Below are 57,671 nucleotides of genomic sequence, written 5' to 3'. Positions count from 1 at the left end.
GCAGCCTTTCCTCCATCGGCATTACCCGACTTCATTGGTACTACGCTGCTATCCGACTCCCTACACGGCATTTGGTTTCCTTGCTTGTTATCGCTTGTACACCATACTCTTCTATATAAAGAGACCGGTAGGGTCTCCCGAGTTGCCGTATCATATCAATGTATAACGTGCCAAGGTCTCTGACTCCAGAGAGGCTTTACCCTTCTTGCCTATAACAAAGGATAAAATATAGCTTTCTGCTGCGCTTAAGGCATCAGCCCTCTCGATTTACTAACATTATGGAGCTCAATCCCTTCAACCATTTGGCTTTCGGCCCGCTACCTAACTGTCTACGCTTAAAGACTAGAGTTACCTTTATCCCTCCAAGACTCGCTACGAGTGAATGGCTAGTTCTTACTCGACGGGAATCCCACCCGTTATATGACACGACCTAAGCTCGGCCTCACAAGCACCCGTTAGTGCAATAAGCATTATATAGTTATTTTTATTAAATAATCTCAAACAATTAATCTTCTTTCTGACCTTCCAAATAATAGGATGTTTTATCAGGCTTCAATACTGAAAATGAAAAGATAATAGATGAAATGAGCATGATAAGTGCCAGTGTGACTATCGTAACCCGTAAAGAAATAAGATCACCTGCAAGCCCAATCATTAGAATAAATACTACTTGAACAGAACTTTGTATCAATTGATAGATACTCGTTACTCTACCCATTATTTCCACTGGAACATTGTTTTGATAGAAAGTCATAATCCCAGCATTTAAAAACACATTGAAGAAACCTAAGATGACAAACCCAACAACGATTGATGCAAATGACCAAGAGAATGCGTATATGACATAACCTATCGCCCACATGAGTGCCCCCACAACAATCATCAATCTAAGCGATAAGTAATTTGAAAAAATTGAAAGTAAAACTGCTCCTGCAACAGAACCAATTCCAGTAATACTTATTAATAAACTATATTCCATTTCGGAAAGTCCGATAACTTGTTGCGTAAAAACAACTTCTTGTGCGTCCATAGCAAAGGAGAAAATCATAACCATAATAAAAGCAAGGTAAATAAAAGATACATATTTGTTATGAGACGTAAATTTTTGAACGACTGTAAAATCCCGAAAAACTTGGGATAAGGTCAATTTTGGAATTATTTCTCCATTGATATTCTCCATCTCTGGTAGATAAAATAACAAAAGTGCTGAAATCACAAAGAATAAAGCATTCAGCCATAAGGTTGTTTCAACAGAGGTTAATAATATAAGTGAACCCCCGATTGCAGGTCCGATAATAACTGCTCCAGAACTTGCAAAAGAACGAAGAGAGTTAAAGCGTTTCCTATTTTCTTTGGGAACCATCATGGCTACATACGTTGTTGAGGACGGATTAAAAAATGCATTTGCTACACTTAGCACAATCAGAATCAAATAAATTATTACCATGCATGGTGCAAATGGAATGAAACAGATAAATGTCGCTCTAATTATGTATGTTACAATCATTATTTTTTTCTTGCTTCGATAATCTATAAAACTACCTGTCCAAAACTTTGTAAAAATATTAGTCAATGGACCAATAATCCAAAGTCCTGCAACAGCTGCTGCAGATTCAGTTTGCTGATATACAATAATATTAATTGCAACTAAATAAATAAAATTTCCAATACTTGATATTCCAATTGAAAACAGCAATAAGGTAGGATCTCTCCATGTCGTTAAGCTTTTTTCCATACAAAGCTCCTAACTATATATTAATAATACTCTGTTATTTAGTAATCCACACACAAAAGCCAAATTACTTTTACTTCAGTACAAAATAACAATTCTTGATATTATTATAATTATTTTTGTGAAAAAAGATGATCTATATAACCGCCATCCTGATACACTATTCTGCTCCCTATTATATATTCAACATAAGGGGGGATTTTTCTTCTTTAAGTATTGCACCCTTTAGCACAACAAGGAATTGTATCTATTTTTCACTCTAAAGATGAAGCTACTTTAATTAACTCGTCTTTAGATAGAGGCTGTTTTCCTTTATAATCAATTGCATATTCAACTTTATCCATTCTCCAACTAAGCATTTGTATGTTATCTCTTTCGTTATAATATGCAGGTGTCCCGTCGGCAAGAGTTATGCTCTCATCCCAACTAGAAACATTGTTCCAACCAATTTTACTTGTTGCCCAAAAAGTTACAGACTCTTCTGGACTTTCATATATAATTTTAACCCTGTCAAAGCCCACTACTTTAGCATATTCACTTTCTATATCTAATGGAATATTGGTGGGTATCTCAACCTTAAATGGTACAAACCAGCCAGCCATATTAACTGGTAATTTTATTAAATAGATTATCGTTCCTAATAAAATAAAACCTACAATCAACGAAGTTAAAAACTTTCTCTTTCTATCAGTTTTGGATAATCTTTTTTCTATCTCGTCCAAAGTTTATTCCCCCATTCCTTATTTCTCACTTTAATTCAATATACGAATATATCTACTTAAAGTTTCAATAATCTTGTTCCACTAAACTGCTCCGTTAGTGGAACAAGGATGTAATTCCTTATTCAAGGAAAGCACCAGTTAGTGCAATAAGAACTGAGCCCCTTAATTTTTCACTGAATATCGCTCATGATTGGAAGGTCATAATCTAATTCCATTTGAATGGTTTCCTGATGTTGTTCGCCATCAGTTGTTGTCCAATTGACAACCATACTAGTTTTGCTTTCAATATCTCTGATACTTAGATTTTTATCTGGATAAAACCCACCTCCACCTGCTTTTACAGGACCATCCTCAAAGCTTTCAGCAACAAAACTAGATGCTCCTGACGGTCTTTCTCCATCTTTGAAAAAATCATAGACCTCTACTTTAACACTCCCAGTTAACTCATTTACATCTCCTAAAAAGGAAACAGAATGACTTCCAGCCATGCCGTTTTCTCCTACACCTAACCAAGCAAGTTGATAATCTGTTATCTTCCATTCCTCGCCTTGACCGCTCATTTTTAATAAATACTGAGTGTTATCTATGGTAGTAGGAAAATACAGTTTAACAACAGCAAAAGTAAGGACAATCGTAATAACTATCATTCCAATAACCCATGTAAGTTTTAACTTCATGTTATTCCCCCATTTTAAATAAAAAGTCTACAATTTTAATCTGCCTTATTCCACTAAACTGCTTCTATAGTTGAACAAGGAGTGCAATTCCTTATTCAAGGAAAGCACCAGTTAGCTTAATAATCTTTCTACTCTTTCTTTCACTTCAAGTGGTAAAGACTGTTTCAGTGCTTCTTCTAACAATTGTGGATATGCTACTCCATTAGTTCTTAAATAGCTTTCAATAAGCGACGCTTTTTCTTGTTTGTTTGGAATTAACCAATATAGGATATACCAATCTTCGAGTGAACATAAAGGGATATCCACTCCATTTATTTTTTTGTGAGTTACAATGGATTCCTGTTGTAGTGATATTTTATAAATTCCTTCTTCATGTTGTATTGCAAATCCACCCATGACATCAATATCAGTACCATTAATTCTATATTTAGAGAAATTCATTGTACGAAAAGGGTTAGAACTTAATGCTTCTTTCGGTTTCCCAATGGATGACATTATTTCATTTAATTTGGTGGCATTTGTTTCATCTACCAAAATATCTATATCATTAGATTTATCAATTATTTTATAAAAACTAAGTAGAAGTGAACCACCAACTCCCCAAGTTATATTCTTGTTACTTAATCTGTCGCCGATAAAAGATAACGTTTTTAGCATATTAATCTCTCCTGACATTCATGGTTATTAATGTTTATTCAAGTATCCTGCTTCTATAGTTGAACAAGAATGCTATTCTTTATTAAAGGAAAGCACCCGTTACCTTAAGTAGAATAATTCACAATACCCATATACCTGCCAATTTTACAGGTTCATAGTACATTAATAACAATGGATTTCTAGCATTGCACCCCACAAGAAAAAAAGCAAAACTAAAATTCACGAATTCTATTTAGTAAACCAACTAGACCTTTGCTCCCATAAAACAAAACAAAACCCAACACCAATTGGAGCAATTTCTCTAAAGAAGAAAACAATAATTCTCGCTTCATCTTGGTAGTGTCAAAACCCACCCCTACTTCTTTAATATTTAACCAACTTTGTACCAAAGAAAAAAAAGTAGGGAGTGTATGTACGATTATGACAAGACCAACAACCGAAATTGCAGCCAATTGAAACTGATGGGCAGTTAATGAAAATTGGTTTTGTTTCGAATCTTCCTTATTTGGGGTTTCCTTATATTTAGGAATAATAAAACGACTTAACTTATCAGCATATACCCAAACCGTTATACTCATCAAAAGCATAACCAAAACTGGAGCTAGAAATAGAAGTGTATTGATAACATTGTTTGTAACAACTTCTTGCAAATCCTCAAAATACATAGGTAATAAATAATAATTAACGATATGTGATAAATCCATGACAGATTGTATTAAGAGATAAATAGCAAAAATACGTAATGCTATAAAGGTAAAATTTTTTGACTCATACATGTTTCCTCCTATTCAACACGTTTAAAGGCAGTAATTCTTATTGCACTAACGCACCAGTTAGTTGAAAAAGAAAATAGATATTTTATTATTTAGTCCATTGCTTTTTTTAATATTTTATTTATAAATTCTGTTTTGCCTAATGTATAGGTAGTTCGGTCTTTTACTGTATTTGCTAAATCCCTTTTTAAGTTTTCATACTCAATTACGGTTTGTGGGTTATTTCTCAAGTAATCTCTGAATGCTAAATGTCTTGCAAGTTCTTTACTATCTTTGTTACAAACATAAAGGTGATGCTCCATCCACTGTGTACCATATCCATCCCATGGAGAATAAGTATCCTTTCTACCAAATGCCTCTCTACCCTCAAAACTCCATTCTTCTTGGTGAAAATATCCATTGTTTTCAAGTCCCTTAATTACATTAGGGAAAACATCGTAATTTTCTATTACAATATCTATATCCAATATTAGTTTCGCTCCAAGCCCTTGAACTGAAGTGCTTCCAACGTGTTCAATGTCTATAATCAAATCACTTAAAGTCTTACTTAAAACTTGTTTTATTGATTGAAATGTTTCTGCCCATCGCTCATCAAATTTAGAAACTTCTATACTAGAATGCGTCAACCTTGCTCCCCCTTATTTCTTTCATATATATATACTTAGCTACTAAACAAACCTGCTGCGGTAGTGGAACAAGAATGTAATTTCTTATTCAAGGAAAGCACGCGCTAGTGGAGGAATTTTATTTATTTATCTCTTCCCACTCACTTAAAAACATACGTTCTGTTAGCTTTTTGGGATTATCTATTTTACAAATAAATTCTAAACTATTACCATCAGCGTCATTAAAATGAATTTTAGCGTGTGCATAATCCTTGTGAGGCATCACAAAAGGTTCAATCGGTTCAAACCCAAATGCCTCTCTGGGTTTATATCCTTTATTTTTGAGCCAGCTAACAGAGTTCTTTAATCCTTCTAACGATACTTGAAAAGCTTTATGTCTTATCAAAGGATGGTATTCAAGTTCTACTTTATCGGTTTTCCATAATCCCAACCAATTTTTATCTTTTACAATCCACAAAAATGCTAATCTATCCTCAACGATATGGTCAAGAACAATCCCGAGACCAGTATAGAATTCTATCGAACGCTTTAAATCACTTACTGGAAATGTGCTTCATATATTCCCTCCCTTTATCATTCAAAAACCTCCAATTTTCCTATTTTACAGTGCTAAAGTTTCCCATTCATTCCCTTGTTAAACTCTTCTGCTTCTTGAAGCGAATGCTCTTATTAAACAATTAACACTCGCAAGTTGAAGTAGATTATTTATTATTTGTACTTTTGTTTTGTGTTTCTGTTTTAAACTCTTCTTTTAATAATCCATAATAAGCTAAATCGTAAAATTGACCAAACCGAGCTACGTGTTGCTTTAAGGTACCTTCGTATTTCAGTCCTACTTTCTCCATTATTCTCCACGAACCAGGATTAGAAGTAAATGATGCGGCAAAAATTTTATTTAGATTGAGATGATTAAAACCGTACTCCATTACCTTTTTAGTGGCTTCTGTACCATAGTCCTTCCCCCAATACTGCTTACCAACCCAATACGCTAATTCCCCTCTATTATATGGTGAGGACAAGTTTATGTTAATTAGACCAATAAGAAGTTGTAACTCTTTTTCTGTTATCGCAAACATTAAGATTTTATTATTCTTTTCTGCATTAAAGATACTTTCAATAAATTGTATTGCAGAACCTTTAGGATATGGGTGAGGAATATTTAAAGTAGATTTAGCTACATCATAATCCCCAGCCAATTCTTCAATTCTTCCCGAATCATCGATAGTTAATGGTCTTAGTAATAACCTTTTTGTTTCCAACTTCTCCATAACATTTCCCCCCAAGAAAATTTTTAGACTTTTATATTATTTGTTCAACAAACCTGCTGCGTTAGCACAAGAAGCGAACGCTTTTATTAAACAATTGCACCATTTAGTTGAATACAACTATTCTAATTACAGCAGCCTAAAGGATTTCCATCTGGGTCATAAAATGTAAAATATCTTGTAGTTCCTTCTCCACCAATTGAATTAACCTCTACCCCTCTTTCAATTAACAATTTATAGGTTTCATCAATGTCTAGAGGAATAAAATTGTAATATTTTCCCACCCCGAAGCCATTCCCTGGAAATTCCATTGGTTTATGATTAGGTGTCCGAACAAGGGTTATCACTGTTTGAGAACCTTCTGCAAGTTTCATTGTTACCGCCTGTTCTTCTTCATAAAGAGGTTTACATCCTAATTTATCTTCGTACCATTTAGCAGATTTTGCAGGGTCTGTAACAGGTATAAATGCCCCTTCCATACCCTTTAATAAAGGTTGCGTCAATTCTGTTTCCTCCTTTTTTCCTTTTGGTATCTTCTTCTATATAAAAAAGCGAAAACCTTTAATACTTGGTTATTCCAGTGAAAAAAATTTTCTTATTTAACTAATCTGCTGCGTTAGTTGAATAACTCAATATTTAAAATATTTAACTATATTTTACCATATAATTGATATCAATCCTTTATTTTCTCAATATGGATGATAATTACAAGGAAAATAACAACGAAAATAGGGATATATTTACTATGCTAAAAGAGATGCTATTTCATATACAAAAAAAATGAAAGTAAAAACGTGAAAAGAAGAGGAGCCCTACTTTTGGATGTTACAAGTGAAAAAAATAACATGGAGGCCCCTTTTATGCTCTATGACGAGAGTAAACAGAAAATACGTGCACTTCAAAAAAACGTGTGAAAGTAAGTTTTGATGTTGGCGATTTAACAGGCGATACAGCAGATCAATTGCTTTTTATTCCTACTATCTGTAACAACAACGGATTGACACTCCAAAAGACACCCAGTGTGGCGCCATTGAAAACTATATCCATATCGAATAATTGAAGAAATATCAAATCAAAACTATTCGTACGTGTTTGTTCAAAATTGCTGGGTAAATAATTCGATTCGGTCGATGTATAATTTTTCTCCTGGATTTTAAAATTTTCCTTTAAAAATGAACAAGTTACGCCTTTATTGTTTATTGCGAGTGATAAAACTACGACTTGCAGTAAGTTTTACATTTCTAAAAACGTTCTCACATCTCAACAATCCAACTAATTATTAAAACTGGTTCTTGCTCACACTATAGATAAAAAAACACGTTCATCATAGCTAGTCCGAGAAGTGACATACCATATAATAAAACAGCGATTCTCCTATTATTTTTTGGTGCTTCTCTATTTTTTAAAACTATTATTAGTTCATTAGTACAAAACAACACGATTAGTACAGAGATAAAAAGCATTTCATTCAATTACATCACCTCAAAAAATAAGAACTTCTGGATGAAATTAGGTCAATAAAATCCAATTAGAATTAACAGTGATACACCAATTAGTGACGTGGCACCTCCTGCAATAAAAGCAGTTATAGCAGTTTTTTTCTGTTTTGTTTCTACCCAAACTACTACGGATATGATCATCGAAATGAGCACCCCGAAGAAAAGTGCAGCATAGGGGTTCGTTGGTGTAATTACATCATTTAATTGTAACCAGTCCATGAATACCGCCTCCGTATCTCTATTCTAAATTCAACAGCCATTGACGCTGCTTTTCTTTCGGATAATAGACGTTGTTATTTATCATAAGATGTGGAACGTCTGAATGATCTCTTACCAGGGTTCTCACAGCTTCTTTGCTTATCCCGATAAATTGATGAACCTGACCTTCATTAAGCAGCATGTACTCATCATCGTCTTCATCAAAAACACTTATTTCACTTGAACCTTTTTCCTTAAAAAGTCCGGTAAAGACTCCTTCCAGCGAGCTGCCATCCATGCCTTCTTCGTTTCCCGCCAATTAAGTGAAGATGAAAGGCAATATATCCGCCAATATAACGGCGGGTATGGTTGGAATTGAAATTCGAGAAACCGGATAAACCAGCTATCCCGAGCTGCAGATGGCTTATTCCTCAATGGCTTCGCATCGTTCGTACTATACTTTAATGTCTTGCCCACTGCCTGATCCTGCGCATTTCCTAATTCACGCAGGCCATTTCCCATTTGCTCAGTTTCTGATTCAAGGAGTTTTGCTCCTAAATGATCTGCACGAATCTCCATCCATTGAGCAACAAAAGAAAGATACATCGGAAATACCAACATTAAAATATAGAAAAAGATAATAAACACAACCAAATGGTCGGACAATAAGACAAGCTGATCAAAAAACAAGTTAATTACTGCAGCAAGAAAGCCAAAGAACAGCATACGGGCAATTTGGTTTGTCAGAACATCCCGTTTTTTTATATGTATTGCCTCATGAGCCACTATCGCTTTTACTGCATCCATTGATAGTTTAGTTGTAGCAGTTGTGAGCATAATCGTTCCCCGTCCAATATTCATACCAGTAGCAAGTCCATTGTAAATAGGAGAATCGATTAAGTATAATCTGGTTTTGGCAATACCAGCTTGTTTAAAAATAGTTTTTGCCTGATCGTACAGCTCCCCTTTTGTTACCTCAACAGCATCAGATGCGGCTACGAGCACACGGTCAGACACATACAAGTTAAACAGCCACCAGAGGAGAACGAAACTAATCATAATATATGGGGAAACATCAAGCCAAATGAGTATAAACAGTAACCCTGTATATGCTGATATCCCCTTAACTGTTATGGCGAAATACCCTTTCCAAATCAAACGTTTTAGATTCTTAGGATGCCATAAAGGTAAAATCTTTTTCTCCCGTTTCTCCTCGTTACTCGCTGCAAAGCCTGCCAATCGTTCTTGCCATCCTTCCACGTCATCAGGCGTCAAATATATGTTTTCACCAGGAAATGATAAACGCAGAACAGATAGGAATGACATCGTATAATCCTTATTTTCAGACAAAAATGTAAACAGCGGATGAAGCCTCAATAGATCCGGTGCCGACTCCCGGTGAACTTCCTTTATATCTCGCAGTGGTAAATCCCTTGACTCAAATGCTGATACAATCACCAATCGTTCCTGCTGAGGAAGAAAATACAACTTCGTATATGAGAAGTCAGCTGCTCTTGCGATTAGTTGAGTTAATGTCGTAAGTAGAAAGATACCGATAATAAATTTCAGCAGGGCATATGTTTCCGGTGCGAAAATCAGAAACAAGACAGCACCAGCACTTACGAGTAAAGCAATCAGTACATCAACAGTAATCCGCTTCATATCTTTTCCCTGCTTGATAGTTTCATAGTCTGAAACTATCAACTCCTGTTTCAATTGTCGTCGCCTATTTTGTTTATCTTTATCCAAAATTATTCCCAAGTTACCATAGGCCAACGCCATGAGGCTTATTAGCATCATCGCCTCTGTAAATGAAAAGTTCATAAATAAATAGACTAGAATAACGATGGCTGAAATAATCTCTGCAGCATAACCGATTTTCTTCGGAAGCAGGAACGTTATAATTGGTATGAAGAATGCTAGTGAAACAAAACTGATAATTGATAAGACACCTGGCAGCATCCTCTCACCTCGTTCCTTTTATTCAATGCGTTCCATAGTTTCAGTTAACTGTTGTAAATCTTCCAGTGTGATGTTCGGGTCAACAATAATCAATGAATAAGATAACCCATCCTCCTGCCAAAGCAGCGCACGAAAGCCATCTGTATCTGTAAATGAGCCATCGTGGCCACGGACAGTTACCGCTTCTTCACCTGGAAAGCTGAACGCTTCTTCAGTTTCTTCAGGTGTTTCAAAGACAGCCAATGATAAAAGTGGTACATCATTTTTCTTATAATCGATAGTTACTTCTGTTCGGTTGATAATACCTGTCAGATCATTCTGTTCAATCCCTGATATTTCCAATCCATCTGTTTCTGGAAAATAGAGAAATGGTTTCTCCAAACCTTTTCGTGCTTCTTCTAACGTGACCTCCTGGGAGTTATTAAAGTCATTTAGATTCTTTACTTCCACATCTTCAGGTAAATCAAGCGCAAATTTTCCAGCAGGAATTTTTGCTTTAAAATCAACTTTTGTATATACTGACTCACTTTTTTGATCCCCTGTTGTAGATATCATTTTTAACACTAACCAGTTTTCTTTATCGATCCATAACTCCTGTTTGCCAAAAAGCGTGTTTTCTTCATGAGGATCTGCCACAAGATGATAGGTTAAGCGACCTGCTATTTCCTCGTCCCCCTTAGTCGAAATATCATGGGTATCGCGAATGACATCCAGAATAAAGTTTGCTTGATCCTTTGGTGATGGCTGGTTAAAATCTACAAGCTCTGGATCATCGATGACGATTACCTGGTTTTGTTCCATCTGATATGTCTTTATTGACTGACCATCATTCACAGCAATAGACTTGTCCCCTCCGTCTTGATTTTCAATCTCAACCCGAATCTTTCCGTCTTCACTTCGCCATTCTTTCATGATCATTTGATCAATTTCTTCTCCATCTGTACTCGTAATTGTCGTAGATTCTGCATAATAGGATGGTAAATTTCCTTCTTCCAATGCATGATTAATTAATTGTTCTGGTGAATAATTGTTTGATGATTCTGATGAACATCCTGCACTCATAACCAATACCCCCAAAAGTAGTAGTGTACTTCTTAATTTAATACGGTTCACTTCCCATCACTTCCTCGCTTTGTTTTGGCAGACTGCAAATAACACATGTACCCACTTTTTCATCGGAAAAAATATGTACGTTTCCACCGTGTTTTTCGATAATCTGTTTTGTAATACTTAAACCTAAGCCTGTGCCACGCAAATCACGCTTATTCCTAGCTTCGTCAGCCTGATAGAGTGGGTCAAATACGTAGGCTAATTTGTCCCTGGCGATCCCAATCCCTTCATTTTGAACGATAAAATATACAGCATCTGCGTCTTGTCTGAAATCATCTTCTTTTATAAAATCATACAGCCATTCGGAAAGCATATCGCTACTAGAGACAGCTGCTATCCAAACCTTCCCTCCATGTGGTGTATGTGAAATCGCATTACTGACTAAATTATCAGCCACACGCATCATTTGCTTCGGATTAACATGATACATTCCTTCCACTTCTACATACGAATGAAGATCGATTTCTTTTTTCTTACATAAAGGTTCATAGTCTGCGATGAGCATTTCAAAGAACTCCTCCCCTTCCACTGGGACAAATTCCAGTTCATGTTTAGGCGATTGCAAGAGGGTATATGTTAATAAGTCATCCAACATATGCTGCATAAAATCGGCTTTTTCGGAGATCACATTTCTATAGTCATCCTGTTCCTCCATACTTAATCCTGTTTCATTTTTCAGTGATTCTGCATACGCCTTAATCGACGTGAGTGGTGTCTTTAAATCATGGGAAACACTCGCAATCAAGTATTCCTTCGCTTGCTGCTCCTGCCTAATGACAGCTTGAGCTGATTTAATTTCTCTACTCATTGTATAAAAGTGGTCTGTCAGTTTCCCAATCTCGTCTTCATTTGTCCGTGCTTCCTCAAGCGTCTTTCCAGAAGCAAAAGCAGTCATTTCATTCATTAATCCGGTTAAGCGAATATTCAGCTTCTTATTAACGAGCCAAGCTACGGTCAGATAGATCGCCGTAAACACAATCATAAATAATCCACCGACAAGAAAGCTTCGATTCGTCACTCCTGTTACCCACTCATCACGGGCCATTTCTACATGGAAGAATCCAACCAGGTCATTACCTGAGAAGACTGGTTGCTTATACGTATACGAGCGGTAACCCTGATCTAGTGAATACAAATCTTCATACAGCTGCTTCTTTCCCAGACCAAAATGTGCAGGTGTAAAGGAAGGGTTGGACGTATAAATAACTACACCATCCTGATTATATAGAGCGATAGATTGTTTCTGACTGGTCAGCTTTTCGATAGTTTCCCTGTTTGCTTGTGGTTCGTAAAGCGCTGGTTCATCCAGTGCTTTTTTGGTTTTTTCCAATTCAGACAGCACATCAATATGTTCGGCCACCTTTTGTTCATCGTTATACGTGGTAATCCAGGCTAGTAATACATAAGCTGCAATTAGTGGAAGAATCATTACAATTAAATAAGATAGTAATAGCCACGTTTTTATTTTCATACACATTCACCTACAAATCGGTAACCTTGCCCCCAGACCGTCTGAATGAATTTAGGCGTTTTCACTGGATCAGCTAGTTTTTCTCTCAAGGATTTAATGTGAACTGTGACCGTATGTACCCCACCTGCTTCTACCTGGCTCCAGACATGTTCATATAAGTCGCCTTTTGAAAAAATACGGTCCGAGTGCTTTACTAAGACAGACAATAGCTCAAACTCTTTTACCGTCAGCATGATCTTTTTATCATGAAGCATAACTTGGCCTTGATCCCAGTCAATGGTTAATCCATGCAAATACGTTGTTTGATTCATTTCTTCAGGAATTCCCTGGTATCGTCTCCAGCGCCGTAAGTGTGATTCAACTCGCGCTTTCAACTCTGCTAAACTAAACGGTTTAGCCACATAATCATCAGCACCCAGGTGCAGCCCCTCAATTTTATCCTCATCTTCTTTCCTTGCGCTGATTATAATCATCGGTATATCACTTTTTAAGCGGATATTTTTGCATAACGTAAATCCATCCATTTCCGGCAGCATGAGATCCACCAGAACAAGATCATACGTCATTGCCTGGAAATCTCCCCATCCTTCCAGACCCGTCGTCGCCCAGCTGACTTCATACTTTTCACGGACAAACATATCCCGCACAACACGCGCGATTTCGGGATCATCTTCAACTAATAAAATACGTGCTTGCATGACTGGTTGATTCCTCCTGTATAAGTAATATAGCATGGGAAATTAATTTTATAGAAAACTTTATTATTTCTTTATAATTAGAATGTGAAGCAGTTGATTCCTGCTATTTCAGAAATGCTGTCAGATTTAACGGAAAAACATGGAAAATAAGTAACAGGTTCAGTTTCCTATCACAAACATTAAAATTGTAATGTAATTTGCACCCTATTTTTTGGTTAGATAACAATAGCCAGTGTAAGTCTACATTTTGACCTACAAATTAGATTACATAAATCACCAATTAATTAGGAATGATTTTATTTTCACTTGAATTTACAAGGTATTCTGAATATTTATGTTAAAATAATTATAAAGTTTGTGAAGGATTATTCTTCAACTAAACCAGCAGGATATTGAAAGAAGGAAATGTAATTACTTATAGAAATATCAAAATTGACGATTATTGTATTGATTCTAAAAATTTAATATAGGGGTGAGGGTGTGAGTGAAGCATTAATAAAACAGATTCCTTTAATAAGTAATTGTAAAGAAGTTATTGAAATTAAAAAGGGTTTTTCCTCAGATGAAAAATATCTAATACATATGCAAGGTAACAATAAGCTACTACTTCGGATGTTTAATTTAGAAGAGTTGGAATTAAAGAAGACAGAATACTCTATTATGGAGAAGATGCAGGATTATCACGTTACTTGTTCACAACCGATTTCAATTGGTGAAGTAGGAAATCGGGGGTATATGATCACATCATACATAGAGGGTAAGGATGCTGAGGATGAAATCTCAAACTACTCAGACCAAGAACAATTTAATATTGGTATTGAGGCGGGAAAAGAATTAAGAAAAATGCATCAATTATCTGCTCCAGACCATATCTCTTCGTGGTATTCAAGGAAAGTTGAAAAGCATTGGAAGTATATTGATGCTTACTTAGCGTGTGAGGTAAAGATTAAAAATGACCAAAAAATAATGAATTTTATTGATGATAATATCCATCTCATTAAACAACGCCCGAACTTATTTCAACATGATGATTTTCACCTTGGAAACATCATTGTGAATAATAAAAAATTTGCTGGGGTTATAGACTTTAACAGGTATGATTGGGGAGATCCTATTCACGAATTTCTAAAGATAGGAATTTTTAGCCGAGGAGTAAGCATTCCTTTTTCAATAGGACAAATCAGAGGTTATTTTAATAATAAAGAACCAGATGAAGATTTTTGGAGATTGTATTCACTTTACCTGGCAATGTGCGTTTTCTCAACTGTAGTATGGACCTTAAAAGCTATTCCAAACAATATGAATGAGATGTTAGATAAAGTATACATGTATTTAGAAGATCATGATTACTTCAGCAGATTAAAACCTAAGTGGTATAAATAGAGTCCACCTTTGTGAAGAATTATACTTAAACAAACGGGTGTTTTTCTTAAAAAACGATAATACTTCTTGCTTATTCAAGAGAAAGGTAAAATGATTTTATAAGAAACCAAATCATAATTTTTTTAAAAGAGAGGTATATCAATGAAAAAGAAGTCTAAGTTGTTAATTGTACTTGTTATTATCCTTTCCTTTAGCTTGATATTAAATGTTTATTTTGGAGTTTCCAGTTTTATAGAGAGCACCTATACACCCGATTCTGAAGACAGAGATATTTTAGCTGAAATGACAAAAATGGTAATTGATAATGAGGAATATCAAGAGATTGCTACAAGAGAAACGGTTTATGCTATTGAACAGGGTGTTAGTCGATTTAATGTAAGTAATCCATCTTCTATTCATCATTACGAGATTCAAGTTCAAACGGAGAAGGAAACATATATATTTACTTGTATTGATGAGAAGTGTACAGATGTAAGTAATGAAGGTTGGACCTATTCCAGATATAGCGAAGAAGAGCCTATATTACCTTTGAACAAAAAGAATTGATTTTTTACTAATACTAACTTTGTTCAATTAACTAACTAATAAAAGTTGTCCCTTATTGTACTAACGGGTCTTTACTTAAACAATGAGATTCGTCAATATGAAGGTCTCATTTACTAAAGGGGTAGGTTAGTTGAATAAGAAGCACAAAAAAATCGGCTATTTATGACCGATTTTTAAAATACCATTCTAATATTTCTTTTTTATCTTTTGAAGGCGTATGTTTGTAACTAACCAATTTAAGTCCATCAGGGACTTCTCTTACAAATTTAAGTGTATCAGTGCCAATCGTGTTATGTGCACCTACAAACGCATCAAGTTGAATTGTGATTTCAAAAGAAAGTCCGTTTGTCATTTTTAAGTCTAATACTTTTTCATCGGAAGATTGAATATCTTTTATGTCACAGTGATGTTCAACAATAGCCTTACGAATATCTTCCCACATTAAAGAAAGCAATGCGTCTTCACAAGTGGATTGATTTGAAGCAATCGTTGGAGTTGAAAACATAAGAATAAGAAATAATGTCGTACAGATAACTAATACTTTTTTCACAAAAAACACCTCTTATAATAAACCTAATAACGATATACTTACCTAATTAACGATAAATATTACTATTTTAGTTATTTTGCTAACCGGGTGCTTTAGCATAACAAGGAGTTAGTCACTACGGTGGTCTTTTTAAACTATAGGGGCAGAATTGTTCAAGAACACATACTTCAATTTAAAGGAAATGGGAGGAGATAAAGTGGTAGAAATCATCGATGTGAGTTCCGAAAATGTAAATAAATATGGTTTTTTTTGTATGAGAAGTAAATCCAAATCTGATGGTTATCAAAATAAACTTAGGTGGTTGAAGGAAAGGTTTAAGGAGGGCCTAAAGATAAAAATTATTCAAGAAAATAGGAGACAAAGAGGATTTATTGAATATATTCCTGGTAAACATACGTGGAGAGCTATAAATGCAAAAGAATATATGGTAATTCATTGCTTTTGGATTGTTGGAAAAAACAAGGGAAAAGGATTTGGTGTTTCGCTTCTGAATGAATGTATAAAAGATGCCAAAAATTTAAATTTAGCAGGAGTAGTGTTAGTAACAAGTAATAAAGGTTGGTTACCCGATAAACTGTTCTTTGAGAAAAAAGGATTTACTCTTGTAGACCAGATTGGAGAATTTGAGTTAATGGCTCAACTCTTTAAAGATGGAACTACCCCAAGTTTTTATGATTGGCAAAAAACGGCAAAAGAATTCAGTAACGGGATTACTGTATTTAAATCAGATCAATGTCCATTTATTCAAGATGCTGTCATTAACTTGGAAGTTGCTGCTGATGAACTTGATATCAAAGTAAATATAGTAGAATTAGATAATTATGAAATGGCTCAACAAAAGTCTCCGACACCCTTTGGAGTATTCACTGTTATTTACAATGGTGAAATTATTACATACCATCCTGAAACTAAAAATAAATTTGTGAAGTTGTTAGAAAAGCAAAGTTTAAAACTTAATAGTTGATTACTATTTCTTAACTTAGATGCTAATTGTGAAGGAAAGTACTTAAAACATGCTAAATGGTGCAAGAGTTTAATAAGGTGTTTGTACGAAAGCTCCTTTTTCCTATTCTGCTAAAGCAGCAGGATTGTAGAATAAGGCGGTGTATTCACTTTTCGTCTAGGAGGGGTCAAATATTAATAGAAAAAGAATGTTAAGCCCGATTAAAAAGTTTATTTTAGATAAAACCAGATTATTAAAAATAGAAGAACTGAAATTGTCTGAGGAAGCTATTGAAGAGTTTGATAATATGTTCATAAGATCTATATCATCAAGTGATAGTAGTATTTTTACATATAACAGTAGATACCCATTATATATGTTTTTGAACTATGTTATTGAGAATAAGGGCGTAGTAGTACACGGTTCCAATAACTCCTCAATAAATAAATTTGAGCCCAGAAATAGTTCTCTCTTTAATGGTAAGCCTATTAAAGCTGTTTTCGCTTCATCTGATGGAGTATGGTCAATATTTTTTGCAGTTCAAAAAAGAAAAGGTTATGTTGGTTCCATTAGAAACCTGTGCTTATCTATTACTTCTAATAAAGGAAAAAAACGTTATTATTATTTTTCGACGAATAATAATGACGCCCCGAATCGTTGGACAGACGGAACAATATATTTCTTCTCAAAGACCCTATTCAAACAAGGTGGAATTAGAGACGAATGGGTTTGTGAAAAAGAATTGAAACCTCTTGCGAAATTATCCGTTACACCAAGCGACTTTCCTTTTTTAGATAAAGTCAGGGTCCATAGAGAAACTGAATCAACGGTAAAAACAATTATAAAAGCAATACTTTTTAAGATGTGAAAATTCCGTTATTCGACAATGAGGACAGGCTAGTAAAAAGAAGACTTAATTAAAGGATAGGGATATATGAAAAAGAAGATTGTGCCTGTTTTATTGATAATAAGTTTAGGTGTAAATTTGTATATATTAGGAAAATGATTTTTGATTGAACAATAGTATGAACCTTCCCCAGAAGAAAAAGTCATTTTAAGTGAAATAGTTTAAAAAGCTGTTGAGAGTGAGGATTACAAAAAGTTAGAAAAAAAAGAGAAAATCATTGCTATTGATACAGTTATAGATAAGAAGCAATCAAATTATAGGAGTGTTGTTTACATTGATAAATTTTTTTAAGTATAACTGGCAGGTAAGAGATGAGTGGTTTGACTGGTGTAACTTACTAACACCTAAAGAATTGATAAAAGACCGCATAGGTGGAGTAGGAAATATTTTATACACCCTTTTTCACATTATTGATGTGGAATATAGTTGGATTCGTGGTATTCAAGGTAAAGAAGATATAATATTTCAGTTTGCTGATTATAATACACCAGAAAAGGTCAAATCTCTGTCAGATACATTCCGAAATGAAATTGTTGTTAGTTTAAAAACAATTTTAGAGGAATCAAAAGATAAACTCGTAAATGTTTCTTGGGATGAAAATGAATATACTAAGGATGAAATACTCCACCATATAATTGCTCACGAAATTCATCATATTGGTCAACTTTCTGTTTGGGCAAGAGAATTAGATCTAAGCCCTGTACCTGCTAATTTTATAGGTAGAAAATTAAAATCTGTCCAATCTTATTAAATAAACTGGTACAAGAGTTGAATAAGGCAATCAGTAGTTGATTGTTTTTTCTTTTTTAATAATATCAGGAATATTATGTTAATGTTAAATAAAAGGCTATTGATCTATCTGGCAGATTGTAGATGGGTTTTAGTTTCTAAACAAAGCTTAGACAAATCAATTTTGGAAAATTAATTATCATTATATTTATTGGTACAGGTATTATGTGGATGGACGCCTCAACTTTACCATTAGTAGCATCCATGATTTTATTCTGTACAGGTGCAATTTCTATTGGGGTACTAAACATCCTTGTCTTTTCATCCATAAAGAGACAGGTAGAGACAGCGTATATAGGAAGAGTTGAGTGGAAGTGTTCTATTCTGGATTTGCATTTTTTGCGATAACTTCAGCAAATGCATTGTCTTTTTTAATTGATCCATTAGCTAACTATTCTAGATATTGATAATGTGAATCTTTTTAAGTATAGTGAGACGAATTAGTTAGAACATGAAAATATAACAAGTAAAATAAAAAGTTCCCTTAAATAGGTTGAATATTTTTATTAATAAATTAGAGATTAATGGCATCCATTAATCTCACTGCCGACCAGCAAATACTTAAGCTACATGGTGCAAAAGTGAAACAAGGCGACCATCAAAACGATTGTCTTTTCTATAAGAGATGTTTTTTGAATATTATGTTAGTATTGGGTTATGGAAACGGGACAGTTTAGCACAGATGGCTAATTTACTGTTGAAATTTATCATAGTAATATTGTTATAAATAGGGGTGATTATGATGGCAAGCTTTTCCGTAAACGTACTTCAAATTAGAGATAGTTCTTTTAACATTGGGTTTAAGATGGGGAATTTTATCCAAAACAAGCCAATTTTGAAAACTTTGGAATTAATTACAAAACCAGAAATTGATTTTAAGAATATGCGATCTATTTATTCAACTTTTGCTCCCCATTTACTTGAAGAGTTAGAGGGGTTGTCTCAAGGTTTAGAGATTCCTTTAAACAGAGCAGCATCGTTGTTTTCTGGCTATGATTTACCAAGGACTGAAGCAATGGGATGTTCGGCTATAATTACAACAGATTATTATGTTAGGAATTATGATTTTTCTCCCACTTTATATGATGGCATTTTTAGTTTAGTTCAACCTGATACAGCTTTTGCTACAGCAGGGTATAATCTACAACTTATAGGAAGGCACGATGGTGTGAATCAAGAAGGGCTGGTAGCAGGATTGCATTTTGTGAGTAATAATGATTACACAAGGGGCGTATCTCCTTGGACCTCGATACGGATGGTATTGGATATTTTTTCCACTACTGATGATGCAATAAATATGCTAAAGGAGATACCACATTCTGCTTGCTATAATTTTTCACTCGGAGATAAAAAGGGAAATATTGCAGAAGTTGAAGCTAGCCCTGGAAAAGTTATTGTAAGGCGTGGAGAATCATTACTATCCTGCGTAAATCACTTTCAAACTGATATGCTTAAAAATAAAAACAGGACATCTATAGAAGGCTCTGTCCATCGTAATAACTACCTCCTGGGTTTCAAAGATAAAAATATGACTCATAGCGAAATGTTCGATAATTTTAACGACACAACGTCACCGGTTTTCTTTACTGACTACGATAATTTTTTTGGAACCCTTCACACATTTTCATACTCCTATAAAGACTCAAGAATTCTAACAGCTATTGCTCGGAGTAATCAAGTCTTAGATATTAACTTTCAAGAATGGCTTGAAGGAGAAACTATAAATGACCCTATTCTGCAAGGAATAATAGAAGAAGGTTCATAAGCTCGTATTAAACAAACGGCGATTGTACAATAAGAATAGTTGCTTCTTGTGCTAACACCGCAGTATTCTTGAATAAGAAGATATGGAAATCGTAACCTTGTTATGAAAACGGAGGCAAAATAGAAAAGAAATTTTATAAGATTACAGGTATTGTATTTATTATTATGTCAGGGCTAATTTATACTTTAGAACAGGGATTTTCATTGCTTATGAACTAAATATGTTTTGGAACTTATATAGAAAATTTCAGGTGAAAGGTGGAAAATAGATAATTTCCTTCTTCAACAAACGGGTGCTTTCCTTAAATAAGGAACAGCATCCTTGTTCAAAACGGGGCAGTTTAGTTGAATAAGAAATCACAAAAGTAATGAGCATTTACTTTAAAATAAGATTAAACGGGGGTTTATATGCGAAAAATTTATCTAGATAGAACAGCATTACCTGGAGCCATAATTGTTAATTTAGAAGATACTGAGATTATATCAGCAGGAACAACCATTTATTCAATGGGTGTTCATGATAGAAATGAGGAGTATCAAAGATACGCTAACGATTATGATATTCAATTTATATTTGACGATGATATTCCACGTTTAGAGTTTTTTACGGTTCCACATGTTGATATTATGGCACAAGATAGTAAAGGTGGATTTATCGGAACTGTTGACCACCAATGTGACCTAGAAAGTAATGCACCAATTTGTTATATCAATAAGGAGTTGGAGAGCTTCAAAATTTCTGAAAACGGAAAAGATTTTCTGAGCAAAGTTGAATCATGGCAAGACAACATGAAACCCTATGATAAAATTACCGTTTATCGTTCGAAAGCAGAAGCAGAAACTGAACTAGAATTTATCGATTTGTCTGATATTCTTCCATTATTATAAATTCTTCTTGAACTAACGGGTGCTTTCGTTTAATAAGGAATTGCACCCTTGTTCAACTATAGCAGCAGGTTACTTGAAGAAGGATATCATTTAATTTAATGACTATTGCTTCCCTTTTAAGGAAGCAAATATTTAGTTATTCTGATATTAATCGGAACAACCAATAAATTTGGGAGTAATTAAATATTTAAGGGGGAATTTTTGTGAGTAAAGTTTCTGTTCGAGTATTGTTTTTTCTACTGACTATTTTAACTGTATTTCTAACGGGCTGTTCTGAGAATGAGTGGACTGAAAGCAATATTTTTGTGTCAGGCTCCTATGAGATGCTTGGGGAAGAAGGTCAATTAGGTTTTATTTATGACGGTGGAGATGTAACTCGATTTTATCCTGATAAAGTACAAAAGTATATGTGGCACTTTTGGGGTAATGATGAGGATTTGGAAGGGGATTTAAAGGTTGTTGGCACCCACAATGAGTCAGGATATGAAATTAACGTTCTAGAGGATGTAACATTAAGCACTAGGGAACTTAACGGTGCAGATGCATCTATGCCTTCAATGATGTCCTTACCAAAGAGCGGTATGTGGAAATTGGATGCTTATATTGACGATAAATTACACGGGTCAGTCTATGTTCAGGTACACGAAGAAGACGGCTAATTGCTTCTTCAATTAAAGGGTGCTTTAGTTGAAGAAGCAAATAAAAAAATATGGAATAGCCTAGATCAAAATTGAACTAGGCTATTTTATTTTAAGACAACAAAAAGCACCGCATTTTACCTTGTAATTAGTTATACATTTTAAGGAGTAAATTAGGTTTTTGCGATAGGTATCGGAACCCGTTAGGAAATGAGCGAATTTCTTCTATATAAATTTTCGATAAAAAATCTATTAGATCCAATAGCAAGAAAATGCGCATTTTCACTGACAGATTTTATCATTCTATCGATTTAAACATTGACACTGGAAATTAGTGAAGGACTGAGGGTATTGTGAAGCCCACTGAATTAACAGTTACAAACTCCCTCCCACTTTACCAATTAAAGCAGGCCAACCATATGAAGGCCATGTGGGATACCATTATCTTCAACTGATGTTGTTACATAGCTTGCTGCGGCCTTGACCTCTTCTACAGCATTTCCCATTGCGACGCTATTTTTTACAGTGGAGAGCATTTCCAAATCGTTCAGCCCGTCCCCAAAAGCATAGTGCCGTTCTTGTGGAATACCTAATTTAGCTACTATTTTTTCAATACCCTGGGCTTTTGATCCACCTCTTGGAAGTATGTCAACGGAAACAGGATGCCACCTCACGAAATCAAAATCTGTGAATTTCTGTTCGTACTGCTTTTCCTCCCCTTCCGGACAAAACAATAACGTCTGGTACAATTCACGCCCTTGATAATAATTCGGATCATGTGCAGGCCAATGATTGAGTTTTAACGTGCTGATGCTTTCCGTAATGTAAGAATGATCAGGCACATTTGCCTTCATGTCTTCGTGATCCATGAAGACAACTGGATGATCATTAAGAAGAGCAGCCTCCGTCAGTTCCTTAAGAGCTTCTATTTTTAACGGATTAGTGAATATTACCTCACCGTTGAGAACGACGTATTGACCGTTATAACAAACAAACGTATTAATATCGAGTTCCTTTCGCAAATCCTCAAACATAAAAGGAGCTCTCCCGGTAGCGATCGCTACTTCATGTCCATCTTCCTTTAACTTAAATATCGCCTCTTTTGTACCTGCACCCATTTTTTTGTCATGTGTAAGCAAGGTTCCGTCTATATCAAAAAAAATAATACTGCGTTTTGGCATTTTCATTCCAACCTCCATCTATAATCTCTAAAACCATCCATAACAGCTTCAAGGATCGACTTTAAAAATAGTTGTCATACCCTAGTTGATTTATGTAAAAGTACATTCTTAACTTTACCATAAAGGCCATAGCTATTTCATTTATTTGAATTTAATACAAGCACCCTCCAACATACCTTGCGTCAGCATAAGTTCATAAATAAAACGCTTGGCTTAGACATAACCAAACGTTTTGATTTCCTATAATTGACTTAGATAGTCAGTGATTTTCTTAAATCAGTACGAATCAACCATGATCTACTACAACAACCTCCGCGTCATCATCAAACGGATTGACCACCTGATGCGGCACGTCATCTGGGATAATAAAGGCATCTCCCGCATTCCACTCCGTGATCTCTTCTCCCATTTCTATCTTGATGTTTCCACTGGCGACATAAAACGCATGCCCATCATAGCAAACGTGATCTGCTTTATAACCAGACGGATACTTTACTACCCTTAGGCGCTGGTTGTCCGTTTCCAGCCATTTGGATAGAGCACCTGTTGACGCTTTGTCAGGCGTGAATTTCTCATCGTTTTTGGAGATTTTAACTTTTGATAGGTTTGAATTACTCATACTCTTCCCACTCCCATACCATATTTGTTTTAGATAGCCAATGCACTAAAAATTGTTAATGCAATGAAACTTCTATATTTATTACTACTATACTTTAACTAACGTCACAATACGAATCAATAGATGACAGACTCTTCACTTAAGTCAAAGCATACAGCCTTCCCTCTAAAATAAAAAAACTCTTGTGTGGATTTTACTACCTAATAATTGGATTAGTACAAAATATGGTTATAATAGTGTCTTAATTATCTTGACTAATTAATAATTCACTTTTATTATCTATGGAAATTCGTTCATTATTCGATAGTGTTATATCAAGAGGATAGACAGCTGAGTATTTATCTGAAAATATCCATCTTCGACCTGGTTCTGTTAATAATATAAAGATTCCAATTGAACGTTTACCCATAAAATTAAGAGATGTGGCACTTATTGGGTAGTTATCACGTTCTTTTATACCTATATCAATCAACTGTTTTCCAGCTGTTACTGCATCATTTACAGTCAGACTAATTTCGCTAATGTTTAAAATGCCTTTCGGGGAAAAAGATTCCTCTCCGTTTTCAGATATGGAATGCCTCGAGATGAACTCTACAATATTACCAGCAGGGTCATCAAAATAAAGAGAATGTGCAGGTAAATGTGAAAAATCAGCTTCGTCTTCCCCGTCTTCTTTATTTAAATTAATACCTTTTTCCTTAATCCAGGACTTAGCCTCATTAAACTTATTAGCCTGAATGTTAAATGCAAAATGATAGTAAGGCTCTCCTTCTACATTCCTCTCTGTAAACTCTAATTGACTTGTACCTACAGCAATACAAAAACTGTTTTCATTTTCATTTATTAACTGTAACCCAAGAGTTTTAGTATAAAAGTATTTCAGCACCTTTATATTTGCTGTTTGTAAAGTGACTCGCTTTATTTCCATTCTATTTCCCCTTAAATGTTTTTAGTAAAAGCTGGTCTGGATCCACTAAACATCCCTCTTGGCTTATAAGAAAAGGAGGATGTTCTACGCTTGCTAGGATTTAGCAATTTCGTTTTTACATTCTTTCGCTACATCATGAGCTTTAGTCCCTGCGACTCTTACTTGATCGACAATTCCATCCCATTTTTTACCGCATTTCGTTTCCTTTAAATCCGTTTTCTATTTTTTCATGGTTCGGAAACTCTTTTTCAAAAACGTGTTTAGCAACACTAATTCCCACTTAGCCATATAAATTTGACTAATTCGTTCAGTATTTATTTTAATTTTCATGTCGTAAATGCGTATTATCAACAATTTTAATTTTTGATTTACTTGCCATAAAAAACTTCACCTTTAGGAAATATCCTATCCTGCTGTGCCTGCTGAATAAGAAAAGGGTCAATCTAAAAGACCAAGTTTTAAATTATTTATTCCACTGGTAGCTCAGATTGAATACTAGTGTTCTTTTTTGCTTTTCTATATTCCTTTCTGGATTCAAAGAAGAGAACTAACATACCTATTATTAAATATACTGGTTGCATATCGAGATTATCTTTTAATAAAAAACCTTTTGCAAAGATGAAGCAACCATACAAAATCCAGAAAGAAGAAAAGCATAACGCAAATAACCAAAATCGTTTAAATAATATACTTTTGTACATAAAGTACACCCACTTTTTTGTAATCAATAACTGTAATTCCCTATTCCAGTACAGAATCCGTTGTGTTATAAAGTTAACCAGATATTACTGGTTGGCCTATAAGATATATCACTAATTTCCTGACACTGCACCAAAAGCAACTTCCTCTCCGTTTTTAATGCCTTTTACATTTGCGTAATTCTTATCCTTATCAATTTTATAAACTATCTGATGGTGAAGTGTATCATTTGAATAGTCTTCTGTTTTTTCCTCGGTGTAATAGATAGTTAAGGTATCACCTTCAGAGTCAACATCAAAATCACTAAATTGGATGGCCTTCTCATTTTGTATTACGTTTTTCCCGTTTAAAAATACATATAAGGATTTTTCTCCATCCATATAAAGGTGAACCCCATTCTCATTTTCTATGCCTTTGAAAAAGAATTGAACATTAACATTCGAGCTTTCAAGACTAATTTCTGAAAAAGACAATTCTGTATTACATCCTACTAATATTATAAGAATCATAAATAGTGCTATAACCTTTTTCATAACTGCGCTCCTCACTAAATTATGCTAATTAATCCTGCTCACACCTGTTAAGATACAACTAACCCCATGAAAAATAATATGGTTAAAAATACTCCTAATATACGTTTCATAAATATCTCTCATTCAAATCTATTTCGTTAATTGTTTTATGTATGGATTTATATAACTTCGATATCCATCAGTTAAATTTTCGGGTAATTCATTAAGGTTAAAATACTGTACATCGAGAGACTCTTGTTTATCAATTTCTATAGTTCCTTTTACTTCCTCTGTTACATAAACAGCAGTTACTGAATATAATTCATCCCCATTTGATACCTTTAAATAATAATCATTACCCGAAAAAACGCCTAATAGCTTCAGTCCCCCTATATCAAGTCCCGTTTCTTCTTTCACTTCTCTTCGCGCAGTATCTTCTAAACTTTCACCTAGTTCCATAATACCGTCGGGCAATCCCCAACCACCGTCAGTCCTGAGTTGTAATAATAACTCATTATTCTCATTTAATATTAAAACAACAGAGCCTGGTAATATTAAAGGTCTATGACCAACTAATTTTCTTAAATCTTTAACATAATCCATATTTTTAAAAACTCCCCCATTTCATTTCTTACTTCTCTTCTCAATCAATAAACCTGCTGCACTACAAAAAAAGAGCCACTTAATTATATATTAACATAATATTCCAGATATTAATTTTTGAAGTCATAATTTTCCGTAATTTCAAGCAAAATAAAAAGAATAATGTCGATCATCTTGCTCAACTTTTGTTAGGAATAGGTAAGCATTTGAAGTTATCTCCAGCCTTTCCCTTTTTGAAAATTATATAGCAACCAATAGGTTTTGCATTGCTATATTAACTTTCACCCGTTTGTTGAACATTTCACAAAGAAACTATTTTGGCGATACTTTTTTAGAACTCCAAAGACGATATAATCCTACGATTAAAAAAATAAAAGCAACCAATTCAATTGTTTTTGGAATAAGAGAAAGTAATGCTACCAATTCCCCAAAAGTCATTTCTAACATTAGAGCTTTATTCTCTGATACAAGCGTGTCTATATAGCGTCTTACTAAAGGCGGTGATACGAATAAATAGATTTTATGAATTATCAATAAAAGGAAAAAATAAACACCTGCTTTAAATGAATGGACTTTACAATACCAAAGTCCGATTATAAGTAATACTAAAAATAAAATAGGAATTATAACTCCGCCAGTAATTCCACTTAAATTCCCAATCAAAATAATCCCCCCTCATTCAATTCTTACACTTTTCATAACACATTCCAAATTGTTTTTATTCGGTATTCGGACTAACCCAAGTACTGAAAGTTGTTACTAAAGATATGATTTGGTGATTTTCTATTATGATATTATATCTTTAATCATTTTCACCAAATAGATAGGAATCATAAATTTCCCATCTAGAAATTTCCCCATTTTCGATTGTATAGTTTAAGAGAACAAATCCTCCGTTATGTCCATCATCATAGGGAGCAAATACCCATTCGTGAGATAATACCTGAATTTCATCTTTTCTAAAGTGCATTTCTCCCCCTAAAATTCCATCGTGTTCGATAATATTCTTATTTTCAATTAGATTATCTTTAATATCACTAATATTTCCTTCAAACCCAATACGACTTAATTCGTATTCAGATTCTCCCGGTAAATGTTCTTCTTCTGATTTTAATAGTTTGTTCTCTTCCGCTAAACTTTCATTCTCTATTTGAAGCTGTTCTAATCTCGTTTCCAACTCTGCGATATTCTGACTAATATTCTCTTCTTCTGGACTCAATTGAGGAGATTCAGAAGTTGTGTTTTCTCCTTCTGTAATGGTATATATTATTAACCCAGAAAAAATAAGAAGAACTATAATTCCACTCATAATCGGGCCAAGATAATAAACGAGTTGTTTTTTTTGAGTGGTATGAGTTGATTTAGTTTTGGATAGGATCCTGTTCTTCAGCCGAGGGGTGAATAATTGCTCTTTGCCAATGAAATGATCTAAACCATCTTTAATTTTATTTTTATCCAATTTCTTTACCCCCTTCACTCGTCTCTAATTTTCCCCTTAGCTTCATTCGGGCACGCCTTAATCTGGTTTTAACCGTATTTTGTGAGCAATTTATCATTTTAGTAATTTCATTGATCGAAAAATCCTTATAATAATAAAGAATGATGACTTCCCGATATTTTAGAGGGAGACTTAAAACAGTTTTTCCGACCGTGTATGCTTCATCTTTCATAATAATTTTTTCTTCTGTCTTGTCACTACTTCTTATGAAATTTGTTATTGTTTCGGATAATACCATATTTTTGTAAGACCAACTTCTAAAATAATCATGACACTTGTTTATAGTAATCCGGTAAAGATAAGTTTTATAGGTGGATTTCCCTTTAAATTTTTGTATCTGTTCAAAAGCGCTCATAAATACTTCTTGAACGATATCTTCAGCTACAAAGGAATTCTTTACATACAAATAAGCAACCCGGATTAACTCTTCACCATATTGATTTACTAAGTCATAAAATAAATCTTCAGTAACTTTCTGAGTTGAATATATAGTATCTTCTTTCATTTTGTCCCCCCCTTTGAAGAAAGCTTAATGCTTAGACGGTTTTTGTACTTATCGGGTTTCAAAAAATAAAGCAGTAGCCCAGTAAAATATGTAGAGATTATAATAGTTAACGAAGATAGTAAGTAATATTACTTTCTGTAGCAATGCGGACATTTCATTCCATTATCTAATGTAAATGATTGGTTAATAGATTGTTTGCAATTCCAATCATTCCCGTAATTTTGACAAGTTGATTTATGATTTCTTCAGTAGTTAGCAAAGCCTAATGTGACCTTTTCCCTTCTCCATCATGGATATGAATCTGAGTGCAGAGCTAATCAAATTTGTAGAATTCGAGATTTGTAGAAACTAAGTCTAAGATGGGAAATCCCCCTAAGAGCAGTTTTCAAGCAATTTATGAAGGAAATTATAGTCCGCCAGTTAATTGGGTAAAGCACTTCATTCTCTATGTTGGTACCAAGCATGCTATAATTTAAGTAAAGGGAGGATGATTTTGATGATGACCAATAAATTGAAAGAAGCTTTGGTAAATCAAATGAACGACGAGTTTGCGGCAGCACACGAGTACATGGCAATGGCAGCTTACTGTGAAGCAAATAGTTATAACGGCTTTGCCAACTTTTACATCCAGCAGGCAAAGGAAGAAAGATTCCATGGTATGAAGATTTACAATTTCTTAAACGACCGTGGTGTCCATGCAAAGTTCAAAGCACTCCCTGCGCCTACAAATGACTATGATTCAGTTCTTGATACGTTTAAGAAAGGTCTGAAACAGGAGCAAGGTGTCACAAAATCTTTCTATAATATATCAGATATTGCAACGGAAGAAAGAGAACATATGACATTATCCTTTGTCAGATGGTTCCTGGATGAACAGGTTGAAGAGGAATCCATGTTTGAAACACATATTGACTACATTGAACGTATAAAAGATGACAATAATGCACTGTATATCTATGAACAAGAACTTGCTAAGCGGCAGTTCAATGAAGATGTTTGACCGACTAAAATAAAATAATCAAAGCTGCACCTCAATTGTGATATAACTTCCAATTGCAGGGTGCAGTTTTTTTATTCAAAACAATAGTAGTTATAACACACTTAATAAATAATTGGCATAAATCCTAACCTTGCTGTAAAAGTGATTCTAATTATCCAATCGACTTTTTTATGTTTTTCATTTACATGGTTATATGAAAAGAACTTTTTTTTCTCTACTTTTAGCCATTTACTCATTACAGCATTAAAAGCAATTAACAATAATGCAAATAGAGTTAACGCCAGAATTAACTTCAACCAAAATATTGGTTCCGTTCCATGCAAAAGCAATACTCCCCTTTCTTCAACAATCCACCATAATCTCATGGAAATTTTGCACCTTAAAGTTTAAATACAGCTTTTTCATAAAATAATTTAACCAACTATTTAACCGGAAAGGTAGTAGGAATTGTTTTAGTAGATTACTTTTTAAAAATTATATTCCAGATCTTAAAAGGAAATAGTATTCCTCTACTTCATAAATATCAGTAATAAATTGAAGTTTATTTTCCTACTAACACAAATACATTATCGTCCGGCGCTTGCATTACAGCTACATGTCCACCTAAAGAATTAGGGAATGGAGTACGAATCCATTGAACTTCAGAATTAGATTTTAATGATTCATAAACCTCCCTAACATCTTCAACTACAATTTCAGTTTCGGAGAATTTTAAATTAGGATTGTTCTTTAAAACTAACTCTGTGCTGCCTTGTGGATACCTCATACCCACAAGTGTCCACTGTTTTTCTTCATCCTGAAATGCTTCCCAAGCTTTCCTTAGACCAAGTGATTGATAAAATTCTACTGACTTTTCAATGTTTTCGGTATATAGAGCGACGCATTCAATTTTTTCCCACATGAGCAATTTATTCCTTTCAAATAAGAACTTAAGTTCGTTATGCAGTAACCTAAATTTATTAGTATTCTTACAATGGGTAATAATGATTTATTATATCTGTAAGTCGTTTAGAATTTTCTGAGGGCACAATTTCAGATAATCTTGCTCCAGCAATAATGGGAGCCCATTGAAAAACATCAGATTTTGACACCCCTCCTTTTTTACAATAAATTCGCAAATACATATCAGCTAAGTCCGTTGAATACTGCGAATATAAAAGATACGTCCGATAAACATCAGCGCGAATATCCCCAGCACTTGAATCGACCCAATCTATTATTGACACTCCATTATCTGACAGGACCAGATTAAATAAATGAAAGTCTCCATGGCAGAGCCTATTCTCAAATTTCATCGCATCCATATTTTGTTTTAAAATCACTTTATGTCTTATATCCAGATTATGAGCTGATTCAATTTGACGATGTAACTTTTCAGTCATTGGTTCCAGTAAGCCTGGAGCAATCCTATGAATTTTCAGTTGTATATCAACGGAAATATTCATATAATATTCTGCTTGTTTTATATCTTCGGTAAGTAGATCACCTAGCGTTCTTCCCTTAATATATTCCATTATAATTGCTTGTTTCCCATCTATTTTCGTGACATCTAATACTTTAGGTACAGAAAGTCCACATGAATAGGCGTATTTTTGTTTGTATGCTTCACTTGTTGATTCGGTATCAGGCAAATAATCATTAAAAACCTTAACAATCTTGCTTTCGTAAAGATAAATTTGGGCAGTATTTCCTTCTGCAATTGGTTTACCTAAATTCATTGGTTTTCTCCATTGCTATTCTCGAAAATGTAGAATTTCTCACCTTCTGTTTCAGTAAAAATTCCATTTTTAAAATATAAACTTCATCATCATCGATTCCATAACCAATTGGAACATTTTCTTTTGATATAGCTGTTTTTAAATTTTCTTCTTCATTCCATTTAGAATAGTGAACACTAATAACACAATCTTTTATAAGCCCTAAGCCATTGAGAAAAAGGTGCTCGTTTTTCAAGTTATCAATTGGAGGTATTACACAAATTTCAGGGCTAATTAAAGCTCCTGCTGAAAATCCCGCTACAGGCATACCTTGTTCGTACATTTTTTTAACATTTTTACCTATCGATGTATTAACAATATAATTATGATATAGTTCAGTTTCACCACCACTAATAATTATGCCTGTACAAGAATTTAATTCCTTAAGTAACAAGTTTGGATTTGAAGAGAGTGCTAGATACACAAAATCCTCCAAACCGTAACTCTCTAATACACAAGTATATTTTTGCATATACTCTTCCCAGCCGTCTCTTTTTATAAATAAAATGGCAACCTTCCCTTTTTTGTTTAAAGAAAGATCCGTAAACTTTTTGCCAAGCTTTTTGCTAAATGGTGGACTACCTCCAAATAAAAACAGATGCGTATTTCTCACATTCTCCCTCCTATCACAATAGACTAGCTGCATAAATTTCAGACGCTGCCTTCTTTAAATCTTCTAATCTGTTAGGGCACTAAGAACAAGAAACTTTCCTGCAAACTTCCTATTCATCTCTTGCCACGTTCGTTCATCAAGTTGATTGTTATTCAATATTCCATTCAAACCATCTTCCGTGACCATCCGTGTCACCAACAGTATGCTTGTATTCCACCCCATCAATAAAATAATCTAGATGGAGCTTTCTATCCCACATATTATTATAAAGATGAAACACATCTCTTTTGCCTCCGATTATTTTAATCTTCTCTAAAAGTTCGTACTTTAAATCCTCTGGCATTTGATTTGCAACGTGAGTATGAAAGATGCAAACAGCTGTATCTTCAGGAAGGGTTTCTACAATATCTGTCAGTAGAGTTACCCCATTCCCTTCTATTAGTTCTACGGGGTTTTCTTTAAAGCATCTAGCAGCACGCTCAAATAATTCCACTCTTTCTCGGTGTTCCGTCCAAATAAGTGACTTTAACCATAAATAATCTTCCGAATTACTTAGATCGCTTATATGTAAGTCTAATCCAATTTTTGTTGCGACAGGGGGACATTCAGGAAGAAATGAGGGAGTATTATCACCTTTGATTTCCGATGTTATATGGACACATGAATTTATATCTCCAAAAGTTTCGTCTGTACCATAAGAATAACTATACCTATCCCATAAAAGCTGAAGTCCGGCACTGGTTCCAATTTCAATAAGTGATAACGGTTTTTCTGTTTTGCTATATATCAAAGAGAAAGTTGGGTAGAGATAAGCACAGCGCCTAACTTCGTTTGTCTGAACCAACTTACTTTTAAGTATTAATGCAATTTCACCTCTATAATCAATACAAAATTCCTTGAAATAACCAAAAGTCTTAGCATCTATTTTTCTTGGGTATTTTGTGAGACTTGGATAGTATTCTTTTAATTGGTGTTCATTTCCTTTTAATAAGAGATAATGAACAGCTCCGAACAATAAATTAGGTGCTGGTTGTCCTTTTTGAGCTTCAGAGCATAATGTAAGTATGTCATCGTCTTCTGATACCTTTAAAGACAAGAATTCATATAGTTCACTTGATTCCTTACATTCAAAATTGGCAAAATTTATAAAACGTAAAGATAATTGTGATTTATCCATTCCAACTCCCCTTATTAAATTGTTACATCGCACTTCAGCTTGAAAGAATTATAGTACCAATACATGTGAGGCAACCCAGGAAACATGTCGCACGAAGGCTTATTGATGGGATAGTTTCAGGAAACAGCTCCATCATTCCTATAGTAAACTTCCTGTTTTTCACGCTGAAAAGCGCTTATAATAGAACTTGTCAACGCGCACCGTTGCACAATTAACAAGAGAATTAATCCAAATACTATAACTCCACCAAGAGTTAGGCTTTCATAAAATGTTCTGTTGAAATTATCATCAGTTTCAATTGCACTTTCATTATCGCCTTCCTTTGAATTGTTTCTAAAAGAAAAATAACCTTTTAGTAGTCAATATTAAATAAAAACTAATCACAAAATTGTTAATTACAAAAGTTCTTAAAATTCACTACGTTTGTTAACAGGAATAAGTTTCTTTATTCTTCATTTAAGTGAATTTATTCAATTCTTCTGCTGCGAGATGCGACTATGCTTATTGATTAATCGCCCGTTGTTGAATAAGAGTTCCTATTCTATTGAAACAACCTTTTTGAAAGACATACCTAAATAACGATAATTTATAATTGCTTTGTCAATACTATTTTGATGCCCCAATGTGATTGCATAAATTAAATCTTCTTTAGTAGAAACGCTATTATTTACTTTCTCTAATTGTCTTTGAGGGTCTGTCTTTGGTTGAAGTTTTATATTATCTAAATCTTTAAATGTATATTCTTGTTCTTCTTCTCCATCAAAACGGTCTGAAATAATAAATCCTTTTGATTGGTCACTTACCTGTACTTTCATCCTAGAAGGTTTAATACTATCGTTCACTAGTACATCTTGAATCTCTATTTCTCCGAACAAGTTCTTATTACCTACTTTCACCAATAATATTTGCCTTTCCATTGCGGTACCACTTTGAACAGCAACTAAGGGTGGGTTGATTTTTAAATATATATAACTGCCAATAAATATTAATACGACTAAACTTATACATAGGATAATAATTTTTTTCAATGCTAATCCTCCTTCAACTCAAGCCAATTAAATATGGTAGCTCTTCTTCCAAAAACCTGTGTCGTTTCTTGAATAACACATTCTTATATTAACATTAAACGCCGCTTTTTAGATTGACCAAATTATTAAAAAAAATATTTTATTCAGCCATTTGGAAATGTTCTCTACAGGATGTCCGTATTGGAGAAATTGTTACACTTGATCGAAATAGAATTAACTGGGAAGAAGTCAATCCGCAATTGTTCGGGGCAAGGGAGATAAGGAGAGAGGGTATATTTCAATATCCGTTATGATATTCGTTTAAAAAATATCTAGATTGTCGGGATAACAATGATCCAGCTATATTTGTCACGGAGCGTAATCCCCATAGAATGATCATTACTCAAATGAGATACATCATAAACGGTTTTCTAATCGGGATGGAATTACAACCATTCATCCTCACCAATTAAGACACAGTTACGCCACTCATCTTTGAACAATGAGGCTCCACTTGAAGTTATACAAAGTATGCTAGGACACGAGAAAAGCGAAACAACACGAATCTATGCTTAATTAAATGAGAGACTACAAGAGTTTTAATAAAAAATATTTTTAGAGGTTAAAGAGCAACGCAATAAATATCTCGTTGCTCTTTAAAATTCTTACACCAGTTAGCATAAAAAGACTAACCTTTATTTCTTTCCACCCATTCATTTTCTAAAACACTCATTTCCCACGAACTCCAGTATTCATCCCCATTTTTTGCAGAGTCCCTAAGTAATCCCTCTTTAACAAACCCACCTTTTTCATAACAGGATATAGCAGAAACATTAAAGTCATAAACTCCTAGACTAATTTTATGTAAATAAAGCTCATCAAAAGCAATATTAAGGATTTCCTTTATCATTTGCTCACCTATTCCTTTACCTCTTACGTTTTTATCACCAACTAATACTTTACCTAGCCGTGCAGATTTGTTTTTCCTATCAATTCTCCCTAAAGAAATGTGACCAATAACATCTCCAGTTTCTTTATCTACTACTTTATAAACCAAGGTATCTGAGTTATCACTATTGGCATTCTCAATATATTTTTCTAATTGATTTACAGTTAAAGGAAATTCGAATACAGGCCCTCCCCACTGAAGTAAAAAATCTGGGGTTTCTATCCAATTAATAAGTTGCTGAAAATCCGATGTCACGAAAAATTTTAATTCAATCATAATTAAATTCCCCTCGTTTCTTTTGTTAATATTCTGTATCGTATCATATTTTAGGGTCGTTCTTTTGTTTAAATAACGAACTGTTAATTAAAAGAGACCGCCGTTTTGACGGTCCCACTACTGTCCTTCTATATTTCAACCCAAATCAATTAAAGATTTCCCTTATATGATGGACTAAGGTTTTTATCAAATATTACACTGTCAAGGTCAGATGTTTCTGTTGCTTAACCCCGGACTACACTTCCAGCCAGTAGAGCCCCATCGCAACTCAACGTTTATTTATAAATATCTCTACCGCTTTTATTGGAGCTAACTTATTAAAATCCCCCATTGGTCACACCTCTTGAATAAAACATTAATTTTCATCACTTCTATTAATCTGCACAATTAGTTAAATAAGACCGCAGCACTATAAAATACTTGTTGTATTAATGCACTGAGAAGAGTTTCTATTAACTGTCTTTAGTCTAATAATCACTTTATTTAACCTTTAAGATAAAATTATAAGTGGGTTAAATACTGGTAAATTAGTAACTAATGGTATCAACAAAAATAAAAAAGCCCATACCTTTTCGTCTGAGTTCAGTTTCACCTTTTTAAATAGGCATATTATCGTGACTACAAAAAAGACTGGATAAGCTAATAGACCAAGATAAAAAAGGGAATAACCTACATACCATTCAAAATTTACTACTAAGAATTCCGAGAAAAAGTGAGCGACGACAGAAGAGAGCCAAGAAATAATAATAAAAGTCACAATAGAAATCCAGAACCACTTTGGAAATTTATTCATCAACTTTCCACCTCCATCTGTTTATAGTTATCTTTAGTTAACCTGCTCCTTTAATGAACAAGGGTGCAATTCCTCAATTGATTATAATAATCAGCTTCCTTTTTTGCATAGTTAAAATTCGTTTCAATACTTTGCAATGAATTTTTTAGTTCCTCATTCTTTTCTTCTAATTCTTTTATATGGGCAGCTTGGAAATGAATTATGCCTGTAACTACTGTGTTATATTTTTTAATTCTTGTATTAGGAGTTGTACAAGCAAAGAAACATTCTTTTAGAGCAGGATTTTATTGATTTATATATCATTATTAAAGACGGATTTTGATAAGAAAAAGTAACGAACGGTGCGAGGCACCGTTCGTTACTTTTTAGCCTGCTTTCGAATGTTTCACAGGCTTTTTCTTTTTTCGCGTAAATAACTTTCGTAAACCACGTCCTATATCATTGAATAATAAATATACAGAAGGTACTAATACTAATGTAATTAACGTACCAAAAAGTAGTCCAGAAATAATGACTATTGCCAATGGTGATTGGAAATTACCTGCAGCACCGGATGCAAGTGCTAATGGTAGCATGCCACCAGCGGTCGTTAAGGTCGTCATAAAAATTGGTCGTATACGATCTTTTCCTGCATTTACAATTGATTCGCCTATTTCCAGTCCATCTCTTCGTAGCTGTTTTGTACGGTCCAGTAATAATATTGCATTGTTTAAAATAATACCGATTAACATAATAATCCCAATTCCAGAAATCATATTAAGTTCTTGACCGGTGACAAACAATCCAAGCACAGCACCAACTAATGTCATCGGAATAACAGACATGACAACAAGTGGATGTGCTAAATTATTAAACTGAACAGCCATAACAAGGTATACCAGGAAGATTGCAGTTACAAGAACAAGCATTAACTCTTGCATTGCCTTTTGTTGTTCTTCTAAGTCTCCGGCAATCGTTACATTATAGTTTGTAGGGACATCATACTGATTTATCACATCTTGGACGTCTCGATTTATGGAACCTAAATCTCTATCTTCAATATCTGCCTTTACGATAATGTATCGTTCCGCATCCTGATGAAAGATTTCATTCGGTGATGCGATCGGCTCAAGTGAAATATAGTTCGATAATGCTTTGAAGCCATTTATTGTCTGGATTTCATAATCGAGTAATTCATTGTTTGTTGTTAATTTCTCGGTCATTGCCATTTTGATTGGGACATAGTCGCCATTTACTATCATCTCACCGATGGGCATTTCGATAGAGAATTGCTCGATGATTTGTTTAATTTGCATGGCCGATAATCCATCATCTTTTAAGGTGTCATGGTCTAATACGACTCGTAGGGATTCCTTTTGGTTCTGATTCGAACTTACTGTTCCGACAATTCCATCAACCGTATTTATTTCTGCGATAAGCTCATCAGCTATACTGTCTAATTCTGAGAAGTCCTCCCCCTTAACATTAACCTGTACAGGGTATCCTCCTGCTGAGCTTAGACCATCGATTCGTTCAATTGGATAATCGTCCATCATATCTCGTAATGTACTCATTATGTCTTCGTTTATTTCTTTTTGTTCCCTTGTAATTTCATTGCCTTTTGTCATATTAACTAGAAGTAGATATGTATGCCCATACTTCAAGATGTAATGTGCTTCTATATCAGTAATAGCACCGAGGCGATCATTAACCTCCTCAACAACTTCTAATGTATCCTCTTCTGAGATACCAGTTTCTAGATTCATGCTCATTTCCGTATAACGATTGAACACATCAGGCATTACTGTTGTTGGTATCTGGGTTAGTAATGTAAGTGAACCGACAAATACTACAAGGAATAACACAATAATGACGATTCGTCGCCATACTTTTTGTGCAATCCATAAAACAATATTGCCATAAAAAATTCTTATTTTATTTGACTTCTTCTTGTGTTTCGTCGCTTTTACTTTTAAAAATTTCTCTGATAACGTTGGAATCAGTGTAAATGAAACAATTACCGAGCTGATTAATGTTATGGCTACAACAATAGCTAAAGTTGATACAATTAGACCAATATCTCCACCAATAAAACCGATTGGAACAAAAACTACTATCGTTGTTAATAAAGCTGCAATAACTGCCGAAGATACTTCTCTTGTTCCTTTGACAACCGAATCAAGATTGGAATACCCTTGTTCCTTTTTGCTATAAATCGATTCAAGGATAACGATTGCGGAATCGACAATCATTCCAATACCAAGCCCAAGTGCAATTAAGCTAACCATATTAATCGAATAATCCAGCACCCACATTGTTGTAAAGGTAAGTAGGATGGAAGATGGAATGGCAAGTGCAATGATAGCTGTTGCCCGAACATTACGTAGGAAAAAGATTAGTATGAATAGAGCAACAATTCCACCAATCAACACATTTTTTTGCACGCCGTTTATCGCGTTATCTACATAATCTGCTTGTGCTACAATCTCATTCATTTCAAAGTTTTGAATGAAGTTTTCATCTTCAATAGCTGCTACCTCAGCCCGAACCGATTCCGCCATATCGATTTGAGTAACATTTGATGTACGACCAACTTCGATTAAGATAATATCGGAATCGTTTCCTTTCCATGTAGAAGCCATACTGCTAATTGGTTGAACAGAAATATCTGCCAGTTCACTCAGTTGTATATTACCGCTTTCTGTTAGAATCGTTAGGTTTTCTATATCTTCTGTTTTCTGAAAAGTGGTATCCCATCGAAGCATAGGTGTGTTTTGTTCTTCTGAAAACTCTCCTAAAGAACTAACTGCATTTGTACTTTGGATTAAATTGAAAATGTATGAGGGGTCTAAGCTGTGGTCGCGTAATGCATCTTCATCTAATACAACTTTTACTTCATACTCTACTATTCCGGATAGGGCGACTTCTCTAACCTCGGATAAATTTTCTAATCTAGGTTTTAAGATGTTTTTGGCAAAGTTCGTCATCTCGTCTAGGTCACCATTGGAAATTTCCATATAAAATTCAAATGGTTGATCAGTAGACATTTTGAAAGCATAGTCACTATGTAAACCAGTTAATTGAGGGCGCAATGTGTTGATGATCGATTGTACTTCTCGAAAACCTTCATCCCCTTCGCCTTCTTTGAAAAACACTCTAATTGTAGCGTTCCCCATATTAATGGTTGAAATCATGTCATCGTATCCACTAATGCTTTGAAATCGTTGTTCTAATGGGGTAACAATTTGCTCTTCAATCTCAAGTGCATTTAGATCACCAGCGTCTAAGCTAACAACTACGCCATCAATGTCCTGTGTAGGTAGTAATTTTTTTTCTAGTTGGTTTGTTGCAAGCAATCCAGTCGCAATAATGAGAAGGAAAATAAGTCCAACTAAAATTTTTTGCTTCACAATAAATTGAATTAATTTCATTTTTTATCCTCCGAAGGTAATATTATCTAGTCTATAATATACCTTTAGTACTACTCTTACAAGGATAATTTTAGGAAAAGACGGAATTTTATAATAAAATTAATATTGAAGAGGAAAAAGATGCTTTGAATTAGTTGAAGACTATATGAAATACAATAATTTCTCCATCACTAACGAGTGACTGGTTTTTCATTTAAGTTTATCCCCTTTAAACTTTGTTGCTCAATCTATCAATCTTTGAGGAAGTCTCTGCTAGCAATAAAAGAGATTTTGGACAACGAATAACTATTGTTGTTAAAATGAAATTCCAGTTAAAATTTCACCTATTGCGTAAGATAAACGATTATTTCTATGATATATATAATTTAATCGATGAAATGTAACTTTTTTTTACCTTAAATTCTATAATACGGAGTTTTATCCAAGTTTACTGGAAACAATATCTATAGTAATATACCTAAATGTGCTGTCAAAATTAATAATTTAGTTAAGTTTAAACTAAGATGGAAACAGTAGAACATACCATGATGTATGGTTCTTTTTAAGTTTGAAGGAGGAAGGTAAAATGGAAAAATTAAAGTCAATTGGTATTACGCTTGGCTTATCTTTTTCTCTACTGTTAGCTGGCTGTGGTGATGAAGAAGAAGCAAAAGATAACGGGAATGCAGGAGAAGATACTGCTAATTATGGTGAAGAGGTAGGTTATACAATTACAGGGATTGAGCCTGGCGCAGGAATGATGGGTCTTACACATGATACTTTAGATGAATATGACAGCTTAGAGGGTTGGGATCTTTCAGAAAGCTCAACTGCAGGTATGTTAATCGAGCTAGGTGAGGCAATTAAGAACGAAGAACCAATTATTGTAACAGGTTGGAATCCACACTGGATGTTTGCTTCTTATGATTTAAAATATTTAGAGGATCCGAAAGGTACATTTGGTGAAGTCGAGAACATAAATACAATAGTAAGAAATGGTTTGGAAGAGGATATGCCTAATGCTTATGAAATTCTCGATCGTTTCTACTGGGAGCCTGAAGACATGGAAACAGTCATGTTTGATGCACAAGACACTTCATTTGAGGAAGCAGCCAAAAAATGGGTAGAAGAAAATCAGGATAAAGTAAGCGAGTGGACAGAAGGCGTTGAAAAAGTAGAAGGAAAAGAAATCGAAATTACATCAACCCCGTGGGAATCAGAACTTGCTTCCGGAGAAGTAATGAAGTATGTATTGGAACAACAAGGGTATCAGGTAACAATAACACCTGTCGATCCAGCAATTATGTTCCAATCTATCGCTAGCGGTGAAGGTGATGTATCGCTTGCTCCATGGTTACCTGTCACACACGGCGCTTTCTTTGAACAATATGAGGATGACTTTATTGATCTAGGTGAAAACTTAACAGGTGCCAGAGTTGGTTTGGTTGTTCCTGAATATATGGACATTGATTCGATAGAGGATTTGCAACCAAAGGAATAACACTATTTCAGGGTCAGATTTGCTTGCTTTATAAAGTAAGTGATCTGTCCCTTTTCATTATGTGTACGCTCACTATTTGTAAAATGGTTGCCCCATTATGTTTGTTTTTAATATGTCGTGTCCGGAACAGTCAATTTTGAACTTTCCATTCCATTATATTTTCCTACTAACACAAATACATTATCATCCGGCGCTTGCATTACAGCTACATGTCCACCTAAAGAATTAGGGAATGGAGTACGAATCCATTGAACTTCAGAATTAGACTTTAATGATTCATAAAGCTCCCTAACATCTTCAACCACAATTTCAGTTTCGGAGAATTTTAAATTAGGATTATTCTTTAAAACTAACTGCTACCTTGTGGATACCTAATACCTACAAGTGTCCACTGTTTTTCTTTATCCTGAAATGTTTCCCAAGCCTTCCTTAGACCTAGTGATTGATAAAACTCTACTGACTTTTCAATGTTCTCCATTCTTCCCTAATATGGCACGTTACGTTTACTGAAAAATATTCTTGTTGAAAATCAACCAAATTTGTACAACAAATATAACATTTTTTTAAAAACTATGGATTTTTAGCTTTGACATCCAGAAGGCTGAAGTGGTAAGCAGTCTGTCATTCATTGGTACATTTTTTCTCATCCCAGTGGTAAAAACTATGCCAAGGATTATGTTTCATCGGCTGGAATTAGATTAACTAATTCTGTACTATCCTGTGTACTTCATTTCCGAAAATACAGGTACTATAAAAGGATCATTATCCACTTCTGCGATTATATTAAAAATTCCCTTCCTAATTGTTGCTAATATTATTGCTAATCGCTACTTTATTTTAACTCTTATTAAAAAGTTACAAAGGTAATTATTATTTTGTGCTAAACTAAATATAGATGATTGTGAAAATTCCGTTTCTGAACTAAATGGTTACTTGAATCGCATACGGAGAAACCTCACTGGAAAGGGTGAAGCAATTGAGGAATATATTTATTTTCATAATTTTTATTAGTATGCTTTTTGTCAGTTTGTCTGCTTGTCAAAAAGAGGATGAAAAGTTAAAGGGTCTTGTTATTGAAAGTTCCTCTGTTGAATTTGGTTCACTACAAAACCCTGAAGATAGAGAATTGCATTTTCGAGTACAGATTAACGATTATGGAATGGAGTCAGAGCAAGAATACAAAGTTAGATTTATTATTCAAGACGCTCATATTAGCGATTTGATCGCTACGGAAAAAATCGAAGTTCCTGAAACATATAAAACACAGCTTTTGCGAAATGATGAAGCAAGGACCATTGTTACAGGTGGTTCTAAGGAAATAAAAAAAGATTTTACAATAGATGAAATAAGAAAAATAATAGAAAAAGACGAAGCAGTTATTATAGAACTTTATGATAAGAATCGCACAATTGATCGAGAGGTAGTTACCACTTTTGCAGAAAACATTAAGCCTTTGGTTAAAGTTAACCCAAACGCAAAATTGGAACATATAAAATTAAAAGAAACAAATGAAATAGATATATTCAGTAGAGCAATCAGTGATTCAAATAAGGAACAAGGTATTTCTTATATTGCTTATCCCGAGTATACATTCAGTCTAGCTGAAGAATCGTACTTTCTTTGGGTTACAGAAAATAATGGAAGAATTATGAATACAAAAGACACTTACACTATATATTCACTTTCAGATAGTTCACTAAAAGAGGTTAAAGAGGTTATAGATAAAAAATAAATTTTACTGCATTAACTGGTAGTTTAGCTCAATAAGAACATGTATTGGAGGTCAGTATGGGACAAGATATTACTTATAAATTTTGGACAGTTGTTATGATACAAGATAGTGATAAAGTTTTACTATTAGATAGACAGCATGACTATTTTAAAGGATTTATACCTCCTGGTGGACGAGTAGACTTTCCAGAAAGCTTTGTAGATGGAGCCATTCGTGAGGTTAAAGAAGAAACTGGTCTTAAAGTAAGAAATTTAGTATTTAAAAGTATTTCAGATTATGTTAACCCATCAGTAAATAAACGATATATTATGATGAACTATTGGACAAAGGATTTTACAGGAGAATTATTTGAAAATCCACCAGAAGGCGAATTACATTGGGTTAAAATTGAAGAAGCAAAAGATTTACCGATGCAAGAAGATATTAGGATGAGATTTGATTTATTTTTCGAACCAGGTACATTTGAAATCCACACCGTCTGGAACGAAGAAAAAGATAGTCCTGAAGAAGTGTTTATTAAAAAAACTTGATTGTCTCTTAACAAACTGCTGCGAGAGTTAAACAAGGCAATCATAATTTGATTGTCTTTTCCTTTTTGAATAACGTTAGGAATATTATGTTAATGTTAAATAAAAGGCAGTTGATCTACCTGGCGTGTTAGTTAAAAAAGGATTATCTAAATTGAAAAGAGGTGTTGAGTAAATGGATATCGTTATCAAAAAACCTAGAACAATACATTCAGAAGCTATTGCTAATATTTGCTCAAAAGGCTGGAAACAAACCGTAGAAGGAATGTTAAGTGAAGAATATCAAATGAAGAATGTAGAGTATTGGTACAACAACGAACGTGTTAAAAATGACATAGAGGCAGGATTTTATTCTTACATAGGATTCCTTAATTCAGAAATTGTCGGGGTAATTGGTGGTGGAAAAACGAATTCAAATGCAGGAGAAATATATGTACTTTATGTTGACGAAAAGATTAGATATAAAGGGGTAGGAAAAAAGCTACTTGAATCATTAACTCAACAACAAATTAGGGAAGGGATTTCTGAACAATGGGTTTCTGTACAAAAAGATAATCATAGAGGTATCCCATTTTATGAAGCAAGAGGATTTTTATATAAAGAAAAAAGAATCAAAGAAATTGAAACAGGAGAAAAACAGATATCATTACGATATTCAAGAAAACTATATTCTTATTGAATTAATTTGGGCGCGCGTTAAAGATGAGAACGAACGATAGCTATTTTTTTGTATAGGGAGAAGAGTTAAATAAGAATATTATGCGGGGGGTGCTAGATTTGCAAAAATATAATATTTGCAATACTTCATTTAAGTGGAATAAAAAGCAAATTGCTCCCCTTTTGGGTTTTAGTACTTGAACTATAATCGTAGTTATCTTTTTCATCTTTCTTCGACTAACCTGCACAATTCGGGCTGGACTTAATAAAACAATACTGCACCAGCCAAAGGAATTGTTGTTGTATTACTTTTGAATTTCTATATCACTTTTGTACTCCAAAATATCTCCAGGCTGACATTCTAGTGCTTTACAAATTGCCTCTAATGTTGAAAATCGAATCGCTTTTGCCTTTCCATTTTTCAGTATAGAAAGATTAGCCATTGTTATTCCAACCCTATCCGAAAGTCCTGTTACGCTCATTTTCCTTTTAGCCAGCATTACATCAATATTGATTATAATTGCCATTGTTTTCACCTCAGACTATTAAGTCATTTTCTGATTTTATATCAATCGCTTGTTGTAATAACCTTTGAAGAACAGCAGCAAAAACTGCGATCACCATGGAAGCAAACGCGGGAACCGTTCCAACTATGATGAGACCCGGGGCATCGTCTAGCTCTGCTACGAGATAAACAAATGGCATAATCACCACATACAGACCACTGATTGTTATTGCACAGAATTTGATGTTCTTTAGAGATTTAACAGACAACTCCGAGAAAGCTTTATTCTTGTCAATATAGCTTAATAGTTTAAAAGCCTGATACAACGCAATGATGAACGGTATTACTGATACATATATACCTATTAAAATTGGATATAGTATATGGGCATAATCTGGATTTACTGGATTATTAGCTAACCAAGGCAAACCAACTATACATAAAGCAAGAACTGGAATTCCAATAAAAATAACAGCTATCTTTAAGAAGAGTGTTGTTCCTCGTTTCATAAAAGCACCTCATTTATTTATTATAAATTTGATGTTACCATAAAATTTATCGTTTATCAATAAATATTTATTGATCTATATTATATTTTTATTGAGATATTACTTTATATTAGGCCAAAAAAAGCATTCCTCATATAAAGAAATGCTCTATAGGCTGATAATGCTTGTTTTTTATAAAACTCTTTATCTTCCATCTAGGACTGCTACCATATCTCTTTCCACCGCCAGGTCGTTATGCAATCTATAAAGACAATTCAGGTAATTATATACGTATCATTGATTTTACCAAAGAGAATTAGGTGATTTTCGCAAAACAGGTAAATTAAAATTTGCCTGTTTTTATTATCTCCTTGCTCCACTTTAACACAACAATAAGAACGTCATTATGGCGGTCTTTTTACTAAGGGCAGGATTTTATAATAAATATGGGGAATCTATTATCTATGAACAAAGCCTACATTTGATTCATTATCCAATGAATCAGTCATTATACGATGTCCATATTAATAAAGATTCTTTTGATTTAACGGGTATGCCTTCATCCATAAAATTTCATAGGAATAGATGGTTTGAATAACTTTTCACTGATTTGCTCTGGGCCATGGCCATAGCAACCATCTATTTACATGTAATAATAAAACATTTTTTAACTCTGGTTCCGTTGGTTGCTTTAATGAACCTTATGCTCATTATGGGATTATTGACATAGATGAGGAAGGATTTATTATCAAGCAACAGGACGTATCATAATCTGGCTGGTACTCCGTTCTGACCCCTCTTAGCTCTCAAGGGTAGTCCCAGTTGCTTGTAACCAAAGGTTTGCCCAGTTCTACGTAACTGTGCGTATTCCAGTGACCACATGACTACCGTCGGAGTGACTAAGACATGGAATGCTTCGACTTTAACCCACCTCTCTCTAATGATAAACTAAACGAGATATGACTACCCTGCAAGGAGGAATAACTATGACAAAAAAGCTTATCCTGGCATCTGCTTCACCAAGAAGGCAGGAGTTATTAAACCAAGTGAAGATACCTTTTACTCTCCGAAGCCAAAATATAGATGAATCACAAATCAGGACAGATGACCCGCTTGAGAAGGTAAAACAATTAGCATCATTAAAAGGTCGTAATGTTCCGATAAAGCATAAGGATGAAGTGATTGTCTCTGCTGATACGGTTGTTTCCTACAACCGAGTAATCTTTGAAAAGCCTACCAATAAGGAGGAGGCTGCTCAAATGATTTCTGCGTTAAGCGGTGATGTTCACGAGGTATTTACTGGTGTCATGATTCGTTCACACGATGATGAAGTTGTATTTGCGGAACGAACAAAGGTAGAATTTTGGCCACTAACTGAAGATGAAATTGACTGGTATATTTCCACGGATGATCCATACGACAAGGCAGGTGCTTACGGGATTCAAAGTATTGGGGCCATGTTCGTAAAGAAAATTATCGGGGATTACTACAGTGTCGCAGGTTTGCCGATCTCTCGCGTAGTCAGGGAACTCAGGAAATTTTCTGTGTATCCAGGAGAATAAATAGGAAGGCAGAGAGAAAACCACCATCCCTCTTCAAATTCATTTCTGACCTTCTGCTAACAACAGTTAATAGTAACTCACTGACTACATTCTATTATAAGGTTCTTTTACATATTCGAGGAGTCTTCGTTTATTCTTGCGCTAGTATCGTGCGATGTTTAGAAAGCAAAAAGATATCAGAATCAAATGAAAATATTTTCTGCATGCCCCGTTACCCGAAGAAAGACCACCGTGTGTAGGCGATCTCCTTATTGTGCTAAAGCAGTTGTGTAAAAACAAATAATCTTTAAGTATATAACCTAATAGTCTACAGTGCTATTAACAAATTTTTTAAATTCCTCCTCCTCTTCTACAAATGGGTTATGATTGCTTAGTTCAAACGTTGTCATTGTCGCATTTGGCATTAAATCTGCTGCTTCTTTTGAAAATTCGTGGGGACATTGTGCATCATATCGTCCACAGTAGATAAAAGCCGGAATGGAAACGTTTGACAATATTTTTCTTAAATCATAGGTTTTTAACTCTTTGTATGAAAAGTAATTTAAACGTGGACTGACAACTTTTCCACTGTTCGGTCGGTTCATTATTTCCTCATATTGATTAGGGTTAAAGATTGACATCAACATCCATTCTTTATTTAGTGCTCTTCTTTCCTCTATCGGGGTTTCGGATGAATCGAGTAAGTTTATAATTTCTTTAATACGGGCATTATTCGGATTATCTTTGCAATAAATACTCCCCGGATGATACATGTACTCTGCTGATGCACATAGACCACCTGCAACAATTTTAGTCAAACTTTCCTCTGCCATTGTTGTATATTTTAACGCAAGCATTCCGCCTGTTGAATGCCCAGCAAATCCCCATTTTTGAATTTCTAAGGCATCTCTAATTGCTTCTAAATCTTTCACTGTTTCAGACATACTATATTCTGAGTCCTGCTCAGCTTTATCAGATTCACCACAACCCTTTAAATTTATTAAGTAAACTGAATAGTTCTCAGTAAATGGCAATGCAAATGTATTTCCTTTAGTATTAAATTCGCTATACAAGTGTGTTACACATAGAGGATTTCCATTTCCTTTTTGGAAGTATTCAAAGATTCCTCTACTTGTCTCAATAAGGTACTGTTTCCACATACTAATCCCCCCAAGCTACCTCTTATTAAAATTACTGCATGATAAATACTAGCTTAATATTAAAAAAACACTGTTTAAAGGTTAAAGACGACCGTTTCGATAATCGCCCTGTTTAATTCTTGCACCAGAAAGTTGAAGCCAAAAATTCGCTTTAGTTTTTTGAAACTACATCTATTTTTCGGCTTCACTTGAAGGATCGCACCAGTTAGCTTAATGTTTTTACACGGGCACTTACTTAAAAAATTCAGCTTTTAGTAGATAAGCAACGTCATATTCCTTTAACTCATTCATATGACTCTCAACATCATCATAATAATCCGCCGTAAGCGAACTCATGCCATTTTCATCATTAGAATAACTAATATTTGCTAATACTACTTCGCCTTCGTTCAAGGTTTTCTTTCCTTGAAAATTACCCCATACACTCGACATTTTTTCTATGCCATTGGAATTTGTATCAAAACCACTTATTGAAGCCGTGCCGCCGTTACTATCAATTCCAATATTAATGGTATTTTTCTTTTCATTATCATTTTTTGAGGTTGCAAAAATAATCGAGCCACCTTGCTCTACCTCCGTTGTTACATGACTTAATTTATCATCAACCAATTTACCTAATTCATATTTCTCAATCCATACAGAAATTTCTTTGTATTCACTGTCTATATTGAAATCAAATACAAATGATTTATCTGAAGTAGTTGAAAGTATGGCGTTTTCTCTCGCTGTTAATTCAGCACTAGAAATAGTGTTTGAGTTAGAATCGTTATTACAAGCGCCTAAAGCAAATACAAGTAAGACTAATAGAAGTATCGCAAGTATCTTTTTTATTTTCATTCCCCACCTTTCAGTTATTTTTCTGATCTAAATCTCAGTCAAGTAAACTGCCGCGTTACTTCCCCCTACTCTTTCCACTGTCCAAACTCTTCTTTAGCAAACCCGCCTGTTAAATCAACAACAGTACAAGTAATCGCTATTTAAGTAAAACACCAGTTAGCGCAACAAGTGTTATAAATACCCCTTCAATCTTATAACCTTGCCTTCAACTTCTGAACCTATCTCTTCCATTCCGTTTTTTTGATAAAACGAAATTGCAGAGGTATTATTTGGTGATACTCTTAGGTGGTACTCACCGACTTTATTCTTCTTAAAAAAATCTCTTGCATAATTGTGTAATTTTGCTCCTTTACCCTTTCCTCGTATTTCAGGTATTAAATAATATAAATGAACATATCCGATGTTCCTACCTTCATATTCTCGAATGGATAATTCAAGTTGTCCAATATATTCTCCACCTTCTTTAACTAAAATAAAGCCCTCAGGAAAATCGTTTGTTTTCTCTTTTAACCAACTTAGATACTCTTCTTTCTCAAAATTCGAGGTATTTCCAAAGCTAACTCTAAATGAGTCTTTACGAAATTTGACTACTTCGTTTTGATGTTTCTCAAAATTAATTCCCTCAAATTGCACATTATCACCCCTTGAAAAATATCATTTCCCTTGTTTAACGCTAGCACCCGATGTGCATAAGGGACAATTTTCTATTTGCTGGCTTCGTGAGAAAAGGTTTATTTTAATAGTACTGAAAAGAATTCCCTGATATCATCTGGTAATTCTGCTACTGCAAGAATTTTTAACCTTTCTGTTCCTGGAGAAGTCATAATTACATAAGACTTATTATTATAATCAAAAAGAGTAAATTGTCCTATCATATTTGCTGAGTTAACTTGAATATAGTTGAAATCTTTTTCTGTAAAATTGTCTTCGTAACCATCTAAGATTAGTTTTTGTATTTCCTCAAAACTGTCTGCATATGTCAATTCTTGATACAGTTCAAGTGAATTTTTAGGTGTAAAGAAATACAGGTAATACGTTGAACCACCAACTATAAATAAGACTAAAACTAAGAAAACAACCCAATCTTTTAGCGTCTTTTTCTCTGTAACCATTAGTTTTTCTCCCCCTTTTCTTCTCCAGCTCTTCTGCTCCTTGTATAAATTCGACAAAAAAGGTGCTTCTCCTTCTTTTGAGGATGGCACCCAGTTAGTACAAGAGAGATTTATAAGTTGTTTCTTTTTATTTACTATTTAAATTTTGCCATATAACTTGGTTACAGGGGGATTGTTGACTACTAATTCAAAAAGAAGGATGGTATCCGCTTTGGAACCATCCTTCTTCTTTGGAGTAATTAATGTAAAGAGCTTTTGTAGTAAATTGGAAATAAAGCCTAATAGCCCTTTTGATCTCCTTCTTTAATTGAAGCTTTGGGGTTAAGGTCATCTTCTTCAACTTTTTGGAAACCTTTATCTAACCTTCCTGCATTTTCAATGTCGCCAGAAGCCTTGTAACCCCCGACCTCTGCATTGGAAGTTGTTCCATAAAGACCCATTCCACCCAACTCCACATTGATTCTTTTTGGATCTTGTTCTTTTTTCTTACTCACGATTATCACCTCAAATGGTAATATGCCCAAAAGAGGCAATAATATCGTTCATACCACTGACATTTTTTTATTAAAAGCGAAATTTTAACTCAAGATTCCTTATTATGTTGTATAACAATATGATTAATGGATAACCCTTTAACAACATGGCTAGCGGTATAACTTTTCCTTTAATAAATTAGGTTAATGTATCAGAATAGCTTTAATACCATCCTAACCTTCTTTTTGGTTCCACCAGTTTGTTGAAAAAGTAATATCCTTACTGTTGCTTCTTTTTATCTCAATATACTATTTACTAGTAACTCTTCCCAATCTTCAAATGACAACTTTTCAGTATAATGTTTTAATTCATTAGGAACTTCAATATAACACATCAATTCTAAACTATTTCCATCTGGGTCATCAAAATAGACAGAAGCATTTCCCTGATGTGGTCTTACAAATGGCTCAATCGATGTTCTACTTCCAAACGTTACAGCTTCAACTTGGATGGATTCAAGCCATTTTATAGACTTTTTTAAATCCTCGTAAGTAACTCGAAAAGCAATATGTCTTAAAGATGGGTGATATGAAGTCTGATACTCCTTTCCTTCCCACAATCCTAACCAACTTTTATTTTCTTCTATCCAAAAGAATGCAGTGTCTTCATCACGCCAAGCAAACTTTAAACCTAATTTTTGGTAAAATTTAATTGACACTTCTAAATTTTTTACAGGTAAATGTGCCTCGTATAATCCTTTTATTATTACTCCCACTCCTTTGATATGTATTTTATCTTCAATTATTCCACCATATCATGTAATAAGCATTTATCCATTTTCCTTTTCGAAATTTATTCAACTCCACTTTCTAGAATCTTGAAAGTCTTCTTTTCACAATTAATTTCAGCCATTGCACCATATGATAATATAGATTTCGGTTCGGTATGGCCAAAATTCAAGTTATAAAGAATCGGCAAATCCTCCAAATTAAATTCCTTCATTACTTTTTGAATTTCTTCTTTATATTCATCGTAATACTTCTCATCTTGTGGTTTACCAAAAATGATTCCATTTGCTTTTTGTAGAATGCCTTGCACAGCATAATTTCGTAGCCAATACATAATAAGATTTGGATCTGGTTTTTCTTCCGATGTTTCAAAGAAAATTATGCTGTTCTCCCAAAATATTTTCTCAGGCCAAAGTTCTGTTCCTTTTGCAAACTCTAGTACTTCAATACAACCACCAATCAAATGTCCCCGTGTTACACCTGATCCCTGAAGTACCTCGTAACCTGAATTTTTCCGCATCGTCCGTCGAATGTTCTTATTCTCTTCTACCCATTCTAAACGCTCACTTGTCCATTCATTAGCTGGTTGAATTTCACCAATAGTCTCATTAGAAAAGAGCGTTCGATTCACCATATCAATCGTATATGGATCCATCTCCACGTTTTCAGCAAAATCGGTTAAGATTGCTGGACCATAAAAAGAAGAAATTCCAGCTTTATGACAAAATAAATGTGAAATGGTCACATCAGAGTACCCCATAAAAACTTTCGGATTTTCACGTATAATGTCAAAATCAATATAGGGAAGTAAGCGAATGCTATCGTCTCCACCAATATTTGCAATGATTCCTTTTATACTTTCATCCTTAAATGCCATCATCAAATCTTCAGCACGAGCTTGTGGATTTTTATAAAGATAGTCTCCCCCTTTCAAACTATTAGGCATAGGGGTAACTTCCAGTCTAAAAATCCCCTCTATTCTTTTTACACCTTGTTCATACCTCCATCTAAGGTCTGGTTCTCCTGCTCCTCCCCAAGAAGGACTTACTGTTGCAACACGATCTCCTGCCTGCAATTTTTTTGGCTTAATTAACATATTAACTCCCTCTCTTATATAACTCGATTATTTAAGTATGGATTATAATTTCTATAAAACATCAAATTACCTACTGTATTTCATGAATAAATGCTGTGATTTAGTTAAGTATCTATAATCAAATAATAACATAATGCCCAAAATTATAATTGCAAATTTCTGAAATTAAAAAAAGAAAAAGACCATCATTTATAATCTTATTTGTTTCAACTCTTATAGCCGATTTGATCTCAATCATTTACCTCTGGCATCATATAGTTGAAGTAACTAATAAAAGGTGCTTTGTTGTTTCACATACTTCCAAAAGCAAACTTGCAATTTATTATTGTCTAAGTCGTAAAAATCAAAAAAGTTATGATCACCATCATCTTGTAATTCAGTTACTTCCATACTGTTAGTACAAAAGTAGAGATTTACTTTAAAATATAAACCTCCACTATTTAATATAAAAATTATTAGTTCCAAGCCCTATCAATTAAAAATTGCTATCTGATTTCTACCGTTTTCTTTTGCTTTATATAACGCGGTGTCGGTCTTTTCGATAAATTCTTCTATTTCCTCTCCATTGTAAGAAGATACTCCAATGCTGATTGTAAAATATATACGTTCATTGTTATAAGTGAAACCCGATTTTTCTATAGCCTCACGTATAAGTTCCGCTATTATTAGTCCTTCATCAACATCGGTATTTGGCATAATAACTGCAAATTCTTCGCCTCCAAAACGTACAAAAGCATCTGTGTCTCTTACATTGCTTCCAATAATATCTGAAATATGCTTAAGTGCTTCATCACCACATTGATGACCAAAATTATCGTTAACTTTCTTGAAATGGTCTATATCTAACAGCATAAAAATCAAAGGGGTGTTATTCTTTTTACTAAAAGGAATTGTCTTTTCCATAATAAAATCAAAATACCTTCGATTATAAATTCCAGTTAATGCATCTGTAATCGTTAATTCTTCTACTTTATTTAACAATTTGGAAGATTTATTCATGAAATATCCAACAGACAGAACGACGGACCAATTAATAACTGAACCAGTGGTAAGTTCTATCATCACATATGTCTCAGTGCTAGTTTTCTGAGCGACCTCCGTTGTGAACTTCAAAGCAGTGTAAAAGATGCTAGCTCCTACAATTACTTTCCATTTCGGATACATATAAGCTATCAGGATAGTCGGAATTAGAAAGAGCGTCCAAGTCCTTGGAAAATGTCTATTCGCTTCATTAGATAAAATCGTGTCCATAACAACAGGGGAAAACGTAAATAAAATAATTATTAAGTAGTATAAACCTTTTCTTTTCAATTGCTTTCGTTTCTCCTTTCGGTAATCCAGCCATCATTGCTTAATGCTTTAGACCTGTGATTTTGCGTCATTACCTTTCGATAATTTTGCCTTTTTCAAAAGAGTTGCTAAGTAGATAAGTATACAACAATTAGATGCGATGTTTCCAAGGTTTTGCTAAATAATCTAATTTCCCTCTGTATCCATTGTCTCTTATTGAACTAACCGTTAGCTTTAGGTAAGAGTTTGAAGTTGTGTGCGTTTTCGCACATACGGCCTTCGCGAACCTATCTTCTATTGGACAATTAATTGTAGGTCTTGGTTCCATAGCACCATCAAAGAAAAAACAAATTTCATCTCTGAGTTTCAAAGCCATTATCGCTGGTACTATGGCAAGATTTATTACAGCTATTTTTGTAAATATGTTTATCTAAAAAGAACAACGTATATACTAGACTGAGTTCAGTAAGGTTAACTCTCTTAAAAACCTTTTAAACTATCCTTATTCCATTCTATTGGATAAGGATAGTTTTTCTTTATAAATTATTAAAATTTCCGTTTTTTCATAGAAGCCCTTTTTCAATTTTTAAGAAGTTGAAGAAGAATGATTGTTAAGCTATTGGATTTTTACAAAAAAATAGTAACCGCAGAATAAATCAATAACAAGCACATAATTAACCGAAATGCCCTATCATGCTTCGCAAAAACTTTTTTAAATAGCGAGCCAAACCCTGACCACAGAAGTAATGCTAACCAACCTAGGAAAATTGCTAATGTTAAATAAAAAACAATGGATTTAATAGAATTATTGAACGGCAGTATGAAAGCACTCATCACAGTTAACAAGAACAAAATGCTTTTGACATTTATGATTTGAATGATAAAACCTGATAAAAAAGAAGATTTCACGTCACTAAAATTATCTTTGGAACTTTTTGGTAGACCCACCTGCCAAGCCAAATAGAGTAGATATACTGCACCAGCTATTTTAAAATATGGCTCTACTACAGGAATCCAATTGTATAATCCTGTTGTAGCTACTCCACTGATTGTTCCAAGCACGGCAAATCCCGCTAAGATTCCGCTACTAAACTTCCAAGATCCCACAAAACCATATTTACGTGCTTCATTCATCATCAAAATGTTACTTGGACCAGGAGTAATTGATGTAACCATCACATAAGAAAGAAACGCTACTATACTCATAAATTCACCTTCATTTGCTAATTTACTATGGATAGCTTTCATTGTATGATAAATAAAATTGAAATTTAAAAAAGCATTATCATTTTTTTCGATACATTAAAAAAACGAAGGTGAGATATGATATGGAAATTAGACATCTTATAACATTTATGACCATTGTAGAAGTAGAAAGTTATACAGGATCTGCCTCTAAATTGGGTTATACTCAATCTACTTTAACCTCTCATATCCAGGCACTTGAACGTGAAATTGGTGGGGAACTTTTTACGTATGTAAATAGAAATTTGCAGCTTACTCATTTAGGTAGAGAGTTAATACCTTTAGCAGAGGATTTACTGTCTACTCACGAACAGATTAAGAACATGCGGAGCACCCACGAAGTCAAAGGTGTACTGAAAGTGGCTGCACCAGAGTCTTTGACAATCTCTAGGTTAGGTCCAATAATAAAGGAATATTCCATGAAATTTCCTAACGTCAAATTAATACTAACCAACGGTACATGTGGGCAAAACCAAACTGACTTAATAAGTGGGAAAGTAGATGTTGCATTCATGGTTTATCCAGAAATAAAAGCCGAAAAATGCTTACATTACTCACTATTAGAGGAGAAGATTGTCCTTGTGAGTAGTAATGATGATCTGGACCACTTTGACGAATATAAAAAAGATAACACCCATTTTTTCATCACAAATGAAGAAGGTTGCAGTTATCGGAAAATGTTTGAAAGATACCTCTTAAAGCATGATATTTACAGCTTTCAAACAATGGAGTTATGGAGTATTGATGCAATCAAAAAGATTGTTATGAGTGGACTTGGATTTTCTGTTTTACCTTACATTACAGTCAAAGAAGAAGTAAATAGCGGAAAACTAAAAATAATAAATCATAATGAAACATTCGAGCCAATTTATTCCCATATGCTTATAAAAAAGAAAAAGTGGTTATCTCCAGCAGTAGAGGCTTTTGTTGAACTTGTTTTAAATTCAGCTAGTGAAACTGATAAAAAAATGTCTGCTCAAAATAAATAATAAAATTAGCCCATCAAAGCTAACAAAAGAAATGGCAAATATCACAAAAAAAACATTGTTACAGTTAACGAGACAGGATTGTCTTTTAAAATTTCAAAGAAACATAATATTGTTATATAGGGAGATATTAATATGAGTGTAGGGGTGTTAGCAAATTCAGTATTTTATTTAGTTATGGTAATTACATTTATAGCAATTGTTTATAGTTTTTTTCGCAAGGAACACATAAGAATATCTATTATCAATTTAATAGTTCTATTTTCGATACCGCTGGTTACCTTTCGAAACACATTAAAAGAACCAGCGGGCACGGAATTAAATCATTTGATTAATTCTTTAGCACAGGGTTCTTTATGGGCAATATACGTTACTATGGCTTATATATTTATGTTAATTTGGTGGTATATTTTTTTGAAGAGATTGCGCAAAGCCAAGTAATAGGTGTATTTAATAAATAAAGAAAAATAGAGCTTCCATTTTTGGGAAGTTCTATTTTTTTATGAATATTTCAGAGTTATTTAACCGTCTCCCAAAATTGTGATGCTGCTTTTGTAATTGGTACATCTTTTAATTTCATTATCACAGGTTCTACACTAAAATCAAACTGCCTGAATTCAAATATCTTTAATTGTTCATAGAACAGGGATTTATAGTTCATTCTTGGAATAATGGAGATGCCTAACCCTCGATTGACAAGTGCAACAACCATTGGAATATCTTTGCATTCGACAATAATATTGAGCTTCACCTCATGCTCTTCAAAGGCTTTTAATATATTCCCATACAAGGAGTAACCCTCCATAGCACCTAGCATTATAAAAGGAAGGTGAGCAATTTCCTCTAACGTAGGTTGAGCTGAGAGTAAGGTTGTCCAACTAGTAGGAACAATGAGGATGGTAGGTTCTTTTTTCAGCGGTTTCATCTCATATTGCTCTGTATTACTCGGTCTTAAAAGTAAAGCAATATCAATTTCTTTTTGTTTTAACTTTTTTATTAAACCTTCCGAGTCCCCAGAAAAAATGTTAATTTTGATTTGAGCAAACTCTTCTCTAAATCCTTCAATGTAATCAATTAACATATTAGAACATGCAGATGAGACACCTATACGTACCGTCCCTGTAGTACCTTCTTCAATTTCATCAATACGTCTTTTCACTTCTTCCATTTGATTTAATAATTGTTCTGCATATTGATATAACAGCTGACCGGATTCAGTCAATTCCCATTTTTGACGATAGCGGTGAATTAAAGTTGTACCTAACTCTGTTTCTAATTTTTTTAATAGTTGACTTAATGGGGGTTGTGCAATGTTCAATATTTCAGCTGCTTTCGAAATATTCCCTTGTTTAACGATTTCTTTATAATACTGTAACTGACGAATATCCATATCCTCAACTCCATTATATACTTTTACATATGATATATATTAAATATATATATTTTTAATATATCAACTTCCATGCTACTATGGAAGTTATATTATTTTATAAAGAGGGATTTTATGAAACATATTAATGTGACGAAGCGACTTTTTTTGTACATCTTTGGCTTGTTTTTTCTTTCACTCGGTGTCAGCTTTTCAATACTGGCAGATCTTGGCGTATCGCCAGTCTCCTCGTTAGCCTATGCATTTTCACTGTCCTCCAGTTTATCAGTCGGGATTATGACAGTTGTCGCAAATGTTTTATTTATTATCGTACAAGTTATTTTAAGTAAACAATTCCATTTGAGGGAATCTATCGTGCAATTAATTATTGCATTTTTATTTGGTTTCTTTATGGATGTAACATTATTCCTGTTACAACTATTACCCACACCTGAAACATTAGTAATGCGCTGGGGATTTTTAATTATTAGTTTATTCATTGTAGCAATTGGTTTATTTGGATATATCAGTGCTAAATTCCCTTTAATGCCATATGATGAGTTAACACATGTCATAAGCGATAAATTTAATATGAAATTTGGTAAAGCAAAAGTTTCCAGTGATTTATTAAATGTTGGGGTGGCAGGTTTGGTATGTATTATTTTCATTCAATCATTAGGATCAATTGGTATTGGTACACTAATTGCAGCGTACTTCATCGGTAAAATCGTCGGCTGGTTAATGAAAAATTATCAAAAGTATTTAGTGCAGTGGATTTATAAAAATAAAGAAGATTTATATAAAGAATCCAAAGCGAATACGACACTTCAAAAAGAAAACACGAGTCTTTCATCTTAACATGAAGATTCGTGTCAAAGTGTCGGTATTTTGATGTCAATCGCCTTTTTCCTATTTTATTATGTACTGAATACCTAAAGTTTGGATACTCACATTTACCTAAAACTAGTTAACAAAAGAACGAAACAACAGAAATTTGAAGTATAATGGTACCATTCTTAAGTAGGGTGGTCGTTATATTCCCGTTAAACCCCGGCTATT

Annotated in this window: 62 protein-coding genes, 2 pseudogenes and 1 riboswitch; of the genes and pseudogenes, 18 read left to right on the top strand and 46 right to left on the bottom strand. The window is 34.0% G+C overall.

The window, feature by feature from the left end:
• Positions 1-505: 505 nt before the first annotated feature.
• The 15 genes from QGM71_RS14815 to QGM71_RS14745 form a co-directional block, all read right to left on the bottom strand.
• Complete coding sequence (locus QGM71_RS14815) at positions 506-1,735, bottom strand: MFS transporter (protein WP_327608337.1); 1,230 nt, start codon at positions 1,733-1,735, stop codon at positions 506-508.
• 251 nt (positions 1,736-1,986) lie between these two features.
• Positions 1,987-2,454, bottom strand: coding sequence for a DUF4367 domain-containing protein (locus QGM71_RS14810; protein WP_327608336.1), 468 nt, complete (start codon positions 2,452-2,454; stop codon positions 1,987-1,989).
• A gap of 170 nt (positions 2,455-2,624) precedes the next feature.
• Entirely contained in the window at positions 2,625-3,131 is a 507-nt protein-coding gene (locus QGM71_RS14805) for a hypothetical protein (RefSeq protein WP_327608335.1), read from the bottom strand.
• 111 nt (positions 3,132-3,242) lie between these two features.
• Positions 3,243-3,788 carry a nucleotidyltransferase domain-containing protein gene (locus QGM71_RS14800; RefSeq protein ID WP_327608334.1) on the bottom strand — a complete coding sequence of 182 codons (546 nt, stop codon included), beginning with the start codon at positions 3,786-3,788 and terminating at the stop codon, positions 3,243-3,245.
• A gap of 212 nt (positions 3,789-4,000) precedes the next feature.
• Positions 4,001-4,564, bottom strand: a complete 564-nt coding sequence (locus QGM71_RS14795; RefSeq protein WP_327608333.1) for a hypothetical protein — start codon at positions 4,562-4,564, stop codon at positions 4,001-4,003.
• A gap of 89 nt (positions 4,565-4,653) precedes the next feature.
• A complete protein-coding gene (locus QGM71_RS14790) occupies positions 4,654-5,187 on the bottom strand; it encodes a GrpB family protein (RefSeq protein WP_407703037.1) in 534 nt (177 codons plus the stop codon).
• Positions 5,188-5,305: 118 nt separating this feature from the next.
• Complete coding sequence (locus QGM71_RS14785; protein ID WP_327608332.1) at positions 5,306-5,644, bottom strand: VOC family protein; 339 nt, start codon at positions 5,642-5,644, stop codon at positions 5,306-5,308.
• Positions 5,645-5,888: 244 nt separating this feature from the next.
• Positions 5,889-6,455, bottom strand: coding sequence for a GNAT family N-acetyltransferase (locus QGM71_RS14780; protein ID WP_327608331.1), 567 nt, complete (start codon positions 6,453-6,455; stop codon positions 5,889-5,891).
• Between the two features lie 122 nt (positions 6,456-6,577).
• Entirely contained in the window at positions 6,578-6,955 is a 378-nt protein-coding gene (locus QGM71_RS14775) for a VOC family protein (RefSeq protein ID WP_327608330.1), read from the bottom strand.
• Between the two features lie 1,011 nt (positions 6,956-7,966).
• Complete coding sequence (locus QGM71_RS14770) at positions 7,967-8,170, bottom strand: hypothetical protein (protein WP_327608329.1); 204 nt, start codon at positions 8,168-8,170, stop codon at positions 7,967-7,969.
• Between the two features lie 19 nt (positions 8,171-8,189).
• Positions 8,190-8,447, bottom strand: coding sequence for a DNA-binding protein (locus tag QGM71_RS14765; protein WP_327608328.1), 258 nt, complete (start codon positions 8,445-8,447; stop codon positions 8,190-8,192).
• A complete protein-coding gene (locus QGM71_RS14760; protein ID WP_327608327.1) occupies positions 8,381-10,111 on the bottom strand; it encodes a M56 family metallopeptidase in 1,731 nt (576 codons plus the stop codon). Before QGM71_RS14760 ends, QGM71_RS14765 begins: the two co-directional genes overlap by 67 nt.
• An 18-nt stretch (positions 10,112-10,129) precedes the next feature.
• Positions 10,130-11,173 carry a LolA family protein gene (locus QGM71_RS14755; protein WP_327608326.1) on the bottom strand — a complete coding sequence of 348 codons (1,044 nt, stop codon included), beginning with the start codon at positions 11,171-11,173 and terminating at the stop codon, positions 10,130-10,132.
• 37 nt (positions 11,174-11,210) lie between these two features.
• Positions 11,211-12,692: a HAMP domain-containing sensor histidine kinase gene (locus QGM71_RS14750; protein WP_327608325.1), complete on the bottom strand. Its 1,482-nt coding sequence runs from the start codon at positions 12,690-12,692 to the stop codon at positions 11,211-11,213.
• Positions 12,689-13,390, bottom strand: a complete 702-nt coding sequence (locus QGM71_RS14745; protein ID WP_327608324.1) for a response regulator transcription factor — start codon at positions 13,388-13,390, stop codon at positions 12,689-12,691. Before QGM71_RS14745 ends, QGM71_RS14750 begins: the two co-directional genes overlap by 4 nt.
• 480 nt (positions 13,391-13,870) lie before the next feature.
• Here QGM71_RS14745 and QGM71_RS14740 point away from each other — a divergent pair, with 480 nt between their 5' ends.
• Together QGM71_RS14740 and QGM71_RS14735 are read left to right on the top strand one after the other, a co-directional pair.
• The gene (locus tag QGM71_RS14740; RefSeq protein WP_327608323.1) at positions 13,871-14,773 is read left to right on the top strand and encodes an aminoglycoside phosphotransferase family protein; all 903 of its coding nucleotides are present in this window, start codon (positions 13,871-13,873) and stop codon (positions 14,771-14,773) included.
• A gap of 141 nt (positions 14,774-14,914) precedes the next feature.
• Positions 14,915-15,319 (top strand): hypothetical protein, encoded by a 405-nt coding sequence (locus QGM71_RS14735; RefSeq protein ID WP_327608322.1) that lies wholly within the window; start codon positions 14,915-14,917, stop codon positions 15,317-15,319.
• 160 nt (positions 15,320-15,479) lie between these two features.
• On the opposite strand, the gene QGM71_RS14730 is transcribed toward QGM71_RS14735, so the two are convergent.
• On the bottom strand, positions 15,480-15,869 hold the full coding sequence (locus tag QGM71_RS14730; RefSeq protein WP_327608321.1) for a DUF3888 domain-containing protein: 390 nt from the start codon (positions 15,867-15,869) through the stop codon (positions 15,480-15,482).
• 196 nt (positions 15,870-16,065) lie between these two features.
• Between QGM71_RS14730 and QGM71_RS14725 the strand changes: the two genes are divergently transcribed.
• From QGM71_RS14725 to QGM71_RS14700, 6 genes are all read left to right on the top strand, one after another.
• Complete coding sequence (locus tag QGM71_RS14725) at positions 16,066-16,833, top strand: YoaP domain-containing protein (protein WP_327608320.1); 768 nt, start codon at positions 16,066-16,068, stop codon at positions 16,831-16,833.
• Between the two features lie 253 nt (positions 16,834-17,086).
• Positions 17,087-17,680 (top strand): hypothetical protein, encoded by a 594-nt coding sequence (locus tag QGM71_RS14720; protein ID WP_327608319.1) that lies wholly within the window; start codon positions 17,087-17,089, stop codon positions 17,678-17,680.
• A gap of 313 nt (positions 17,681-17,993) precedes the next feature.
• Positions 17,994-18,470 carry a DinB family protein gene (locus tag QGM71_RS14715; RefSeq protein ID WP_327608318.1) on the top strand — a complete coding sequence of 159 codons (477 nt, stop codon included), beginning with the start codon at positions 17,994-17,996 and terminating at the stop codon, positions 18,468-18,470.
• Positions 18,471-19,250: 780 nt separating this feature from the next.
• The gene (locus QGM71_RS14710) at positions 19,251-20,273 is read left to right on the top strand and encodes a C45 family peptidase (protein ID WP_327608317.1); all 1,023 of its coding nucleotides are present in this window, start codon (positions 19,251-19,253) and stop codon (positions 20,271-20,273) included.
• A 407-nt stretch (positions 20,274-20,680) separates the two neighbouring features.
• Positions 20,681-21,160: a hypothetical protein gene (locus tag QGM71_RS14705; RefSeq protein ID WP_327608316.1), complete on the top strand. Its 480-nt coding sequence runs from the start codon at positions 20,681-20,683 to the stop codon at positions 21,158-21,160.
• A 203-nt stretch (positions 21,161-21,363) separates the two neighbouring features.
• Complete coding sequence (locus QGM71_RS14700) at positions 21,364-21,819, top strand: hypothetical protein (RefSeq protein ID WP_327608315.1); 456 nt, start codon at positions 21,364-21,366, stop codon at positions 21,817-21,819.
• Between the two features lie 380 nt (positions 21,820-22,199).
• On the opposite strand, the gene QGM71_RS14695 is transcribed toward QGM71_RS14700, so the two are convergent.
• The 8 genes from QGM71_RS14695 to QGM71_RS14660 form a co-directional block, all read right to left on the bottom strand.
• A complete protein-coding gene (locus QGM71_RS14695; RefSeq protein ID WP_327608430.1) occupies positions 22,200-22,979 on the bottom strand; it encodes a Cof-type HAD-IIB family hydrolase in 780 nt (259 codons plus the stop codon).
• A gap of 286 nt (positions 22,980-23,265) precedes the next feature.
• Positions 23,266-23,598 (bottom strand): cupin domain-containing protein, encoded by a 333-nt coding sequence (locus tag QGM71_RS14690; RefSeq protein WP_327608314.1) that lies wholly within the window; start codon positions 23,596-23,598, stop codon positions 23,266-23,268.
• A gap of 241 nt (positions 23,599-23,839) precedes the next feature.
• The gene (locus QGM71_RS14685) at positions 23,840-24,526 is read right to left on the bottom strand and encodes a VOC family protein (RefSeq protein ID WP_327608313.1); all 687 of its coding nucleotides are present in this window, start codon (positions 24,524-24,526) and stop codon (positions 23,840-23,842) included.
• Between the two features lie 812 nt (positions 24,527-25,338).
• Positions 25,339-25,758 carry a hypothetical protein gene (locus QGM71_RS14680; protein WP_327608312.1) on the bottom strand — a complete coding sequence of 140 codons (420 nt, stop codon included), beginning with the start codon at positions 25,756-25,758 and terminating at the stop codon, positions 25,339-25,341.
• Positions 25,759-25,887: 129 nt separating this feature from the next.
• A complete protein-coding gene (locus tag QGM71_RS14675; protein WP_327608311.1) occupies positions 25,888-26,340 on the bottom strand; it encodes an NUDIX hydrolase in 453 nt (150 codons plus the stop codon).
• A 312-nt stretch (positions 26,341-26,652) separates the two neighbouring features.
• On the bottom strand, positions 26,653-27,003 hold the full coding sequence (locus QGM71_RS14670) for a hypothetical protein (RefSeq protein ID WP_327608310.1): 351 nt from the start codon (positions 27,001-27,003) through the stop codon (positions 26,653-26,655).
• 139 nt (positions 27,004-27,142) lie between these two features.
• Positions 27,143-27,799, bottom strand: coding sequence for an FtsB family cell division protein (locus QGM71_RS14665; RefSeq protein ID WP_327608309.1), 657 nt, complete (start codon positions 27,797-27,799; stop codon positions 27,143-27,145).
• Complete coding sequence (locus QGM71_RS14660; protein ID WP_327608308.1) at positions 27,792-28,343, bottom strand: sigma-70 family RNA polymerase sigma factor; 552 nt, start codon at positions 28,341-28,343, stop codon at positions 27,792-27,794. The genes QGM71_RS14665 and QGM71_RS14660 overlap by 8 nt, the downstream gene beginning before the upstream one ends.
• A 496-nt stretch (positions 28,344-28,839) precedes the next feature.
• Here QGM71_RS14660 and QGM71_RS14655 point away from each other — a divergent pair, with 496 nt between their 5' ends.
• Positions 28,840-29,343, top strand: coding sequence for a ferritin (locus QGM71_RS14655; protein ID WP_327608307.1), 504 nt, complete (start codon positions 28,840-28,842; stop codon positions 29,341-29,343).
• Positions 29,344-29,444: 101 nt separating this feature from the next.
• Here QGM71_RS14655 and QGM71_RS14650 read toward each other — a convergent pair whose 3' ends face one another.
• The 6 genes from QGM71_RS14650 to QGM71_RS14625 all read right to left on the bottom strand — a co-directional run bounded on the left by QGM71_RS14650 (position 29,445) and on the right by QGM71_RS14625 (position 33,918).
• Positions 29,445-29,708 (bottom strand): DUF4181 domain-containing protein, encoded by a 264-nt coding sequence (locus tag QGM71_RS14650; protein WP_327608306.1) that lies wholly within the window; start codon positions 29,706-29,708, stop codon positions 29,445-29,447.
• Between the two features lie 176 nt (positions 29,709-29,884).
• A complete protein-coding gene (locus QGM71_RS14645) occupies positions 29,885-30,244 on the bottom strand; it encodes a VOC family protein (RefSeq protein WP_327608305.1) in 360 nt (119 codons plus the stop codon).
• Between the two features lie 67 nt (positions 30,245-30,311).
• Positions 30,312-31,061 carry a phosphotransferase family protein gene (locus QGM71_RS14640; protein ID WP_327608304.1) on the bottom strand — a complete coding sequence of 250 codons (750 nt, stop codon included), beginning with the start codon at positions 31,059-31,061 and terminating at the stop codon, positions 30,312-30,314.
• Positions 31,048-31,713 carry a Type 1 glutamine amidotransferase-like domain-containing protein gene (locus QGM71_RS14635; protein WP_327608303.1) on the bottom strand — a complete coding sequence of 222 codons (666 nt, stop codon included), beginning with the start codon at positions 31,711-31,713 and terminating at the stop codon, positions 31,048-31,050. The genes QGM71_RS14640 and QGM71_RS14635 overlap by 14 nt, the downstream gene beginning before the upstream one ends.
• A 148-nt stretch (positions 31,714-31,861) precedes the next feature.
• Positions 31,862-32,890, bottom strand: coding sequence for a DUF2332 domain-containing protein (locus QGM71_RS14630; RefSeq protein WP_327608302.1), 1,029 nt, complete (start codon positions 32,888-32,890; stop codon positions 31,862-31,864).
• Between the two features lie 536 nt (positions 32,891-33,426).
• Positions 33,427-33,918, bottom strand: coding sequence for a hypothetical protein (locus tag QGM71_RS14625; RefSeq protein ID WP_327608301.1), 492 nt, complete (start codon positions 33,916-33,918; stop codon positions 33,427-33,429).
• A 157-nt stretch (positions 33,919-34,075) separates the two neighbouring features.
• Between QGM71_RS14625 and QGM71_RS21860 the strand changes: the two are divergent.
• Positions 34,076-34,473 (top strand): annotated as a pseudogene (locus QGM71_RS21860) (tyrosine-type recombinase/integrase); the annotation flags it as partial.
• 112 nt (positions 34,474-34,585) lie between these two features.
• Here QGM71_RS21860 and QGM71_RS14620 read toward each other — a convergent pair.
• From QGM71_RS14620 to QGM71_RS14610, 3 genes are all read right to left on the bottom strand, one after another.
• A complete protein-coding gene (locus tag QGM71_RS14620; RefSeq protein ID WP_327608300.1) occupies positions 34,586-35,122 on the bottom strand; it encodes a GNAT family N-acetyltransferase in 537 nt (178 codons plus the stop codon).
• 490 nt (positions 35,123-35,612) lie between these two features.
• Positions 35,613-35,915, bottom strand: coding sequence for a hypothetical protein (locus tag QGM71_RS14615; protein ID WP_327608299.1), 303 nt, complete (start codon positions 35,913-35,915; stop codon positions 35,613-35,615).
• A gap of 365 nt (positions 35,916-36,280) precedes the next feature.
• Positions 36,281-39,325 carry an efflux RND transporter permease subunit gene (locus tag QGM71_RS14610; protein WP_327608298.1) on the bottom strand — a complete coding sequence of 1,015 codons (3,045 nt, stop codon included), beginning with the start codon at positions 39,323-39,325 and terminating at the stop codon, positions 36,281-36,283.
• Positions 39,326-39,890: 565 nt separating this feature from the next.
• On the opposite strand from QGM71_RS14610, the gene QGM71_RS14605 reads away from it, so the two are divergent.
• Complete coding sequence (locus QGM71_RS14605) at positions 39,891-40,805, top strand: glycine betaine ABC transporter substrate-binding protein (protein WP_327608297.1); 915 nt, start codon at positions 39,891-39,893, stop codon at positions 40,803-40,805.
• Between the two features lie 107 nt (positions 40,806-40,912).
• On the opposite strand, the pseudogene QGM71_RS14600 reads toward QGM71_RS14605, so the two are convergent.
• Positions 40,913-41,283 (bottom strand): annotated as a pseudogene (locus QGM71_RS14600) (VOC family protein).
• Between the two features lie 498 nt (positions 41,284-41,781).
• Here QGM71_RS14600 and QGM71_RS14595 point away from each other — a divergent pair.
• The 3 genes from QGM71_RS14595 to QGM71_RS14585 all read left to right on the top strand — a co-directional run bounded on the left by QGM71_RS14595 (position 41,782) and on the right by QGM71_RS14585 (position 43,743).
• A complete protein-coding gene (locus tag QGM71_RS14595) occupies positions 41,782-42,537 on the top strand; it encodes a hypothetical protein (RefSeq protein ID WP_327608296.1) in 756 nt (251 codons plus the stop codon).
• A 56-nt stretch (positions 42,538-42,593) separates the two neighbouring features.
• Positions 42,594-43,067: an 8-oxo-dGTP diphosphatase gene (locus QGM71_RS14590; protein ID WP_327608295.1), complete on the top strand. Its 474-nt coding sequence runs from the start codon at positions 42,594-42,596 to the stop codon at positions 43,065-43,067.
• Between the two features lie 172 nt (positions 43,068-43,239).
• Positions 43,240-43,743: a GNAT family N-acetyltransferase gene (locus tag QGM71_RS14585; RefSeq protein ID WP_327608294.1), complete on the top strand. Its 504-nt coding sequence runs from the start codon at positions 43,240-43,242 to the stop codon at positions 43,741-43,743.
• A gap of 283 nt (positions 43,744-44,026) precedes the next feature.
• On the opposite strand, the gene QGM71_RS14580 is transcribed toward QGM71_RS14585, so the two are convergent.
• Positions 44,027-44,248: a helix-turn-helix domain-containing protein gene (locus tag QGM71_RS14580; RefSeq protein ID WP_327608293.1), complete on the bottom strand. Its 222-nt coding sequence runs from the start codon at positions 44,246-44,248 to the stop codon at positions 44,027-44,029.
• 10 nt (positions 44,249-44,258) lie between these two features.
• A complete protein-coding gene (locus tag QGM71_RS14575) occupies positions 44,259-44,735 on the bottom strand; it encodes a DUF2975 domain-containing protein (protein ID WP_327608292.1) in 477 nt (158 codons plus the stop codon).
• Between the two features lie 965 nt (positions 44,736-45,700).
• On the opposite strand from QGM71_RS14575, the gene QGM71_RS14570 reads away from it, so the two are divergent.
• A complete protein-coding gene (locus QGM71_RS14570; RefSeq protein ID WP_327608291.1) occupies positions 45,701-46,276 on the top strand; it encodes a Maf family protein in 576 nt (191 codons plus the stop codon).
• 299 nt (positions 46,277-46,575) lie between these two features.
• On the opposite strand, the gene QGM71_RS14565 is transcribed toward QGM71_RS14570, so the two are convergent.
• From QGM71_RS14565 to QGM71_RS14530, 8 genes are all read right to left on the bottom strand, one after another.
• The gene (locus tag QGM71_RS14565; protein WP_327608290.1) at positions 46,576-47,415 is read right to left on the bottom strand and encodes an alpha/beta fold hydrolase; all 840 of its coding nucleotides are present in this window, start codon (positions 47,413-47,415) and stop codon (positions 46,576-46,578) included.
• 231 nt (positions 47,416-47,646) lie between these two features.
• The gene (locus QGM71_RS14560) at positions 47,647-48,252 is read right to left on the bottom strand and encodes a hypothetical protein (protein WP_327608289.1); all 606 of its coding nucleotides are present in this window, start codon (positions 48,250-48,252) and stop codon (positions 47,647-47,649) included.
• Positions 48,253-48,423: 171 nt separating this feature from the next.
• The gene (locus QGM71_RS14555) at positions 48,424-48,885 is read right to left on the bottom strand and encodes a GNAT family N-acetyltransferase (RefSeq protein WP_327608288.1); all 462 of its coding nucleotides are present in this window, start codon (positions 48,883-48,885) and stop codon (positions 48,424-48,426) included.
• 98 nt (positions 48,886-48,983) lie between these two features.
• On the bottom strand, positions 48,984-49,421 hold the full coding sequence (locus QGM71_RS14550; protein ID WP_327608287.1) for a hypothetical protein: 438 nt from the start codon (positions 49,419-49,421) through the stop codon (positions 48,984-48,986).
• Positions 49,422-49,642: 221 nt separating this feature from the next.
• A complete protein-coding gene (locus QGM71_RS14545) occupies positions 49,643-49,858 on the bottom strand; it encodes a hypothetical protein (RefSeq protein WP_327608286.1) in 216 nt (71 codons plus the stop codon).
• 275 nt (positions 49,859-50,133) lie between these two features.
• A complete protein-coding gene (locus QGM71_RS14540; RefSeq protein ID WP_327608429.1) occupies positions 50,134-50,604 on the bottom strand; it encodes a VOC family protein in 471 nt (156 codons plus the stop codon).
• 86 nt (positions 50,605-50,690) lie between these two features.
• Positions 50,691-51,722 carry a S66 family peptidase gene (locus tag QGM71_RS14535; protein WP_327608285.1) on the bottom strand — a complete coding sequence of 344 codons (1,032 nt, stop codon included), beginning with the start codon at positions 51,720-51,722 and terminating at the stop codon, positions 50,691-50,693.
• Between the two features lie 471 nt (positions 51,723-52,193).
• A complete protein-coding gene (locus QGM71_RS14530; RefSeq protein ID WP_327608284.1) occupies positions 52,194-53,033 on the bottom strand; it encodes a GGDEF domain-containing protein in 840 nt (279 codons plus the stop codon).
• Between the two features lie 17 nt (positions 53,034-53,050).
• Positions 53,051-53,134: riboswitch (cyclic di-GMP riboswitch) on the bottom strand.
• Positions 53,135-53,266: 132 nt separating this feature from the next.
• Between QGM71_RS14530 and QGM71_RS14525 the strand changes: the two genes are divergently transcribed.
• Entirely contained in the window at positions 53,267-53,446 is a 180-nt protein-coding gene (locus QGM71_RS14525; RefSeq protein WP_327608283.1) for a nucleoside transporter C-terminal domain-containing protein, read from the top strand.
• A 193-nt stretch (positions 53,447-53,639) separates the two neighbouring features.
• Here the strand turns inward: QGM71_RS14525 and QGM71_RS14520 are convergent, their stop codons facing one another.
• Complete coding sequence (locus tag QGM71_RS14520) at positions 53,640-54,218, bottom strand: LysE family transporter (protein ID WP_327608282.1); 579 nt, start codon at positions 54,216-54,218, stop codon at positions 53,640-53,642.
• A 122-nt stretch (positions 54,219-54,340) separates the two neighbouring features.
• Between QGM71_RS14520 and QGM71_RS14515 the strand changes: the two genes are divergently transcribed.
• The gene (locus tag QGM71_RS14515; RefSeq protein WP_327608281.1) at positions 54,341-55,246 is read left to right on the top strand and encodes a LysR family transcriptional regulator; all 906 of its coding nucleotides are present in this window, start codon (positions 54,341-54,343) and stop codon (positions 55,244-55,246) included.
• Between the two features lie 514 nt (positions 55,247-55,760).
• Here the strand turns inward: QGM71_RS14515 and QGM71_RS14510 are convergent.
• Positions 55,761-56,633, bottom strand: a complete 873-nt coding sequence (locus QGM71_RS14510) for a LysR family transcriptional regulator (RefSeq protein WP_327608280.1) — start codon at positions 56,631-56,633, stop codon at positions 55,761-55,763.
• 114 nt (positions 56,634-56,747) lie between these two features.
• Between QGM71_RS14510 and QGM71_RS14505 the strand changes: the two genes are divergently transcribed.
• Entirely contained in the window at positions 56,748-57,470 is a 723-nt protein-coding gene (locus QGM71_RS14505; protein ID WP_327608279.1) for a YczE/YyaS/YitT family protein, read from the top strand.
• Positions 57,471-57,671: the final 201 nt, after the last annotated feature.

Origin of the sequence: Virgibacillus tibetensis (genome assembly GCF_036026595.1) — a bacterium.
Lineage (GTDB): Bacteria > Bacillota > Bacilli > Bacillales > Amphibacillaceae > Virgibacillus_P > Virgibacillus_P tibetensis.
Note: the sequence above shows the minus strand (reverse complement) of the source record. Positions and strands in the feature narration are given on the sequence as shown.

Excerpts from the sequence above, each read along its gene's own strand:
- QGM71_RS14815 (WP_327608337.1), bottom strand. The coding sequence starts at position 1,735 with ATGGAAAAAAGCTTAACGACATGGAGAGATCCTACCTTATTGCTGTTT.
- QGM71_RS14805 (WP_327608335.1), bottom strand. The coding sequence starts at position 3,131 with ATGAAGTTAAAACTTACATGGGTTATTGGAATGATAGTTATTACGATT.
- QGM71_RS14800 (WP_327608334.1), bottom strand. The coding sequence starts at position 3,788 with ATGCTAAAAACGTTATCTTTTATCGGCGACAGATTAAGTAACAAGAAT.
- QGM71_RS14795 (WP_327608333.1), bottom strand. The coding sequence starts at position 4,564 with ATGTATGAGTCAAAAAATTTTACCTTTATAGCATTACGTATTTTTGCT.
- QGM71_RS14780 (WP_327608331.1), bottom strand. The coding sequence starts at position 6,455 with ATGGAGAAGTTGGAAACAAAAAGGTTATTACTAAGACCATTAACTATC.
- QGM71_RS14770 (WP_327608329.1), bottom strand. The coding sequence starts at position 8,170 with ATGGACTGGTTACAATTAAATGATGTAATTACACCAACGAACCCCTAT.
- QGM71_RS14765 (WP_327608328.1), bottom strand. The coding sequence starts at position 8,447 with ATGGATGGCAGCTCGCTGGAAGGAGTCTTTACCGGACTTTTTAAGGAA.
- QGM71_RS14760 (WP_327608327.1), bottom strand. The coding sequence starts at position 10,111 with ATGCTGCCAGGTGTCTTATCAATTATCAGTTTTGTTTCACTAGCATTC.
- QGM71_RS14755 (WP_327608326.1), bottom strand. The coding sequence starts at position 11,173 with ATGAGTGCAGGATGTTCATCAGAATCATCAAACAATTATTCACCAGAA.
- QGM71_RS14750 (WP_327608325.1), bottom strand. The coding sequence starts at position 12,692 with ATGAAAATAAAAACGTGGCTATTACTATCTTATTTAATTGTAATGATT.
- QGM71_RS14745 (WP_327608324.1), bottom strand. The coding sequence starts at position 13,390 with ATGCAAGCACGTATTTTATTAGTTGAAGATGATCCCGAAATCGCGCGT.
- QGM71_RS14735 (WP_327608322.1), top strand. The coding sequence starts at position 14,915 with ATGAAAAAGAAGTCTAAGTTGTTAATTGTACTTGTTATTATCCTTTCC.
- QGM71_RS14710 (WP_327608317.1), top strand. The coding sequence starts at position 19,251 with ATGGCAAGCTTTTCCGTAAACGTACTTCAAATTAGAGATAGTTCTTTT.
- QGM71_RS14705 (WP_327608316.1), top strand. The coding sequence starts at position 20,681 with ATGCGAAAAATTTATCTAGATAGAACAGCATTACCTGGAGCCATAATT.
- QGM71_RS14695 (WP_327608430.1), bottom strand. The coding sequence starts at position 22,979 with ATGCCAAAACGCAGTATTATTTTTTTTGATATAGACGGAACCTTGCTT.
- QGM71_RS14690 (WP_327608314.1), bottom strand. The coding sequence starts at position 23,598 with ATGAGTAATTCAAACCTATCAAAAGTTAAAATCTCCAAAAACGATGAG.
- QGM71_RS14685 (WP_327608313.1), bottom strand. The coding sequence starts at position 24,526 with ATGGAAATAAAGCGAGTCACTTTACAAACAGCAAATATAAAGGTGCTG.
- QGM71_RS14680 (WP_327608312.1), bottom strand. The coding sequence starts at position 25,758 with ATGAAAAAGGTTATAGCACTATTTATGATTCTTATAATATTAGTAGGA.
- QGM71_RS14675 (WP_327608311.1), bottom strand. The coding sequence starts at position 26,340 with ATGGATTATGTTAAAGATTTAAGAAAATTAGTTGGTCATAGACCTTTA.
- QGM71_RS14660 (WP_327608308.1), bottom strand. The coding sequence starts at position 28,343 with ATGAAAGAAGATACTATATATTCAACTCAGAAAGTTACTGAAGATTTA.
- QGM71_RS14655 (WP_327608307.1), top strand. The coding sequence starts at position 28,840 with ATGATGACCAATAAATTGAAAGAAGCTTTGGTAAATCAAATGAACGAC.
- QGM71_RS14650 (WP_327608306.1), bottom strand. The coding sequence starts at position 29,708 with ATGAGATTATGGTGGATTGTTGAAGAAAGGGGAGTATTGCTTTTGCAT.
- QGM71_RS14645 (WP_327608305.1), bottom strand. The coding sequence starts at position 30,244 with ATGTGGGAAAAAATTGAATGCGTCGCTCTATATACCGAAAACATTGAA.
- QGM71_RS14640 (WP_327608304.1), bottom strand. The coding sequence starts at position 31,061 with ATGAATTTAGGTAAACCAATTGCAGAAGGAAATACTGCCCAAATTTAT.
- QGM71_RS14630 (WP_327608302.1), bottom strand. The coding sequence starts at position 32,890 with ATGGATAAATCACAATTATCTTTACGTTTTATAAATTTTGCCAATTTT.
- QGM71_RS14620 (WP_327608300.1), bottom strand. The coding sequence starts at position 35,122 with ATGATTGAATTAAAATTTTTCGTGACATCGGATTTTCAGCAACTTATT.
- QGM71_RS14615 (WP_327608299.1), bottom strand. The coding sequence starts at position 35,915 with ATGAATAAATTTCCAAAGTGGTTCTGGATTTCTATTGTGACTTTTATT.
- QGM71_RS14610 (WP_327608298.1), bottom strand. The coding sequence starts at position 39,325 with ATGAAATTAATTCAATTTATTGTGAAGCAAAAAATTTTAGTTGGACTT.
- QGM71_RS14605 (WP_327608297.1), top strand. The coding sequence starts at position 39,891 with ATGGAAAAATTAAAGTCAATTGGTATTACGCTTGGCTTATCTTTTTCT.
- QGM71_RS14590 (WP_327608295.1), top strand. The coding sequence starts at position 42,594 with ATGGGACAAGATATTACTTATAAATTTTGGACAGTTGTTATGATACAA.
- QGM71_RS14585 (WP_327608294.1), top strand. The coding sequence starts at position 43,240 with ATGGATATCGTTATCAAAAAACCTAGAACAATACATTCAGAAGCTATT.
- QGM71_RS14580 (WP_327608293.1), bottom strand. The coding sequence starts at position 44,248 with ATGGCAATTATAATCAATATTGATGTAATGCTGGCTAAAAGGAAAATG.
- QGM71_RS14575 (WP_327608292.1), bottom strand. The coding sequence starts at position 44,735 with ATGAAACGAGGAACAACACTCTTCTTAAAGATAGCTGTTATTTTTATT.
- QGM71_RS14570 (WP_327608291.1), top strand. The coding sequence starts at position 45,701 with ATGACAAAAAAGCTTATCCTGGCATCTGCTTCACCAAGAAGGCAGGAG.
- QGM71_RS14565 (WP_327608290.1), bottom strand. The coding sequence starts at position 47,415 with ATGTGGAAACAGTACCTTATTGAGACAAGTAGAGGAATCTTTGAATAC.
- QGM71_RS14560 (WP_327608289.1), bottom strand. The coding sequence starts at position 48,252 with ATGAAAATAAAAAAGATACTTGCGATACTTCTATTAGTCTTACTTGTA.
- QGM71_RS14535 (WP_327608285.1), bottom strand. The coding sequence starts at position 51,722 with ATGTTAATTAAGCCAAAAAAATTGCAGGCAGGAGATCGTGTTGCAACA.
- QGM71_RS14520 (WP_327608282.1), bottom strand. The coding sequence starts at position 54,218 with ATGAGTATAGTAGCGTTTCTTTCTTATGTGATGGTTACATCAATTACT.
- QGM71_RS14515 (WP_327608281.1), top strand. The coding sequence starts at position 54,341 with ATGGAAATTAGACATCTTATAACATTTATGACCATTGTAGAAGTAGAA.
- QGM71_RS14510 (WP_327608280.1), bottom strand. The coding sequence starts at position 56,633 with ATGGATATTCGTCAGTTACAGTATTATAAAGAAATCGTTAAACAAGGG.
- QGM71_RS14505 (WP_327608279.1), top strand. The coding sequence starts at position 56,748 with ATGAAACATATTAATGTGACGAAGCGACTTTTTTTGTACATCTTTGGC.